The organism is Sphingobacterium multivorum (assembly GCF_900457465.1).
GTDB lineage: Bacteria > Bacteroidota > Bacteroidia > Sphingobacteriales > Sphingobacteriaceae > Sphingobacterium > Sphingobacterium multivorum.
In genome coordinates this window covers 634,383-692,053 of sequence record NZ_UAUU01000009.1, presented here as the reverse complement: position 1 = coordinate 692,053, position 57,671 = coordinate 634,383, and the positions used below count along the sequence as shown (strand labels likewise).

Below are 57,671 nucleotides of genomic sequence, written 5' to 3'. Positions count from 1 at the left end.
ATATTGTGTGCTCAATTCTTTGAAGTACCTATTTTGCATTGAAAAGCGATAAAAAGGATTTTTCAAAGGTGAATCATAATACTGCCAACGCGATTCATTGGTATAAACAAAATCCTTTTGTTCGCTTTTGGCCAGCATAAAAGTGCATTTAGCCTTGAATTCTTTATTGGAACTGAGCGCGCGCGCTTTGCTATACCATTCCTTTGCCGATTTAGTCTGTAGGTAGTTTCGTTGCCAATGGAGTGTTGAGGGAGCATGGTTATCTGTCGATGACCAATCGTAGGATACGATGGACCATGCATTGCCGTAGGTACTTGTCTGATAGATACCTGTAGCCATTTGAAAGTAATATTCCGCTTTTTTCTGATTGTCTTTTTCCGTTTTTATCGCATTTTCCAACCGCGCCATCCGTTCAGCATATTTTAGTTTGGTTGTATTTTCCTTTCCGTATTTTTTTGGATAGTCATTTATCGTCACAATAAAGGGGTTGGGTTTGATGTCATCTTCATCCGTGCTATACCAGTTTTTAATTTCGTTTATTTTATGGTCTTTAGGAAGTGCTGCTAATGTTTTTGCTGCTTTTTGGAAATCCAGTTCGCGCAAATAAGTTGTACCCAGTAATTCGGTGAGATAATCCCTATTAAAATGTTTGATATCTTTCAATAAGAATTTAGACAGGGTGTTCTGTTGGGAATTGTCCGACAATAAATTCCTTATTTTTAACAGCGTTTTAGGTGTAAGGCTATTTTCCCAAAAGTGCATTGTTGTCCACTGCATATTATCTTCCAATGAGTCTTTCACAAAGCCATAGTTGTAAAAAGCATCTGCCTTTACAGCAGCTAAACTAGCCATAGCGGTGTCTTGTGTGTTCAAATAGTGTTTTACAACAAGATTTTGTAAAATGTTCCGGCAGATTAAACTATAGTTGCTGTATTCAAAAGCACTATAACCCCAGTTTTGTTTGCGGATATCTTCTTTACCATCTAGTTTTGCTTTTTCTTCTAACCACGATAAGGTTTTGGTCAATTGAACTTCATCCAGCTGCTTACTGCTTTGCCAGTCCGTCAATTGTGTGAGCAATCGGGTAATTTGAAGCTGATCAATCAATTTTGGACTGAGGTCAGTCTCTTTTATTCCAGCAAGGTATTCTTTTGCTAAAGCATTTTCCTTATTCATCCAACTTAGGTAGGCAGCAGTAATAAGGCCCAATTGGGGTTGAACATATTTTTTGTCGCGATAAAGTTTTAGCGCAAAATTGCGGAGCGAATCCAGATGTAGTTTAACCTTTCCTTTATCGTCATTTTTACTGTAGTAATTATAATTATCGCTACTGAGGTAAAAAGACTCGTTCATTTCTGTTTCTATCTTATTGACTTCGCGTCCTAATAGTACCGCATTGACGGTATTGGCAGGATCGAGCTGATAGCAGTCGATCAGATATTTCAGGGCATAGTCACTTGTCCCGAAGCCAATGATCGCATTGATGTTGAATCTATCGGCATCATTTTTTGCATATTGAAATATCTCGGCATCGCTGGCTGTAATATAATGGAAATTAGCATACGCGAGGATGCGTCTTTCCGGACTGGCGGTGAATAATTTGGAAAAGAGATAAGCTGCCCTTGCAGGATCACCATTTTTGCGGACAGCCCCCGCATAGTTGGATAGTGCCCAATTGAGGATAGCTTCGTCTCCCTTAGCAGATTGCAGGTACTTTTCATAAATCGTCATGCTCTTGGCGTATTCCTTCCCAAATAGATATAAGCGGGCGGCTTGATATGCATAACGGATATAGAGAAAGCTATTTTTGGGGTACTTGGAGATCTGCTGTTCGGCGAGTTCAGCTAATTGTGTGATTTCTTTGAAATTTCGGGTATCCGGATCCCAATAGTTATGTTGAATATTCGTAATGGGTTCCTGCTTTTTGGTGAACATAAAATAAGCACGTTCAGCTTCATGTTTTCCGTCAATCAATGTGCTTAAGAACGTATTTCCTTTAATGGAATCTGGCAGGCTGGTCCAAGCCGATTTTTGTTGATTGCTGGCTAAATTAGCGGTTGCAGCGTTGCTGTTGTACATCAATTGCTCGACATCCTTAACCTTGACCTGTGAACCGAGGTGCTTCACCCAAGTTTCGGCATTAATTAAACTTTCTTTGGCTGGTGCTTCCTCCGTATAAAGAAATTGGTAGGGGATGAATTGAAAGGCAGAAAATCCATTGTCCTCCAGATTGGGGAGATAATATGTCGTTTGATTGTCGTAAGGATCCACTTCAGGACCACAGGCGATATTGGTTGCAATCTCTCCAAAGAAGAAAGCTAATGTAGTGCTAGAAAGCAGCAATAATTTTTGTAATTCGGCATTGCCATGGTTTGCTAGTGTAGCTTGATCTAAATGATAAAAAATAATCCGGTGTTCTTTTCCTTTCAGCTCTCCCTTCAAAAATTTTGCCGTTTGTAGGAGCTCACCCTGATTGATGGATTCAAAACGTATAACATCTCCCTTTTTAAGGTTTGCTTTTGGGAGATCCTTTGTTAAAATATAGAGGTTCGTATTGGGGTTATGGGTAAATAAGGCGGAGTCTTTGATATCCTCTTCGTTGATATGCTTTGAAATACCGATGTAATTATTATTTCTGAAAACGACAAACCACTTAAATAGCGGTAATGCAATATCCATTTCCATCGGATAATTGCGTAATGTTCCGCTTAGGTAAGTCTTGAGGTCCTGTTGATTTAAAATGGAGTTCTGATTGCCAAATTGTCTGAGATTCCCCATATTGTAACACATCAACATGGCTTTTTTCACAGGCGGAATTCCGCTGGTAACCGTATTTTTGACTTGGTGGAGCCGCAGCGTAGCGCTCACGATAACATCTTTTAATGCCGGTAATTGCTGCAAATAGCTGAGCAGATAGAAAAATTTATCACGGGATGTCTTTGTCCAATCGCAGTCCAGTTGGAGTTCGGTAAATTTTTCTTTTCCGGCTTGTTGTATTTTAGCCGTCACAAACGGAACAATCTTATTTGCCAATCCCCTGATCTGCAGGCTATCCATCTCTGCAAAAACACGTTGGTTGACAAATACTACAGGAATCAATTGCTGTTCTTTGGGTATAGGTTGCGTAAACGTAATGGGACTAATAGGAATGGCTTGTACACCAGATGGATCGAAATCAATATCCATGATGCGGACATAGATAGATTTCGCGTCAATTTCTTTTAAGGATCGGCTTTCTGCGGTATCTACCTGAAATACGGTCTTCCAAAAATAGAAGCCCGTTTCATGCTTTGTTTTGGTGCAGGAAACTAAAAAAAGTAGAGATAGCGGTACAAAAAATAAAAATAGTTGTGTTTTACGCAGCATATTCACCTTATTTAGTCATAATTCAAACAAAATGGGCTTAATTTTGTTTGTTATTCAATAAAATAAAGACGAAATTACAAAGAGATTGTGACTTTATGAAGCCTATTTTCAAATGGATTCTTGGTATTGTAGCGTTTATCCTACTGGCGTTGGGTGGTGGTATTTGGTATTTTAGCAATAAGTGGAAGCCCCTTTTAGATACTAAAATCAAGCAGCTGGTGTCTCAAGCAACGGACAATTTGTATACTATTACATACGACGATATCCACGTCAACCTATTATTAGGCAATATAACAATAGACAATCTGCAGCTCGTCTCAGACAGTTCCGTATATAAAAAGTTGGAGTTGGTCAAAAAAGCACCAGATAACCGCTTTGAAATTTCCATCAATAGGCTGAAAATAAAAAGCTTTGGTATCCGAAGGGTATTGATGGAAAAGGAACTTTTTTTGAATGATATCACCGTCGAAACACCAACGATTCATGTCATCAATGAGGTACACCGTTATAACGATACGGTGAGTAGGGGACCTAAAAAACCATTGTATGAAAAGATAAAGGATAATCTGAAAAAAATTCAGGTTCGGGCTGTCAATTTGAATGATATCGATTTTAAATATACGCAGGTCCAAAAAGGGGTTTATCAAGATTTCGAAGTCAAGAAGGTCAAGGTTCGTATAGATGACGTTTTAATCGATTCGACTTCTGAGCATGACAAACAGCGCTTTTATCATACGAAAATGATTGATATTGAGGTGCCTGGTTTTACCTATAAAACTCCAGACGGGTTTTATAAGATAAACTTTGATCAGTTGAAAATCAATAGTAAAAATCGCAATGTCCTGTTGACTAAAGTTGCTTATCAGCCGACGCTGAATAAGGCTGCATATTACCGAAAGAAAGGTGAAGGTGGAAGCTATATGGTGCTGAAAATGGATACCCTGCTTTTGACGGGATTCAATTTTGCCGAGCTTTCCCGTGATAAGAAAATATATGCACAAAATGCACGCTTAAAAAATGGTTCTCTTTCGATTTATAGTGATAAACATTATAAAAGCCCACCCACCAGTCAGATTGGAAATGCTCCGCACATGAAATTAATGCAGATGTCGACACGCTTGGGAATTGATTCATTGATTTTAGATAATATAGGAATTACGTATGCTGAAATGAGTGATGAGTATAGTCAAATCGGTACCATTACTTTTGATCACACGTATGGTACGATATTGAATGTGACAAATGATTCGGCAAAATTGCTTAAGCAGAAGCTCATGCGTGCAAATTTGAGCAGCAATTTTATGAATGCAGGCAAGCTTTCTACCAACTTCGTTTTTGATATGACCTCTAAAGTTGGGGCCTATACCTACAAGGGCACACTTGGGAAAATGGATCTAACAGTCGTTAATAAAATGATCCGGCCATTGTTAAATGTTGAGGTTAAATCGGGCAATCTCAGTCAGATTACATTTGACATATGGGCCAACGATTACCGTAGTAAAGGAACCTTTAAAATGGATTATGATGATCTCAAAGTTAATATCCTGTCGGAGCCAGGTGATGATGGTCGTCGAGAAAAAAAGGGGCTGCTGTCTTTTATGATTAATCAGGTGTTGTTTAATCCGAGCAATCCGGATTTATACGGGAAATATACGGTAGGGCATATCAATAAGCGCAGGGACCCCAATCATCCATTTTTTAAAGCGATGTGGCAGACTTTGTTGGTTGGAATTAAGCAATGTGTCGGCATTGGTCCAGAACGGGAAGCTAAATTAATGAACACAGCTGGAAAAGTTGAAAAAGTCGTTGGGGGAATCAGCAAGGCCAAGAAAATGATTTCAAGTATATTTAAGAAGCACAAAACGCCTGAGGAGTTGCTGAAGGAAGAAAAAGAAGATGAGGCCAAAGAGGCGGCAAAGATTGAAGAGAAAAGGAAGCGTGACCGTGAAAAGGCTGAAAAGGAACTCGAGAAAGAAGGGGCGGGAAATTAAAGATCCGTTTCACGTGAAAAGGTTGCCTTGGTTAAGTCGGCGCGCCAAAAAACACAACGGAGATAGATTTGCATTTATTGACAGATTTATCTTAGTTTGAGACATTATGATAGATTCGATTTTAAGTTTTATCCGATTTGTTTTCAAATATAAAAATGGGCTTGTAGACAAAATCATGTTCTATGTGAGCATGATTTGCGCTGCAATCGTTATATTTAATGTAGGCTATGTTACTGATCCTGCACTAGGGAAATTGCTGGGTAAAACAATTCATTATCTATTCTTTGTGCTCTTTTTCATGATTGCTCTCCGCGAGTCATCCTCCATTTACGCACTCAAAAAAATTGCTGTGGAGCATTACTCGGGCTTGGTTATTCTCATTTACTTTGTATTTATTCTTATTGCCCGTTTTGCAGGGTTTGGAGCACTCGCTGTTTTTTCAAGAGAACAGTGGGTTTATCTCGGAATCTATCTAATTTTTATCGCGGAGCTGTCGAAGAGCACACTTTTCTTTGATAATTTTTATTTTAATCCGACCATATTATTTGTCATCAGTTTCCTCGCTCTTATCCTGCTTGGCACGGTACTCTTGATGTTGCCACGGACCACGGTAGAAGCTCCATTAAGTTTTGTGGACGCCTTATTTATGGCAACAAGCGCTGTTTGTATCACTGGCTTGTCGGTTGCCGATATTTCAACCAATTTTAGCATGTTTGGACAAACTGTGGTCATCGTCTTGATACAGGTTGGAGGATTAGGTATTATGACATTTACAGGTTTTTTTGGTTATTTTTTTTCGGGCGGATTTTCATTTAAGAATCAATTGATGTTTGGTGAAATTTTAGGTGAAAATAAAGTAGCCTCCGTCATTAAAACCCTATTGACCATGATCTTTATTACGCTGCTGTTTGAATTTCTTGGAGCGATACTGATCTTTAGTACCTTGGAAAGTGCTAATTTCCCAAATTTGGGGAGCATGGTTTTCTTTTCGATCTTTCATTCCATTTCGTCATTCTGTAATGCTGGATTTTCGATCTTATCTGGAGGAATTACCCATGAAGCCTATAAATTCAATTATCCGTTCCAATTGGCATTGTCCTCGCTTTTCATTCTGGGCGGTCTGGGGTTTGGAATAGTATTGAATTTCTACACCTATATGAAAGAATCCATATTGCTTTATTATCACCGATGGATCACAAAGAAAAACTATAAGCATAAAGCATGGAGCTTTAGCTTTAATTCTAAATTGGTGCTGGTCTGTAATGCGATTATTATTGTAGGTGCCACTTTGTTTTTCTATTTCTTGGAGCGAGGGAATACACTTTCTCTTGAAAAGGGAATCGATGGGGAATGGGCGACTTCCTTCTTTATGGCCAATGCCGCACGTTCGGCAGGTTACAATAGTGTTGATTTGAGTTTTGTTGGGCCACCAACTGTTTTTTTGATCATGCTGCTGATGTGGGTCGGGGCCTCTCCCGGATCTACTGGTGGGGGAGTAAAGGTAACTACCGTTGCTGTTTCACTGTTGAATATTGTTTCGCTGGCTAAAGGAAAAGAATATATAGAGATTTTTAAAAGGCGAATAGCCGGCGAATCTGTTAACAAGGCTTTTGCGATTATTTTATTGTCGTTTTTTGTGGTTGGATTCAGTTTTTTTTGTTCTCATTTTTACTGATCCAGATAAGAGTATGAAAGCACTCCTCTTTGAAGCACTATCAGCCTATACAACATGTGGATTAAGTTTGGGGATTACACCCTCGCTCAGTATGGGGGGGAAATTAATTATTGCGTTGACAATGCTTGTTGGACGTGTTGGGATGTTGACGCTATTGGTGGCTTTTATTAAAAATACAACCCGGAGAAATATTGTATTTCCGGAAGAAAAGATCTTGTTTTAAGCAGACAAGTGACCGTTTTGGCTAAATTTGATGGCTTTATCAGCGGAATATGAGCATATAAATTGAAAGATAGCTTGGAAATAAAGGTAAATTTATTTTAGTTTGAGATATGAAGTATATTGTTTTAGGATTGGGGCATTTTGGACGTTCTTTAGGGGTACATCTTACTGAACTCGGGCATGAGGTGATTGGTGCCGACCGAAATCTCAGTATCGTTGAACAACTCAAGGACAAGATAACGCACACGGTATGCCTAGATACAACCGACCGAGAAGCGGTATCGTCATTACCCCTTAAAGATGCCCATGCTGTCATTGTTGCAATTGGAGAGGATGAGGGAGCTTCGCTCATGACCGTAGCCCTTTTAAAACAGTTGAAGGTTAAACGTATCATTGGTCGTATTGTTTCAGATTTACAAAAGACTGTTTTGGAAGCAATGGAAATCAATGAATATATTATGCCCGAAGAAGAAGCTGCTGAACGATTGGCGATGCGCTTGGACAATATTGATATTGTCGATTCGTTTAAGGTTTCGGATAAATATTCCATTGTGGAGACTAAAGTACCTGCTCGTTATGTGGGCATGACATTACGTGAAGCGAACCTGACCAATTTATACAAGGTTATCGTGTTGACCACTGTGAAGATCACAGAAACGAAGAAGGACGGTGTGACCAAAGAACAAAAGGAAGCTTCTGGAATTGCTGCCTCGGAAACGATCATGGAAGAAGGTGATATTTTGGTTGTTTTTGGGGAGTTATCCAATATTAATAAGTTAATTCAAAAAGGAGAATAAAATATGTTATTGACAACAACTGGTACTATTGAGGGGCACCAAATTGAACGTTATTTGGGGATAGTCTCTTCCGAAGTGGTTCTGGGAGCGAACGCAATCAAGGATATGATGGCGGGCTTTCGTGATTTTTTTGGCGGAAGATCCAATTCTTATGAACGCGCATTCCAGGAAACACGTGAAGCTGCGTTGCGTGAACTTGAAGACCGTGCACGCGCATTGGGTGCTGATGCCGTCGTTGGGGTGCGACTAGACTTTCAAACGGTAGGAACGGGCGGAATGATGATGGTGGGTGCAACGGGAACGGCGGTAAAAATGAGATCTTAATTACAAGGGGGCAAAAAATTTTGCTCCCTTTTTTATGTGTCCCTCGCTAAGGCAACATTTCAGCTATTGAGTACCCAAAGGCTTGCCCCGATTTTTCTAGACACCTTCTATTTATGTATTTAAAAGGAAGAGCGATCGATTGCCGAGTCAATACAGTTAATACCCTGCTGTTAACAGGACACTGAGCGATAATTATAATTGTATATAAAAACAAATTTATCTAAGTTTGGCTTTTAAGACTTTTAAACAACCTAAGAAGGTAAATGAAATCATCGAGATTTATCAAACCGCGAATAATGTGTTCATAGATACAACGAAAAGCAAGTTATGAATGAACGATTATTTGGTAAGTTGAATAAATTAGATATATTCATCACCTTAAAATGACAAATTTATACGGATGAAAAATTGGTTTAAGGCGAATTCAGCACATTTGATCGTTATTGCGATATTTATTGCGCTCGTATTTTTTTATTTTACCCCTGTTTGGCAAGGAAAAACACTGGCGCAGTCGGATGTGGTACAGGCGCAGGCGGCGCAGAAGGAATTATTTGATTTTAAGGCAAAGGATGGTAAAGCGCCTTTATGGACTAATTCTATGTTTGGCGGAATGCCGACTTATCAAATTTGGCAAGAAAATGAGAATAACATTGGTACCTATTTCTTAAAAGCGGTTAAGTTCGCCTTTCCGAGCCCAATGGATACGGTGCTATTTTATTTGTTGGGGGCTTATTTCCTTTTTAGTGTCTTACGGATCAAACCCTGGCTTGCCGCAGTCGGCGCAATAGCCATTGCATTTACATCCTATAATTTTATTTATATTGAAGCTGGGCATATAACAAGGGCCAATGCAATCGCATTTATTCCGCCTGTTATTGCTGCGGTTATTATGTGTTATCGGGGAAGTAAATTGTGGGGGCCTGTATTATTGGCGTTGTTCCTTTCGCTGGAAATTCGCGTCAATCACTTACAGACAACCTATTATCTGTTAATAGTCCTCATGGTATACGTGATTTTCACGTTCATCGATGCGCTTAAACAAAAGCAATTAAAAGGTTTTTTTATCGCTTCAGGAAGGCAGATTGTCGCAGTGGTCATCGCTTTGATGGTAAATGCATCTATTTTATTGCCGACTTGGGAATATAGTAAATTAAGCACGCGTGGACATGCCAATATCACGAAGGTTGATAACAACAATGCTAAAGAGAAAGGGCTTGATAAAGAATATGCCTATGAGTGGAGCCAAGGGATTGGTGAGACCATAACCTTTTTAATTCCGAATGCCTATGGTGGTTCAACTGGAGGACAATTGGACGAGAAATCACATGTCGCTAAGTTCCTAATGGAACGAGGAGGGGCGTCGGAGATTCAAGCTGGCCAGATGGCGCAAGGCATGCCAACCTATTGGGGCGACAAACGTTTTACTTCGGGGCCATGGTATTTTGGGGCAGGAGTTTTCTTCCTATTTGTGTTGGGGCTTGTTATTGTCAAGGATCGCTTCAAGTGGTGGATTTTGGCAACAACCATTTTAGCGTTGCTTTTGTCATTCGGAAAAAACTTTACTCTTGTATCGGATCTGTTCTTTGACTATTTCCCCATGTACAATAAGTTTAGGGCTGTTGAATCTATTCTTGTTGTGGTTTCCATTACCGTGCCAATGATGGCGATTATGGCAGTAAACGAACTGTTAACACGTGCTAAGGAGATACCAAACTTAGATAAAAAAATCTTGTATACCTTTATTGGTGTCGGTGGAGTCTGTCTGTTGATTGCCGTAACGCCGGATCTCTTTTTGAATTTTGGAAATGCGGAGCATAGCAATTTGGTAGAAATGTTAGAGCATCAGATCGGAGATAAGGCCTTTGCGACAGAGTTGGCAAACCAGTTGGTTCTGGATCGCAAAGATATCGCGAGTAAAGATGCCTACCGTTCCTTTTTCATTGTTCTGCTGACCTCTGGATTTGTTTGGGTCTTTTTAAAGAAAAAACTGAGCGAGGGTGTATTATTAGGGGCTTTGCTCGTCTTATTCTTGTTTGATTTATGGAGTGTAGATAAGCGCTTCTTGAATGACAAATCTTTTATGGAGAAGGGTGCTACAGCACAGCAAGTATTCCAACAACGTGAAGTGGATCAATTGATCTTAATGGATAAAGATCCAAGCTACCGCGTACTTGACTTGACTTCAGATCCGTTTTCGGATGCCCGTCCGTCCTACTTCCATAAATCCTTAGGCGGATACCATGCAGCAAAATTAATGCGTTTCCAGGAAATTTTGGAAAATCAATTTAATGGCGCCCTGAACGAAGATGTATTGGATATGTTCAACGTACGTTATTTGATTACGACAGATCCTCAGAATCAGTCACAACGTATTGTAAGAAGAAGTACAGCTGCAGGAAATGCTTGGTTTGTAGATCGGGTAAGTTTTGTGAAAGGAAATGCCGAAGAAATGCAGGCAATCAGTTCGTTTGACCCACATAAGGAGGCCTTTGTGAATCAACAATATCAAAATGAGATTAAGGCTAAAACATCGACTGCTTCAACGACAGGGGAGATTAAGTTGACCTCCTACCATCCCGATAAAATGCAATATGAATATACAGTTGCCAATGACGCTTTTGCTGTATTTTCTGAAGTATTTTACGATAAAGGGTGGAAAGCTTATGTGGATGGAAAGGAAACGCCTATTATTCGTGCGGATTATATCTTAAGAGCACTGCAGTTACCTGCGGGAACGCATAAGGTAGAATTTGTTTTTGATCCAGAGTCGCACAAATTGGGTAATGTATTGACTTTAATCTCGTCTATTGTTCTTGTATTGGGAATAGGCGCGGCGATATATTTCTCCTTTAAAGGGAATAAAAAAGAAACAGCGGCTTAGCTGCTGTTTCTTTTTATTGTGTGAGCTTTAGAATAATTTGAGTTGTGGATCAGTTATTCTAAAGCTTTTTCTATGATGTGGCGTAGACCCATGCGCCAATACAGCTGTTCTGTGTTTAACTGTTGGGTACCCTTTGTTGTTGAGCCAGTCGTAGTGGGGATAATCCACAGCAATGTTGTCCATATATTCATCCCGATAAGTTTTGGCCAGAATTGAAGCAGCTGCGATCGACAGATACTTGCCATCCCCCTTGACGATACATGTATGCGGAATTTGTTGATAGGGAATAAACTTATTTCCGTCAACGATGATATACTCCGCTTTGGTTTTTAAGAGATCAAGCGCCTTGTGCATGGCTAAGTAGCTTGCATTATGGATGTTTATGCGATCTATTTCTTCGGCTGAAACACTGGCAACTGCAAATGCGAGAGCTTCGCGTTCGATAATTGGCCGCAACATCATCCTTTTTTTCTCACTAAGTTGTTTGGAGTCGTTAAGGAGATCGTGGTAATAGTCTGTTGGGAAAATCACTGCTGCAGCGAAAACGGGCCCTGCCAGACAGCCCCTTCCAGCTTCGTCACAACCGGCTTCAATCCACTGCTCCTGATAATATGATAATAGCATATGCGATTCTTAAAATAGCCGAAATTACAAATAAATTTGGAGTTATTTATTGTAACTTCTGTGTGAATATTGGCCATTTACATTAATTAACACTAATAATGTCTTCTTTTGTAAAGATTTAGAGCACTAGACTATTAATATGATGGAATAATTTTCATTAGCAAAATAAGAAGTTGTTCCGGTCTGGGCCATATTGTTTCAATATTAAACTTGGGCAATAGTTTTGGTGTCAAAGATTTAACAATTATAGAAATATAAAAATACATATTATGAGAGGCTTTATGCTTTTGTTGTTTAGTATGCTGATGGGATGGACTGTTTATGGCCAGACGAAGAGCGTACAGGGAATCTTGAAAGATGACAAGAATCGAATTGTTGCCGGGGCGACGGTTAAGCTGACGTCAAAGTTGGATTCTATGACTACAGGATCCAATATGGCGGGGATTTTTATCTTTGATAAGATCAAATCCGATACCTTTAAAATTACCGTTTCAAACTTAGGCTTCGAGCGCTTTGAAAAGGAATTTAGTATTCCTAAAGGCGAGTCAAAATATATAATTCCAAGTTTAACTTTACAACAGAATTCACAGATGCTGCAGGAAGTTGTGGTTGATGGAGTCCCTACTGTCGTTGTTAAAAGTGATACCCTGGAATATACCATGAAAGATCTAAAGCTCCGCGATGGCGCCGTTGCGGAAGACGCGTTGAAAAAGTTACAGGGAGTCGAAGTGGATAAAGATGGTAACGTTACAGCACAAGGTGAATCCGTAAAGCGGGTTCGTATTAATGGTAAGGACTTTTTTGGTGGAGATGTAAAGACAGCTACCCAAAATTTACCTGCAAATATTATCCAAAAGATGCAGGTCATCGATGATTATGGTGATATGGCCAATGTCACTGGCAATAAAAACGGTGATTCGGAAAAGGTGTTGAATATTCAGATAGATCCCAAATACAATACTGGGCATATGACTACCCTACGGGCTGGCGTGGGAACAGAAGATCGCTATCAGGCTACCGGTATGTGGATGGGGATGCGTGAAGGTGAACAAATTTCGGTGCTGGGGAATTTGAACAATACCAATGCCCCCTTATTCGATTTTAGTACTGTAGGTGGTGGCGCCCGCCGTGGCCAGGGTGGTGGCGGCCGCCGAGGTGGTGGTATGTTTGGTGGCTCGGACGGTTTGACAAAAATTGGTTCCATAGGACTGAATTACCGCAAAGACTTTAATGATAAACTGACTGTTTACGGTAGCTATAGTTTTAGCCATAGCAACAATACAACACTATCCCAACGTTTTCAGGAAAATACACTGCCTAATATAATGCAGACGGACAGTGTGACATCCAATTCGAACACGGTTGGTGATAGCCATCGTTTCGAAGCAAATGTCGAATGGAAGCCTACAACGAAAGATTATATCAAAATATCGCCTCAGTTTGGCTACGACAAGAGCGATGCAACGACAGGTACGAATTCGCTCACGTATCGTAGTAGTGTATTTAATAATTCTCAGGCGCAAGATATTGTTGCCAATTCCACTGCACCGAGATTTGGGATTAGCGGTTTATACAATCATAAATTTAATGATAAAGGAAGGAATGTTTTTGTAAACATGAACTTCAATAATGCAAAAACAACGAAAGATCAGAATGCCATTCTAGATAGGTTGTTGGCGGATCCCAACAATGCAAATGCTCCATTAGACTCGATCTATGAAAAGACGATTCTGGAAGCTAATAATAAAAGTTGGAATGGAGGGGCCTCGGTGAATTATACTGAGCCTGTTTCCGAGAAAGGAAAAGTAGAGTTTACCTATGATTTCAACAAAAATAAGTATGATAATTCGAACAAACAACAAGGATTTGACCGCGATGGAAACCTTATAGCAGAAGACCCGAAGTTGAATTTTGATTACAATTACGATTATTCCTTCACAACACATAAAATAGGGGCGAACTATTTGTATAGTGGCGATAAAATAACCTATTCCATTGGAGCAGCAGCTCAACCTTCCCAATTAAGAGGAGATGCGATCAGTTCAGGCTTAGTCGTTCCAATTCATCGCAACAATATGAACTGGATGCCTATTGCACGTTTTGAGTATAAATTTTCGAGACAGTCCAATATCTCTGTCAATTATTCGGGAACACCGAATGAGCCTTCAGTAACGCAGATCTTGCCCTTTGATATGAGTACAAATCGGACCAGTATCGTAATCGGTAACGCCAATCTGAATCCGGAATTTAGCCATCAATTGAATGTGCGGTTCCGTAAAAATGATTTTCAAAAAGGAAATAACTTCTTTGCGTTCGTTAATGCCGGTTTGACTAACAACAAGATTGTGAGCTTGAGCAAAAGCTATTTTGATGATTTAATGGACTATCAAACTGGACAAACAAATTCTACGTTAGTATCCGAAACTCGCTACTTGAATGAAACAAGCGATAAACCATTTAATGTGAGTTCTTTTTATCATTACGGAAAGTCATTGAAAGAAAAAACATATAATATTATGTTAATGGGCGGGGTGTCCTACAACAAAAATATTGGATATGTTTCTACGGAGAAAGATGATAACATCGGTCAAAAGAACGTTGCCCGGAATATTGTTTTAAATCAAGGTTTGATGTTTAGATACAACCCTTCGGAGAATTTGGAAATCAATCCGGGAGTACGCTACCAATTTAATCATACGGAGAATTCATTGACAAATCGTACGACGAATGTTTCTTCTTGGACACCCACATTGATTGGCTCTGTTAACATCACAAAAACTACAATTTTCGGAGCGGATCTATCGAAGCAATTCAATAGTGGTTATGGAGCCGGTATCAATGCAAACCCGTTTGTCATCAATACGTACCTTGAGCAGAAGTTCTTGAGTCAACAACGTGGTACAGTACGTTTACAAGCATTTGACTTATTGAATCAGCAAACGAATGTTTCCCGGACAGTGAGCGAATCTATGATTACAGATAGCCGTACCAACCGTTTGGGACGATATTTTATGATTTTGTTTACTTACAAGTTCCAAAAATTCGCTATGGGGAACCCTGAAGGCGAGAACAGATTCCCAGGCGGAATGAGACCACCGCGTATGTAATTTGAATAATCTTATTGCTATAGGATATAAAAACGGTCATAGTGATTTCGCTATGACCGTTTTGCGTTTAAAAATGCCTAGTTTTGTGATCACTTCATGTGCCCTATGATTTGAAGATTGAGCAAAGTGGCGAAAGAATGTACGATTGTATATTTTTTTGGAGGAGATAGTCAAGGCTAACGGGCACACAAAATAGATAGACTAAAGAAGTTACAGCTAGTTTATACTGCATGGAATACGAAATTATTAGACTTTCAAACGGAATACGCGTAGTATTTCAATATCAGAATTTACCGGTTACACATGTCTGCATGGTCATCAATGCGGGGTCTCGTGATGAGTCTGCTGGAAAATATGGTGTAGCCCATTTTATTGAGCATCTTTTATTCAAACGAACAGAAAGACGCTCGACACAACAGATTATAAATCATTTGGAATCCGTTGGCGGAGATTTGAATGCTTATACAACGAAGGAATATACCTGTGTACATGCCTCTATTCTTCAGCCTTATTTAAGTCGTGCCTTAGATCTTTTTGAAGATATCTTTTTTCATTCCACTTTTCCCGATATAGAATTGGATAAAGAAAAATCTGTCATTGTAGATGAAATGGCGTCTTACCTGGATAGCCCAGAAGAGTCTATTGTAGACGATTTTGAGGATCTGGTTTTTCAGGGGTCGGGTTTAGGACACAATATTTTGGGACTGGAAGATCAGCTTCTCGCACTACAAAAGGGCGATATCGTCGACTTTATGCAGGCAAACTATGATACAAATGAAATGGTTATTGGTATCACAGGTAATTATACGCTAAAAGAAGTTGAGCGATTGTTGCACAAGATCTTTGGTGGTGTTCCAGCAAATACAATTATGCGGATGAGAAACGATGTCAATCCAATTATTGAACAGCATCTTGCAGTTGCAAAACCAATTAATCAGGTTCATTACATGCTTGGATCTTTGGCTTACGGTTATCGTGATGAGCGTAAGACAGGGCTGTTGCTTTTGAACAATATGCTTGGCGGCATGGGAATGGGTTCTATTCTGAATCTTTCTATTCGGGAGAAATATGGAATAGCCTATACCATTGAATCTAATTATACTATTTTTTCGGATACAGGGTTATTTAGTATTTACCTCGGTACCGATGAAGAAAAAGTTGAAAAAGCTAAAAAACTCGTCTTTAAAGAACTAGCGAAGCTAACCGAGCAACCGCTATCCGAAACTGCAGTAAAAAAGGCGAAGCAGAAATTTATTGGTCAGATTGCTTTGACCGAAGAGAACCGTATGAGTATGATTATCTCTGCCGCGAAAAACGTGATGGACTATGATCGTGTCATCTTATTGGACGAAGTAATTGAAAAAATTCAGGACTTGACTAATACAGGGCTGCTGGAAATAGCGCAAGATGTATTTGACCCGAAGAAGATGTTGTCGCTAAGTTTTGTTCCCGAAGACTGAATTTAAGGATCGATAGATCCTTCTGAGGAAATGAACAATATGAGATCGAACGGCCGAAGATGGGAATATAGCTGGCTGAAATGAATTTATATTGCATATAAAAAGCAATTTATCTAAGTTTGCGCTTACGGGAATTCGTTCTCATCAACCATTGACTGCAGAAAGCAGATTCAATACCTATTGTAGCAGACAAATAAACGAATAAAAAATATAAGGGATGAAAACAGCATATGTATTTCCTGGTCAAGGGGCCCAATTTGTTGGAATGGGGCAAGACCTGTATAATTTAAATGATGAAACGAAAGCTTTGTTCGAACAGGCTAACGATATTTTAGGATTTCGCATCACGGATGTCATGTTTTCCGGTACAGACGAGGAGTTGAAACAAACCAACGTAACCCAACCGGCTATTTTCTTGCATTCGGTCATTTTGGCAAAAGCATTGGGAGAGTCTTTTCAACCGGACATGGTTGCAGGTCACTCATTGGGTGAGTTTTCGGCTTTGGTAGCAGCGGGCGCACTGAGCTTTGAAGATGGCTTGAAATTGGTTGCACAACGCGCCAACGCGATGCAAAAAGCATGTGAGCTTCAGCCTTCAACGATGGCTGCGATATTAGGTCTGGAAGATGCTATAGTGGAAGAGATCTGTGCTAAAGTTGATGACGTAGTGGTGGCAGCGAATTATAACTGTCCCGGACAATTGGTGATTTCGGGATCTATTGAAGGTGTGGACAAAGCTTGTGCTTTGCTGACCGAGGCCGGTGCTAAGAGAGCATTAAAATTAAACGTGGGTGGAGCATTTCACTCACCATTGATGGAATCTGCCAAAGTCGAATTGCAAGCGGCTATCGAAGCTGTAAACATTTTGTCGCCTCGCTGTCCGATTTATCAAAATATAGATGCCAAACCACAGACAGATCCAGCGGTTATCAAGGAAAATCTTATTGCGCAATTAACTGGCGCTGTACGGTGGACGCAGACAGTACAAAATATGTTGGCCGATGGTGCAACAGCTTTTGTAGAAGTAGGTCCAGGAAATGTATTGCAGGGATTGGTTAAGAAGGTTGACCGTCAGGTGCAGACTTCTGCGGCTTCAGTGACCGCGTAACAAAATATTCAGTATAAAAAAAGGAATTATTTTGCTGTGCCCTCAAAAAGTGTCCAACTTTTTGAGGGCATTTTTTATGAACGAAAAATCGGAATCACATCAAGAATTACCTGTCCATCCCTGAAAAATGTTTACAAAAGGTCTAATACGGTTCTTACTTTACCTCAAGAATTAACCTGTAAAAATGGATAAGACATAGCGATCAGTTTCGGAGATTACTCGGTGCTTCTTCGGTGCTTCTTCGGTGCTCGTTCGGTACTTCTTCGGTTGCAAGCGAAGAAACACCGAACGAGCTCCGATCGATATCCGTTTTTTAACCGAGAGAATGCAGAATCAACTAGGAGCGTAAAAACTATTTGTCCTTAAACATACTATAGTGATCTTTCATGACCTGCAGCACGAAGTCGTTGGGAGTCATTTTTTCAGGATGTTTGACTTCCATAACCGCTTCAAGACGCTGTACCAAAGCTGTTAAAATTCCTACATCTCTTCTGTCAAAAGCTGTTTGATAGATCTCTTTGACCGAATTGGCATCCTTGTCGCTCAATTTGATAACCTGCGGAAATAAAATTGGATGATTGTCAAAAGTCTCTTCGTAGATTGTGTCGCTCAATTTTAAAGTAGGTTTGAGGCTTATAACCGAAGTTTCCGCGGCAATATCTCCAATGCGTTGTCCATTTTTGGATAAAACGATCGAAGTAATGGCGACACCGCCCATCGTCATCCAAATATCTACGATAGATAGGCTCCATCTGGACAAGTATTGATAAAAGTTGGCCCGCGAACCGTCAAGTTTAACGACCTTTATTTTCATGATCTTCTTGCCTACTGTCTGACCGCCAAAGGCAGTTTCGGTAATCAATGTATAAAAAAACGCGGGCAACGTCAATGCCATCATAATACCATAAAAGAGATAAGGATCTCCGCTGGTGCTATTTATACTGTCCAATAGGAAAAAGCAAAAGAAATAATAACAGACTATAATAAAATAATCTATTGCAAAAGCGATCATTCTTGAACCAAGACTGGCAAGATTATATTCGATTTTTACATTTTGTGCTGTATTGATCTCAAGCTTATTCATATGTAAATTATTTGAATTTAATAGCAATATAGCATATCTGGGTCATTTTAGCTCCAATTTGTGCTTTTCAATGATGGATATTTCCTATATTTGGTTGAGCCAGTTAAAAAAATTAATGAGAGAAGCATCCTTTGTAGAACGAAATAAAGAAAAATGGACGTTAATTGAAAATAATTTATCAATTAATATGCCGGTTGATCCAGATGAACTGGCCTCAAATTACATTGAGCTCACTAATGATCTGGCTTATGCACAAACTTTTTATCCTGAAAGTAAGGTAAAGGCTTACCTGAATGAACTGGCAGTGACCGTGCATCAGAAAATCTATAAAGATCAGAAAGCGTCCAATAATAAGTTTAAATCTTTTATCAATGAAGAGATACCGCAGGCGATCTGGTCAATCCGTAGACCTTTGTTGTACTCCTTCTTAATTTTTGTTTTGGCTTCAGTCATTGGTTTTGTATCGTCTGTATACGATATGGATTTTATTCGGCTTATTTTAGGTGACTACTATGTCGATTCGACGATAGAAAGTATAAAAGCAGGAGATCCTGCTGCAGTATATGGGAAGGGGAGCAACTTTGGATCAGCGATTTGGATTACGATTAATAATGTGCGGGTTGCTTTTATGGCCTTTGCTGCCGGACTATTTTTCAGTGTAGGGACAGGTTATGTGCTGTTTAGCAATGGTATTATGCTTGGTGCATTTCACCATATGTTTTTCCAGTATGGCGTTATGGGGAAAGCCATGTCGGCGATTTGGATTCATGGCACTATTGAGATTTCGGTAATTATTGTGGCAGGAGGATGCGGATTGGCCATCGGTAATAGCATTCTATTTCCCAAATCGTTTACACGTTTGACATCGTTTGTCCGTACAGCAAAGATTGCAATGAAAGTTCTCGTCAGCACGATTCCTTTTTTTATTATAGCCGGAACATTGGAAGGTTTTGTAACACGGTATTATAATATGTCAATTTGGTTATGTTTAATAATTATCGTTTTATCCGTACTGGCTATCCTTTATTTTTATGTTATTAATCCTTATCGACTAGCAAAACGATTTCAATGGAAATAGATTTTGAGTTTCAAAAAGAACGGAAGGTGGGGGACTTTATCCAAAGTTTCATAGATCTTTTTAAATTGATCTATAAGCACTTTGTTTCTACTATTTTTGGTTTATCTGCTCTGCCACTGGCGGGGATTGCCTTGGTTTATTATTTTCTGTCTACAAAAATCACATTCTCTGCCAACAGTGATTCTTTTGAGGATATCGATGCTTTTACGTGGGCTGGATTACTCATTCTGGCGCTGATAGCTTTGGGGCTGTACGTTTATGGTATTTCTATCGAATATTTTGTACTGCTCAAAGAACGCAAAAGTACGGCATTTTCGGGAGCGGAGGTGCTGAAGAATTTCAGATCAAACCTCGGGAAATACTTTATGTTTTTGATTGCCATGATATTGGCGTTAATTGTTGTCTTTATTCCCCTGGCCATCGTCGCTGCAATTTGTGCTTTTATCCCTTTCGTCGGAAGTTTTGCGATCGGTATTTTGGGGTCTATGGTTGGCATTTGGTTATTTTGCTCATTTTTATTTTATCGGGAAGGTTATTCGGATTTAGGGAGCTGTTTTACAGATGCCTATGTCATGCTGAGCAAAAAATTGATTCAATATGGTATTGCCACCTATATCGTGAATTTTATTTTTCAAATGGCGGTCATGATGATTTCCATTGTGCCATTGATTATCATGGGGCTTTTATCATTCAACTTCTTAGGTATAGATACCGCCTTTTTTGATTCATCCTGGGGAAAACTGTTGATGACATTGGGAGGCTTATTTATCACGTTATTCACCCTCTTTCTGTATATGTCTGGAGTTTTGGCCAATGGTATTATTTATGAAACGGCCAAGGACCTCAAATTTGGGGAACGTATTTATGGCATGATCGAAAAGATAGGAGGAAAAGATGAATAAACTCTTGTCTTTTTTCTGCATTGCCTGTTTGTCGATTATGTATGCCTGTGATCCCAAACCAAGAAATACAGAATCCAACAGCGATAGGATTGATTCACTTCATGTGCAAATAGATTCGACCTTAGTGGTAGCCGATTCTGTCGCTATTGACTCAATAGCCGTAAAGGCTCCTAATGGCCAGCAGGAAAAAGATGAAATTGACCTGTGGGATCCAACATTATTTGATTCAATCCCAAAATATACCGAAGAACGTTCGTTTAAAATGGATCCTTATCAGGATATCATCAAAAGATACGAGACGGACGATTTTGTTTATTCAGAAAATATTAAAGATCGCGTAGGCGTATTACAGCGCATCCTTGCGCGGCTCGCGGAGTGGATTGGAAGTATCATGCCAGATAATCCCTATAAATTTCGGGAAGAGTTTGGTTATGTATTTGCCTTTTTAGCTGTTATTGCATTAGCGTTTATCCTTTATAAAGTGCTCTACAACAGAAAACAATATTTTATTAAACATAGTGAAGAGGAGAGTGAACTTGACGTTTTAGCGTATGTAGAGCGAAATCTGATGAATAGCAACCTAGAACCTTATATTCAGGAGGCTATTGCCCAAAGGAATTATGCGTTGGGAATCCGATACTTACAGCTATTGAATATTCAGAAACTAGCGCAATCAGATCATATAAAATGGAAGCTGAGCAAAACAAATGCTGAATTTGCAGAAGAGATTCAAAACGAGGAGCTCCGTCGTGGATTTGCTGAATGTACAAGAATATTTGATTATGTCTGGTTCGGTCAATTTGAATTAACAGAAGACAATTTTAGTCAATATCAGCAATTGTTTCACCAATATCAAAAACAGATTAAATGAAGGGATCGGTAAAATTTGGATTGATATTATTGACTGTTGTGTTAGTGCTAATAGCTCTTATCGATGCAACAAGTAAGAAACCTATTATCTGGGATCGGACTTTTGATGCAAAGGATAAAAATCCCTTTGGAGCTTATGTATTGCGTCAAGAACTGAAGCATATCATTGATCAAAAGAATACAACGATTGAGCGACCATTGTATGAGTATCTGGATAGCACAAAGAAAACAGACGCTAACTTATTTTTTTATACGTCCTATTTTTCGTTGGGTGAAGCAGCGGAAGATAAGTTACTGGATTATGTAAACCGAGGTGGGAAAGCAATGATTGTAGCCGAGGATATTGATAATTACCTATTGGATTCCCTGGGTTTGGAAGCAGATAATTTCTATGGTTTTAAAAAAGGTGTAAATATAAAAAGTCAGTTGCGCGTGCGGTTGATGAACGATAACAATAAAATTCATTACAGTAAATCAGATCTTGGCGAAGTATTTAAAAAACTTCCTAAAAATGCGACTATTTTGGGCTCGATCACCTATAAGGAATTTGGGCTACCGAACTTCATCGCGGTTCAATTTGGTAAAGGAACGTTCTATCTTCACCTGACCCCTGATTTATTTGGGAACTATTACTTGCTGAATTCCGCCTCGCAATATGCCTATGTTGCTAAGTCGTTATCTTATCTAAATGATAAGCCGATCGCTTGGTATGATTTTAAAGCGAATATGGAGCAATATCGGACACCTTTGCGTGTATTGCTTATGAATGATGGTCTTCGGCAAGCCTGGTATGTTTTGTTAGCGGGGCTAGTCCTTTTGCTTGTGTTTAGAAGTAGACGTGAGCAGCGGGCTGTGGCGGTAGTGAGTCCGGAACCAAATCTCTCGAAGGAGTTCTGTGGAACCATCGCTACTTTATATTATGAAAATGGTGCACCAGGTAATATGGTCGCAAAAAAAATAGATTACTTCCTGCACGATCTTCGGATGCGCTTTCATTTGGACACGCTGATGTTGCGGGAAGAAGAGTTCATTGAGGAACTGGCAGAGCGGTCTGGGGTTTCGCTCGCAGAGACACAGTCTTTAATCAGGCTGATTGTTCGTATGCAAGATGCTAAACAACATGATGTGGCTGATCTCAAATTGATTAATGATACAATAGAAGAATTTAAACATAAAGCAAAAATGATATGAGTGACTTCGATAAATATATATCTTTTGAAAATCGAATAGATGTGTCCGTTTTATTCGATAAAATGGCGCAGGTAAAGTCGGAGGTGAAAAAAGTAATCGTTGGGCAAGATCAATTGATTGACATGCTCTTAATCTCAATTTTGGCTTCGGGGCATTCTTTGATCGAGGGCTTGCCGGGGGTGGCAAAAACATTATCCGCAAAATTGATTGCCAAAACTATTCACAGTGAATTCAAGCGGATTCAATTTACACCGGATTTAATGCCTTCGGATGTAACGGGATCGTCGATACTCGATTTGAAAAGTAATGAATTTGAATTTCGTCGGGGACCTATTTTTGCAAATATTGTTTTAATCGATGAAATCAATCGTGCTCCGGCAAAGACACAAGCCGCACTTTTTGAAAGTATGGCGGAGCAACAAGTGTCGGTCGATGGAACGACCTATCGATTGCCAGGACCGTTTATTGTTTTTGCGACACAAAACCCCATCGAACACGAAGGTACTTATCGATTGCCGGAAGCTCAGCTCGATCGTTTCTTGTTTAAGATCAATGTGAATTATCCTGAACTTGAACAGGAACTGGAAATATTAAAGGAGCACCATGCCCAAAAAGCAGAGAATAAAGAGGATCAGGTTCAGGCTGTCGTTTCGGCCGCAGAAATTTTAGAATTCCAGAAATTGATCAAATCTATCTTTGTTCACGAAGAGTTGTTAACTTACATTGCTCAAGTTATTATAAAGACACGAACGAATCCAAGTTTGACCCTTGGGGCATCACCGCGGGCTTCTATTGCTTTGTTGGAATCAGCAAAGGCTTCAGCTGCCTTGACAGGCCGAGACTTTGTTACTCCTGAGGATATTCGGAGGGTGGCATCTGTCGTACTGGGCCACCGTGTTATGTTGACTCCAGAAAGGGAAATGGAAGGATTTACCACCGCTTATGTCATCGACCAAATCATTAATTCTGTAGAAATTCCAAGATAATGAAGAAATTAAGGCAGCTTTTTCTAACAAATCAATTCTTCTACACCCTATTAGGTGTAGCAACACTCTTTACATTTTCTTTTTTCGTTAAAGGATTGTTGATTGTGGCTTGGATTGTTTTTTGGATCTGGTTGGCTGTTTTGGCTTTTGATTTTATTGTCTTATTTTCAGGAAAGGGGCGAATTGAGGTCACAAGGGTATATCCTGAAAAATTATCCAATGGCGATGAAAACCCGATGCGTCTGATTGTGAATTCTTTTTACCCGTTTGGGACAAAAGTTGATATTTTGGAGGAGTTTCCGGTACAGCTTCAAATTCGGGATAAAGATTTTGCGACAAGTTTGCTGGCCTTTCAGCGCTCGGAAATTTCGTTTTCCCTGCGACCCACACAAAGGGGTGTTTATCAGTTTGGTCGTTGTATGGCTTTGGTTCAGCGTTTTGGATTTTTCAAAAGAAGGTTTGTTACCAATCAAGAACAGGAAATACCCTGTTATCCGTCCTATATTCAACTCCGAAAATACCAGCTTTTGGCAACAAGTAACCGATTGAATGAACTGGGGATCAAGCGTATTCGACGGATTGGTTCGGCTATGGAATTTGACCATGTTAGAGAATATGTGCAGGGGGATGACTATAGACACATGAACTGGAAGGCATCTGCAAAAGTAAAGAAGCTGATGGTCAACCAGTACGAAGAGGAGAAGTCTCAACCAATTTATTCTTTTATTGATCTAGGTCGGGCAATGCGTATGCCATTCAACGGTCTTACCTTATTGGACTACTCGATCAATGCTGCGCTGGTCCTTTCCAATGCGACCATCTTAAAGCAGGACCGAGCCGGATTATTAACCTTTTCAAAGGATATCAATGCATTTATAGCCGCTGAGAAGAGGAATAATCAAATGCACAAGATTTCGGAGGCACTATACCAGGTGTCGACCAAATTTGAGGAGTCGGAATTTGGAAGATTATATAGTTATGCCAATGCACATATTAATAAACGTTCGCTGATTTTTGTCTATACAAATTTTGAGACCTTAGATTCCTTAAGACGTCAGCTAAATTACCTGTCGATGTTAAATAGAAGCCACATTATAGTCGTTGTTGTTTTTAAAAACGTAGAAATAGAGGATTTAGCGAAGAGTACGCCGAAAAAGACAATAGATATTTACAACCAGGTCATTGCTGAAAAGTTTATCTATGAGAAACAACTTATCGTACAGGAACTGATTCGCAATGGGTTTCAGACAATCTATACAGCACCGGAAAACCTGACCATTAACTCCATCAACAAATATTTGGAAATTAAGGCACGTGGCCTTATTTAATGATGGAGGTATCTTTGACCATTACTTTTGTCCACAAATGCTGATATTTTTCGATCGCTTTTAAATGAATCGGATGTGTCTCGTACGTTGTAATATCTTTAAGGTTTTTGAAAGTGACAATCAATGTATAGTCAAAGCTGTTGTCTACGACAGGTCTCGGGTTTGTCTGCGCCGGAACTCCATAATTGAGCGTTTTGATGATGTCGATTTTTCGAAGGTCCTCAAAAAATCCAACAAAATTCTTTTTTTCTTTTTCACTGAGATCTTTTTTTAGCCAAAAATTGACAACGTGTACAATGGTGCTGGACTCGATAGCCTCATCCGATTGAACTGTATTTGCCCATGTGGGAGCAGTTACGAGCACCATGGGTGCTAGAAGAAAGTTGCGTCTTTTCATGATTGAAACGGTTTAGAAGCTTTAAGATACAAAACCTTCGTGAATTCACCAATACCAATGACGCTCATCGTGAGAAAAGGTTTTTTGTGTTTAATGAAAAATAGGCGTTTTTAACAAACAAAAAAAGGAAGACATCATGTCTTCCTTTTATCTTTTTATGGAGGGTAGGTTCTTACAAACCAAACTCTTCTTTCACTTTATCGATATAATCCAGTTTTTCCCAAGTAAAAAGTTCAACCTCAATTTGCTTTTTCTCGCCAGTTGAGCTCTCGAATTCCTTGGTTACTTTTTTTGGTGTTCTTCCCATGTGTCCATAGGCAGCCGTTTCTGAATAAATTGGATTTCTCAGACCCAAACGCGTTTCAATTCCGTAGGGAGTCATATCAAACAAATGAGCAATTTTTTCAGCAATCTGACCATCGGTCAAATTTACTTTGCTCGTTCCATAGGTATTTACATAGATTCCCATCGGATCTTTTACACCAATTGCATAGGAAATCTGTACGAGAATTTCATCTGCAACACCTGCTGCCACTAAGTTTTTGGCAATATGGCGCGTTGCGTATGCAGCAGAACGGTCTACCTTAGATGGATCTTTTCCTGAGAAAGCCCCTCCACCATGTGCACCTCGGCCGCCGTAGGTATCGACAATGATCTTGCGACCGGTAAGTCCTGTATCTCCGTGAGGTCCACCGATAACAAATTTTCCAGTTGGATTGATATGAAACTTAATTTCATCGTTAAATAACAACTGAAGTTCTGGTTTCAATTGTGCTTTAACACGAGGAATCAAGATCGTTTTGATGTCATGTGTAATTTTATCCAACATAACTTGTTCCGTATCGAAGTCGTCATGTTGTGTGGAGATTACGATTGCTTCGATTCTTTTTGGTTTGTGATCGTCACTATACTCAAGGGTAACCTGAGATTTTGCGTCCGGGCGCAAATACTTGATTTCGTTATTTTCGCGACGTAGCTCGGCCAATTCATAAAGTAAGCGATGCGATAGGTCCAATGCCAGAGGCATAAAATTCTCAGTTTCGTTGTTTGCATAACCGAACATGATACCTTGGTCGCCCGCACCTTGTTCTTGCCTTGTCTTGCGGTCTACGCCCTGGTTGATATCAGCAGACTGCTCGTGAATCGCCGAAAGAACGCCACAGGAATTTGCCTCGAACATGTATTCAGACTTGGTGTAGCCAATCTTTTGGATCACCGAACGGGCTATTTTCTGAACATCGAGGTATATGTTTGATTTAACTTCCCCGGCAAGGACAACCTGTCCTGTGGTTACTAGTGTTTCAATAGCGACGCGAGAATCCTCGTCCCATGCTAAAAAATTGTCTATTAATGCATCTGAAATTTGATCCGCAATTTTGTCTGGATGCCCTTCAGAAACAGATTCTGACGTAAATAAATAAGCCATGCTTTACGTAATTTTTAATATTGGATTTGCGCTAGAATGAAATAACAGCAAAGTGATAAGAGCCGTGATAGCGAAGGGTTTTTAGCACTTTTTTACTGTGGTTGCAATCTCCTTGTCGTTGCCTTGTAACGCAACAGCACGCAAATCAGTCCACATTCTATTTTTTGTGCGACAAAGCTACAATACTTTGAGGATTATTTAAAATCAAATTTATATTTTAACTTTTAAAAGCATAGGGAAGTGCGTTAATTAGTATAAAGATTACATTATTTTAAGAAATTGGTAATTTCCGCTATCTTTGGATATGTCAGAACGTAAACAAATACTGTTTGTTATTAATCCTATTTCAGGGGGGAAAAATAAAACTTCTTTTAAAAAACAAGTGCTGGATGTGCTTGATCTGCAGAAGTTTGATCCTACTTTTCAGCAGACCGCGAGACCGAACCATGCTTACGAAATTGGGCTGAAAGCGGTCAAAGAAGGCTATGATGCAGTTATCGCGGTCGGTGGTGATGGGACGATCAATGAACTGGGCTCCGCTTTGGTAGGATCTGGAATTCCATTGGGGATTATTCCTGAAGGTTCTGGTAACGGCCTGGCGCTTTACTTGGGGGTTCCAATGAATGAAGCTGCTGCTATCCGTCGGATTAATCGTTTTGAATCGATAGAGGTGGATTGTGGTGTAATTAATGATAGACGATTTTTTAATATCGCGGGTTTAGGTTTTGATGCCTCTGTAAGTGAAAATTTTGCGAATGAAAATATTCGCGGACCTTTGGGCTATATGAAGTCCGTTTTTAATGTGCTCAGCAAGTATCAGCCGGCACATTACAAATTGACGATTGATGGAAAGGTATACGAAAGGCAAGCGTTTATGATCAGCGTAGCGAACTCTCCCCAATATGGAAATAATGCCTATATCGCACCACAGGCTTCGGTTAACGATGGCATTTTAGATGTCTGTATCGTGCACAAATTTCCGCTTTACATTTTGCCAAAGATGATTTTCCATCTTTTTAATAAATCGGCAGATCAATCCAGTTATGTCGAGATCATTCCTGGAAAGAACATACAGATCGAGATTGATAAGGTGTCACCGGTTCATGTGGATGGGGAGCCGATCGAACTTGGCGATAAATTGGATATTTCCATTATGCCAAAAGCGTTAAAGATAATTTGTTAAGATCATGAGTAAAAATAAGAAACAGTCCTATGAGGGCGTTGTATATTCAACAGACGACAGCTTCAGCTATCAGCTGGCTGATTTTTTTCAGGAAGCAGATACGTTACCTGTAAATCAGCAAAACTTAAAAGTGCAGCTTGACCGGAAAATGCGGAAGGGGAAAGTTGTTACGTTGGTTACGGGGTTTGTTGGAAAAGCGGAAGACTTGGAGAATTTAGGTAAATTGTTGAAAACGAAGTGCGGAGTGGGTGGAACAGTGAAGGATGGGGAGGTCATCATTCAGGGAGAGTTTAAACAAAAGATCTATGATTTGTTACTTAAAGAGGGGTATCGCGTAAAATTAGTTGGTGGTTAAACAAGTATATCAGGGATAATAGTGGTAAATCTAATGAATTGTCTATTAGGCAAGTATGCTTTGAGTGTAGGATGCCTAGTTGTTCAGAAACATGAGTAATCACTTACTTTTTGTCGTTTAAAATCCTTGATTTTTTTGCATATCAAAAAAAAAATGGCTTTCATTGTAAAATAATTATTGCGAATAAGCGATTTAGCATAGAGTAATAATGATTATATAACGGGAACTGCTGAGAAAAATAACACTGATTAATGGTGTGTTCAGTTTGAAAAAACAAATTTGATTTTTTTTATATATTTGAGATGAATATTTTAAATTTGACATTAAATATTAAATTTGCTTTGCAAAATTGGTTTCAAAAGCGAATAAGAGTGCATATAATTTAAACAACATTATATATTTAAACAACAGTAAAAAACTAAAAATTAGAAAAATGGCAAACGCACCTAAAACTGCTGCAAAACAAGAGAGCAACAACGGAGGATCTTTCTTTGCTCAAGCTGCAATCATCATCTGTTTCATCGTGGGTTTCTGTGTATGGAAATTTGTGATGGGCAATCCAACTAACTTCGTTGACAACAATCCTGAAAATGCTCCAAATCCAGGTAACTACTTAGGAATGGTTTACCATGCTGGGGCTATCGTACCTGTTTTGCTTGGTTTATTCTTGATGGTATGGGTTTTCTCAGTAGAACGTTTTATCGTTATTAACAAAGCTTCTGGTAATGGTAACGTAGGAAACTTCGTTCGTAAAATTCAAACGTTGATTAATGGTGGAAACATCGATTCAGCTATCGCTGAGTGTGACAAACAAAAAGGTTCAGTAGCAAATGTTGTAAAAGCTGGTTTATTGAAATACAAATCAGTATCTGCAGATCCTGAAGTAAACACCGAAAAAGCTGCTATTGCAATTCAAAAAGAAATCGAAGAAACTACAGCATTAGAAATGCCAATGTTAGAGAAAAACTTAAACGTTATCGCTACATTAGTTTCTATCGGTACATTATGTGGTCTATTGGGTACGGTAACAGGTATGATCAAAGCCTTCTCGGCATTGGCAACAGGTGGTGCTCCAGATTCAGCTAAATTGGCAAACGGTATCTCTGAGGCCTTGATCAATACAGCAACTGGTATCGCGACTTCAACATTCGCTATCGTATTGTATAACATCTTTACTGCAAAAATCGATAAATTAACTTACTCTATCGACGAAGCTGGTTTCTCAATCGTACAAACATACGCTGCAAACCACAAATAAGAACTATGATGAAAGTTTTTGATTTTATTTTATGGAAATCAAAAATCAAAAGCATCATAGGATAGAAGATTGAGTTTTTAATTTAAAAAGAAGAATTTAAAATGGGTAAAGCAAAAGTAAAAAGAGCCAGTACGTCGATCGACATGACAGCGATGTGTGACGTATCGTTCTTACTGCTTACGTTCTTCGTCTTAACGGCGACTGCGCGCCAACCGGAAGCATTGACGGTGGATACCCCAGCATCGACTACAAAAGATAAGTTACCTGATTCAAATGTAGGTATGATCACAATAGGCGATCAAGGTAAAGTTTTCTTCGGTACGACTGATCAACAGGTTCGCGTAAAAGCACTAGAAAGAATGTCAGCAAAATATGGCGTTGGCTTTTCACAAGAAGATTATGATCGTTTCAAATTGATGGAAAACTTTGGTGTACCAATGTCTAAATTGAAAGGATTATTAGCTCTGGATGGAAGTAAGCGTACGGAAAAAGGTGTGCAAACTGGTATCCCGGTTGATAGTACAGAGAATACTTCAAATGAGTTGTATTACTGGGTTCAAAATGCCCGTCTTGCAGCTGAGGAAGTAAATAAAGAAAAGGAAGCATCTGATAAAAACTTCGTGCATCCAGGACCTTTAAAGATGGCTATCAAAGCAGATGCGAATGAAAAATATCCTTCGGTTAATTTAGTTATTGAAACGTTGCGCAATCAAAAGCAAAACAAATTTAGTTTCATAACAGGCATGCGTGCTGAGGAGAAATAATTGACGATTTAATAAGAACAAACAATGGCAGAATTAAATCAGGATAGTGGTAAAAAAGGCAAAGGCGGGAAAGTAAGATCCAAGAAGAATGGCGGTAAGGTCGACCTTACAGCGATGGTGGATTTGGCGTTCTTGTTGATTACCTTCTTCATGTTGACCACATCCTTAAATAAACCGCAAGCGATGGATGTGGCTATGCCAGACAAAAATAAAATTAAGGAGCAACAAAGCGATGAATTGCTTACAGCAGATAATCGTTCACTTACAATTTTATTGGGTTCTGACAATAAAGTCTCTTGGGTATATGGTCAAGTTGCTCGTCCGATCGAAGGTCCTACTGTTGCTGGTTACGGTGCGGATGGGATTCGTAAGGTTTTGATGGAGAAAAAGGCATATGTACCTCGCGTTTCAGGCGGTAAAGACATGATCGTAATCATAAGACCGAGTGATAAATGTACACAACGTAATCTTGTTGACATTCTTGACGAGATGAAAATTGTAGACGTAAAACGCTATATGATCGGAAAGATTACTCCAGAGGAAGTGGACGTGTTAAAACGTGACAATATCTATAATGATTAGTTATTAGATTGACACAAAAAACTAAAATAATATGATAGGGTCAAAATTAGATATTTTTAAGAAAGAATGGCTTGACGTCGTTTTTCAAGGCCGCAATAAGGAGTACGGAGCTTATGAGCTTCGTAAGCTAGCGCCTAAAGCGACTAACAGGGGACTTCTTGTCGTTATCGGCATTGTAGTCATAGCCAGTTTCCTTAGTGTTTATGGAAGTAAGCTGTTCCCGAAGAAAGCCGTTGAGGCTCCTCCTGCAGTAACTGAAGTTACTTTGGAAGACCTTGAAGAAATTAAACCACCAGAGCCTGAAGAAGAGGAGCCGCTTCCGCAAGAACCGGAAGAAAAACCTCAACAAGTGGCTATGGATGTACCGAAAGAAGATTTGGTTCGTTTCCCTGAACCTAAAGTAGCTCCTGCAAACAAAGTTGTGGAAGAAGTTGCTTCTCAGGAAGAGTTGAAAGACCCAAATAAAACTCCAGCGCGTATTACTTTGAAAGGTAGCCCGACTGGTACTTCTGTTGCACGTGGTGAATTTGGTTCGAAGAAACAAGATGGCGCAATCACTGGTGCTGCAAAAGGCGATCCAAATGGTAATGGAGATGAAATTCTTCCATTTAATGCCATCGAGGTTCAGCCAATGCCTGTAGGCGGTATGCAAGCATTTATGTCTTGGGTAGGTTCAAACTACGAGTATCCAGCTGCGGCAACTGAAAATGGTGTAAATGGTGTCGTTGAGGTATCTTTCGTTGTAGAAAAAGATGGTAGCTTAACAGACATCAATATCAAACGCGATTTGAAATATGGTACTGGTGATGCAGCCGTAAGGTTGCTTAAGAAAGCGAAGAAATGGAAACCTGGTATTCAAAATGGTCGTCCAGTTCGTGTAGCGTACACTTTACCAATTCGATTGAACCTTCAAAATTAGAATGACAAATTTTAATTCGAATAATAGTTCAAATTATAGACAGAAATCGCCTCTGAAGCGGTTTCTGTCTATTTTGGGACTATTTATGTTTGGCTTTTATTTTGTTTTGGGCCTTTTGATTATATTCTGGGACAATTTTCCCATTGAGATTAATCCAACCTACAAAACAATCTTTGGTGTCGTATTGATCCTGTATTCTTTTATGCGATTTGTGCGGCTTTGGCAAAATAATTTTTAATTAACTGCCCTCTTCTTTTTGGCTAAAACCAATTCTCTCTTCAAAAATTAAACTATTTTTTAATTAAACTGTCTTATTTTATGATGTATCATATGAGAAAATATAAAATGATTCTTGTGATGCTTGGCATCTGTATGGGCATTTTTGTTTCCTGCGAAAATAAAACAAAGCAAACGAAAGAGAGCGATGATATTCTAACGGGTAAGCTACCCGTTATTGTGGATCAAACTTTGTTGCCTATTATCCAAGAATCTGCGGATGTGTTTGAGAGTTCTTATCCAAATTCGAGTTTGGAGCTTATTGCTCGTCCTGAAATTAAAGCGGTGAATGCATTGCTTGGCGATTCGGCCTATGTGGTTGTGTTGACGCGCAAGCTGACAAATGAGGAAGATAGCTACTTTAAAAAGCGAGGTATTCAACCTAAAATATTCCAAATGGCGTCGGATGCCGTTGTATTGATCAATAATCGTAACAGTGCTGATACTATAATGCCTCAAAAAGACGTTAAGTCTTTGTTGGAAGGTAACTTAGCAGGACAACGACTGATCTTTGACAACGCCAATTCAAGCACACTGCGCTATTTGAAAGATTATTTTAAATTGAACAAAATCGATCCGAAAGCTGTTTCTGCTTTGAAAGATAGTGAGGATGTGATGAAATATGTGAGCGAGAATGCGAATACAGTAGGCGTTATTGGTTATAATTGGTATTTAAAAGCTGTAGAAAAAAATTCGAATTTATTGGATAAAATTCGTACATTGAGCATCGAAAGTGTTGGTAAGGAGGGCGAAAAGGTCAGTTTTTATAGACCATCCCAATCTACTATCGCCGACGGCTTATATCCTTTTGTAAGACCTGTCTACATTATGAACTATCAGCCGAATATGGGCTTAGGTTTGGGCTTCAGTGCCTTTTTGACGGGAGATCGTGGACAACGTATTGTATTGAAAGCTGGATTGGTTCCTGCTACAATGCCTGGACGAGAGATTATTATTAGAGATGAAAGTTATATTAAATAGATAATAAATAGTACAAAAATAGATTATGACAAACAGTAAATTATTATTTAGTCTTTTATTGGCGGGATCTGTGGGCACAGTAAGTGCACAAAGTTTGAAAGATGCTAGAGCAGCCATCGAGGCTGAAAATTATGGTAAAGCGAAAACTATCCTTCAACAGTTAGTGACTAAGCAACCTAAGAATGGAGATAATTATTTCTATTTGGGTCAAATTTATTTGGTAAACGACAGAGCGGATTCTGCCGCTGCGATTTTCAACCAAGGTTTGGCTGCTGATCCAAAGGCTACAATCAACAATGTAGGTTTGGGCTATGTTGACTTAATGAAAAAGGATAAAGCGAGCGCTGAATCTAAATTCGCTTTGGCAACCGCAAAATTAGGTAAAAAAGATTATGAACCATTATTGGAAATTGGACGTGCATATATAAAAACGCCTGAGCCCGATTATGCGAAAGCTTTGGAATACCTAACGCAAGCGAAAGAAAAAAACAAAAAAGATGTTGCAATTCCTATCGCATTAGGTGATGCATACCGTGGTTTAAAAGAAGGTTCATTAGCTTATACAAGCTATGGTGAAGCGACTGATATCGATCCAAATTCAGTACAAGCGAAAGTTGGACAGGCTGTGATCGTACGTGGCGCACAAGCTTTTGATGAGGCTATCACACAATTGGAAGCTATCGCAGCAGAAACTCCGGCATATGCACCTACTTACCGTGAGTTGGCTGAAACATATAACCAATGGTCTAGATTGCCGGGTACTTCTGACGAGAAATATGTAGAGTTAAATAAAAAAGGTGTTGAGCAATACAAAAAATACCTGGAAGTTGCGGGTGATAATTCATTGGAAGCTAAAATCCGTTATGCCGATTTCTTGGTTTACGCGCGTCAATACGACGATTTGAAGGTAGTTTCTGAGGAATTAGCTCAAAACCCGTCTGTAGATCCAAAAATCTATCGTTATTTGGGGTATATCGCCTTCCAAAAAGCTAAAGATTATCCGAAAGCATTGGAGTACTTAAACCAGATGTTTAGCAAAATGGAAAAAGATCGTGTAATTCCATTGGATTATATGTATCTAGGTATGTCTGAGATTGCAGCAAATAGCCCTAAGCCAGCGGCTGCTGGTGCAGATAGCACGGCTACTGCGGCTCCGGTATTGACAGCAGAGAATACGGCGAATATTCAAAAGGGTATTGCCGATATTAAGAAAGCAATTGATTTAGACAAAGAATTGTTGGGCGAAACAGCTGAGTTGGCATTTGCTAAATACCAAGAGCAAGAATTGCAGACAGCAGCCTCTTTATTTGAATTGGTGGCGTCTTACAAAGATAATAAAACGTATTTATACGATGCAAACTACTATGCAGGTGAAGCTTACTATCAAATCGGTGCAAAGGAAGATGCTGCTAGTAAGAATGAAGAACAAGTAGTCGTTAATCAAGAATTGAGAGATAAAGCAATTGCTGATTTGCAAAAAGCACAGACTTTCTTATCTGTTATTGAAACGACAGACAATAAAGAAGCACAAGATAAATATTTGATCAATGCGCTTTATTATAAAGCTTTTGCTGCCTTAACCGCGGACAACTTGGAGCAACCTAAAGGTGATTTCGTTGCACCATTCCAAAAATTGATCGAAACCATCAATCAACGTGGCGCACAAGAGAAGAATAAAAATTATTTGATCGATGCAAATACATATATCGGACTTTACTATTACGTGAAGCAAGATCTTCCTAAAGCGAAGGAGAGCTTCCAAAAAGTATTGGCTATAGATCCGGCAAATGAAGCTGTTAAAGGTTACTTAGAGGGCCTGAAATAAGCTTAAATAAAATCATTCTAAATTAGGCGTAGATAGTAATATCTACGCCTTTTTTGTTTTGATTTTTACCTTGAAATCTCTATATTTAGAGATAGTTACCAATATAAATTTTAATTGAGATGGAGCAAGCCAATAGTATGCCGATAGACTACTTGCCTATATTTATACAGCTTCTTGTTGCTGTTGGATTTGGAGTAGGTACCATAATTATTACACATCTTATCGGACCGAAAGTCCGCACGGAAAACAAGCTTGGAGCTTTTGAGTCGGGAATTGAAGTTGTCGGAAATGCCAGGCAGCCTTTCTCCATAAAATATTTTTTGGTCGCTATCCTGTTTGTCATATTTGATGTTGAAGTTATTTTCATGTATCCATGGGCAGTCAACTTCCGGGAAATGGGACTACAAGGCTTGATCGAGATGTTTATTTTCATGGGACTGCTCTTGTTGGGCTTTATCTATGTGATCAAGAAAAAAGCATTGAGTTGGGATTAGATATTCCCGTGATGGTTGGCTCTTTGGGCCAGCAATACTTAAACCTATAAATCGACTTTTCATGAGTGATATAAAATTGGCAGAAGCTCCTCCGGGAGTAGAAGGCGCAGGTTTTTTTGCGACAAGTTTGGACAAAGCCATTGGCTTGGCCCGAGCCAACTCGTTATGGCCTTTGCCCTTCGCCACATCCTGCTGTGGTATCGAGTTTATGGCAACGATGGGCTCTACTTACGATTTGGCTAGATTCGGTGCCGAGCGCCCGAGCTTTTCACCGCGTCAGGCAGATATGCTATTGGTAATGGGTACCATTGCTAAGAAAATGGCTCCGGTGTTAAAGCAGGTGTATGTGCAAATGGCCGAGCCGCGCTGGGTAATTGCTGTAGGGGCCTGTGCATCTAGTGGTGGTATTTTCGATACGTATTCTGTCTTACAAGGAATAGATGAAATTATACCGGTTGATGTGTACGTGCCTGGCTGTCCTCCCCGTCCAGAAGCAATTTTGGATGGCGTGTTGCGTCTACAGGATATTGTAAAGAATGAATCATTGAACCGGAGAAATACACCCGAATACAAAGCGCTGCTTGAGAAGTACGGAATACATACAAACAAATAGATGATGGAAAACAGTTTTTTATTGGATAAGCTCCAAGGAAATTTTCCGGCAAAGATTAACGAAATTCAAGATGCACACAATTTATTGACGATTGTCGTGGATACGGAAGATGTGATTGATGTACTTCGTTTCTTGAAATCGAATAAGGAGTTGCAGTTTATTCATCTCACGGATATTACGGCAGTGCATTATCCGCATTTAGAAAAGGAGTTTGCTGTGGTTTATCATATTCATAGTCTCGTTCATAATATCCGAATCCGAGTGAAGGTCTTTTTGTATGGGCCGAATCCTGAGATTCCAACAGCAACCGTCGTTTGGAAAGGCGCGAACTGGATGGAGCGTGAGACTTTTGATTTTTTTGGTGTCAATTTTATAGGGCATCCCGATTTGAGAAGGATTTTGAATGTAGATGATATGGAGGTGTTTCCAATGCGTAAGGGATATCCTTTGGAAGATCCAAATCGCGTAGATAAGAAAGATTTGTATTTCGGCCGTTAATTTATACGATATGAGCGAATTTATAAGCAAGATAACATCTAATCAGCCTGTCTTCGAAGACAACGATCCGCAAGACGAGTTGATTACCCTAAATATTGGTCCCACGCATCCCGCTACGCATGGTGTATTTCAGAACGTGGTACAAATCGATGGCGAGCGTATTGTGAGTGGTGTGTCCACGATCGGTTATATTCACCGCGCATTTGAAAAAATTGCTGAACATCGACCTTTTTATCAAATAACGCCTTTGACTGATCGTCTAAATTATTGCTCGTCTCCAATCAATAATATGGGCTGGCATATGACCGTTGAAAAGTTGCTCAAGATAGAGATTCCTAAGCGGGTGCAATATATGCGTGTTATCGTCATGGAGCTTGCCCGTATTGCGGATCATATTATTTGTAATGGTATTTTGGGGGTAGATACGGGTGCTTTTTCCGGCTTTTTGTATGTGATGCAGGAACGCGAGTTTATCTATGAAATCTTTGAAGAAATCTGTGGCGCTCGTTTGACAACGAACATTGGTCGTATTGGAGGCTTCGAGCGTGATTTCAATGCTATAGCCTTTGAGAAAATACGTGAATTTCTGAAACGCTATCCTCCGGTGTTGCAAGAATTTGAAGAGTTGTTTGTTCGTAACCGCATTTTTATTGAACGAACGTCGGGTGTTGCTGCTGTAACAGCAGAAGATGCCCTGGATTATGGCTGGTCTGGTCCTATTTTACGGGCGACAGGTGTAGATTACGATGTGCGTGTACAGAATCCTTATTGCTCGTATGAAGAATTTGATTTCGATGTGCCTGTTGGCACGACAGGTGATGTATACGATCGTTTCATGGTTCGGAACGCCGAAATGTGGCAATCACTTCGGATTATTGAACAGGCATTAGCGAAAATTGAGAAAGAACCTAAAGGCGTCTTCCATGCGGAGGTTCCTGATTTCTATTTACCTCCGAAAGAACAGGTGTATACCAATATGGAAGCTCTAATTTACCACTTTAAAATCGTCATGGGTGAGGTGGATACACCTAAAGCTGAAGTTTATCATGCGGTCGAAGGGGCAAATGGTGAACTCGGTTTTTATTTGATTCATGATGGTGGACGGTCACCTTATCGTCTTCACTTTAGAAGACCTTCTTTTGTCAATTATCAAATGTTCGCGCCAATGAGTGCAGGAATGCTGATTTCAGATGCCATTATAAATATGAGTAGTCTTAACGTTATAGCCGGAGAATTAGATGCTTAGTGTAAAACAACATAATGAAAACGTAAACTTTTCTCCAGAATTGTTAGCCAAGTTTGGAGAAGTGGTAAGTCGTTACCCCGAAGGAAAGCAAAAATCAGGCTTATTGCCCATTTTACATCTGGTTCAGGCGGAATATGGCTGGGTAAGCGCAGATGCGATGGATAAGGTTGCTGTTTACCTGAATATATTGCCTATTGAGGTGTATGAGGTGGCAACCTTCTATACCATGTTCCTGTTGCAACCTAAAGGAAAATATGTACTGGAGATTTGTCGTACCGGACCTTGTTGTTTGGTCGGTGCAGAGCGTATCATGGGGCATTTAGAGCAAAAGCTCGGCGTAAAGGAAGGTCAGGTCACCGCTGACGGGCTTTTCTCTTGGCGGGGTGTAGAATGTTTGGCCGCCTGTGGTTTTGGACCAGTCTTACAGATCGGCCCTGAATATACATTCTATGAGAATCTGACAGAAGATAAAGTCGACGAATTGATTGATAATTTAAAAGCTAAAACAGAATAATATGGCACGTAAACTTTTGTTGACTCATATCGATGTTCCTGGCATCAATACCTTTGAGGTCTATCGACAAAAAGGTGGTTATGTTGCTGTTGAAAAAGTAGTAAAGACAATGTCTCCTGAGGATGTTGTTGAAGAGGTTAAGAAGTCTGGATTACGTGGACGTGGGGGAGCTGGTTTTCCTACGGGCATGAAATGGTCCTTTTTGGCTAAACCTGAAGGGGTGCCACGCTATTTGGTCTGTAATGCCGACGAGTCTGAACCAGGAACATTCAAAGACCGTTATTTGATGACGCACATCCCACATGCGCTCATTGAGGGAATGATTGTATCCAGCTTCGCCTTAGGAGCTCATACATCGTATATCTATGTGCGTGGAGAGATGATGCCGCAAATCAGAATTCTGGAGCGGGCCATTGCTGAAGCCAAGGAAAAAGGTTTTTTGGGTAAAAATATTTTAGGCTCGGGCTATGATCTGGAGATTTATGTTCAGCCGGGAGGTGGAGCGTATATCTGTGGTGAGGAAACAGCTTTATTAGAATCTTTAGAAGGTAAACGGGGTAATCCGCGTATTAAACCGCCTTTTCCAGCGATAGCAGGTTTATATAACTGCCCGACAGTGGTGAATAATGTGGAGTCTATTGCGACCACAGTGCCCATTATCAATTTGGGCGGTGAAGAATATGCTAAAATCGGCGTGGAGCGTAGTACCGGGACAAAATTAATTTCCGCTAGCGGAAATATTGTAAAACCAGGGGTCTATGAGATCGAACTCGGTCTGCCTGTGGAAGAGTTTATTTACTCGGATGAATATTGTGGTGGTATTGCCAATGGGAAACGAATGAAAGCTGTCGTAGCTGGAGGCTCTTCGGTTCCAATCCTACCCGCTAACTTGATCTTGAAAACTGCGGCAGGAAATAGCCGGTTGATGACTTATGAGTCATTGGCGGATGGTGGTTTCCAAACAGGGACAATGCTCGGGTCGGGTGGTTTCATCGTATTTGATGAGGATCAGTGCGTGGTGCGTAATACCTGGAATTTTGCACGTTTTTATCATCATGAAAGCTGTGGGCAGTGTTCGCCTTGTCGTGAAGGAACAGGTTGGATGGAGAAGGTGCTGCATAAGATCGAGAGCGGTCACGGCTCGATGTCAGACATTGATTTGCTGTGGGATGTGCAGCGAAAAATTGAAGGGAATACAATCTGTCCATTGGGGGATGCTGCGGCATGGCCTGTGGCAGCAGCAATAAGACATTTTAGGGATGAATTTGAATGGCATATCCTTCATCCGGAAGAGTCACAAACACGGAATTATGGACTGGCACATTATGCTGATCCTTTACAACCAATAGTATCATAATAGAAGCTGTAACGATAAATTAATTATATCATGGCAGAAGCGGAAGATGTAAAGTTTAAGGTCACCATCGATGGTATACCGGTAGAGGTTGCTCCTGGGACAAGCATATTAAATGCAGCGAGACAGATCGGTGGAGATATAGTCCCTCCGGCAATGTGTTACTACTCCAAACTGGAGGGAAGTGGCGGTAAATGCCGTACCTGTTTGGTCAAAGTCTCCAAGGGATCTGAAAAAGATCCGAGGCCGATGCCAAAATTGGTGGCTTCTTGTCGTACAACGGTGATGGACGGTATGGAAGTACAAAATATTACTTCGCCAGAGGTGGTGGAAGCAAGAAAAGGTGTTGTTGAAATCTTATTGATTAACCATCCCTTAGATTGTCCAATCTGCGATCAGGCTGGTGAATGTAAATTGCAGGATCTTGGATATGAACACGGTAGTGCTCATACACGCTACGAATTCGATCGACGTACCTTCGAACGCATTGATCTGGGCGATAAGATCCAATTGCATATGAACCGTTGTATCTTATGTTACCGTTGTGTTTATGTCGCAAATCAGTTGACCGACCAGCGTGTACACGGTATCTTAGGACGAGGAGATCACGCCGAGATATCGACTTATATCGAAAATGTAATCGATAACGATTTCTCCGGAAATGTTATTGATGTATGTCCTGTGGGAGCTTTGACAGATAAAACCTTCCGTTTCAAGAATAGGGTATGGTTTACGAAGCCTGTCGATGCACATCGCGATTGTCCGACATGTTCGGGTAAGGTAACCTTATGGTATAAGGGAGAAGAGGTCATTCGGGTAACTGCTCGAAAGGATGAGTTTGGTGAAGTGGAAGAGTTTATCTGTAATACCTGTCGCTTTGATCAGAAAAAAACGAGCAATTGGGTGTTGGAGGAACCAACAGAAATAGACCGACATTCCGTCATTTCTGCCAATCACTACGAGTTATTTAATCCGCCGAAAATTGTTAAGGAGAATCCGATACTACAGGAACAAAATCGCGAACAGTTGGCTAGAACAGAAAAATTGAAATAATCACAAACATGGAGTGGTCTTTTGTCATAGAAAAATTAATACTGGTGTCTATTGTATTCGTTATCACCTTGGTGATCGCGATGTATTCGACACTTGCGGAACGTAAAATTGCAGGCTTTATGCAAGATCGATATGGTCCTGATCGGGCTGGTCTCTTTGGTATCTTGCAACCACTGTGTGATGGTGGTAAATTCTTCTTTAAAGAGGAAATTATCCCGGCAGGCGCACATAAGGTGCTCTTTATTTTGGGGCCTACAATTGCGATTATAACGGCATGTATTAGTTCAGCCGTTATTCCCTGGGGGCAGGAGCTACAGATTGGAGACCGAACGATTTCTTTGCAGGTTGCACAAGGATCAATGTAGGGGTGTTGTATATGTTTGGTGTGATTGCATTAGGTGTATATGGTATCATGTTGGGCGGATGGGCTTCCAATAATAAATTCTCACTTATGGGGGCAATTCGTGCAGCATCACAGAGTATCAGTTATGAGATTGCAATGGGATTATCACTTATTGCGCTATTGATGGTAACTCGCACTTTGACACTCGAAGAAATTGTTGCGCAGCAGTCGGGTTTTGTCAATTGGAATATCTGGGCACAGCCGCTGGGCTTTATCATTTTTATGGTCTGTGCTTTTGCCGAATGTAATCGGGTTCCATTTGATTTGCCGGAATGTGAAACGGAGCTTGTTGGTGGTTACCATACGGAGTACTCCTCCATGAAATTGGGACTCTACATGTTTTCCGAATATATTAACATGTTCGTTTCCTCTGCATTGATGGCATCACTCTATTTTGGCGGATATAATTTCCCTTTTATGAATGATATGGGATTGTCTGCCAATATGGTCACGATCATCGGGGTGGTTGTATTCTTCATTAAAATATTGCTGTTTATCTTTTTCTTTATGTGGGTGCGTTGGACTTTACCACGTTTCCGCTACGATCAATTGATGAATCTAGGCTGGAAGATGTTGATTCCATTGGCTATTGCCAATATTGTACTTACAGGTGTATTTACATTGATTAAAGATACTTATTTCTCATAAGAAAGGACTTTTTATGCAACTAACCAATCGTAAAAAAGTAATTGAACAAAAACCGATGACATTTTCGGAAAGAATCTACTTTCCCGCTATTATCAAAGGTTTACGCATTACATTAAGGCATTTTTTTAAGAAAATTCCAACCATTAAATATCCTGAGGAAATAAGACCTTATTCGAAAAACTTCAGGGGGCAACATTCGCTCAAACGTGATGAGGAAGGGCGTGAGCGGTGTACAGCCTGTGGATTATGTGCTTTGTCCTGCCCTGCAGAGGCGATTACAATGACTGCTTCCGAGCGAAAAAAAGGTGAAGAAAATCTTTACCGCGAGGAAAAGTATGCGTCAGTATATGAAATCAATATGTTGCGATGTATTTTCTGTGGTCTATGTGAAGAGGCCTGTCCGAAAGAAGCGATCTACCTGGATGGACCACATGTGACAGCAGATTATCTCCGTAAGGATTTTATCTATGGAAAAGATAAATTGGTAGAACCAACTTTTGATATTACCAAATTAAAGAGCTAAACCAGGAAATTATGACAGTATTTTATTTTGTAGCCTTCTTGTCTATTTTCTTTGCGCTGCTGACCATTTTTACAAAAAATCCTGTACACAGTGTACTGTATTTGGTCATTACGTTTTTTACGTTTACAATACATTATATTCTTTTGAATGCACAGTTTTTGGCAGTGGTGAATTTCATCGTATATATGGGAGCCATCATGGTTTTGTTTTTATTTGTATTGATGCTGCTCAACCTGAATAAGGATACCGAACCCATGAAATCCAACTTGGTTAAGTTTATGGGTGTTATCGCCGGTTGTTGCCTATTGGTGACTTTCTTCGGTGTATACCGCGTATTTGATATTTCTAATCCCTTGACTGTTGTTAATCCAGAAATCGGGTTGGTTAAGAATCTGGGTAAGGTGTTGTTTAACGAATTTTTGCTTCCTTTCGAATTATCATCATTATTGTTATTGACGGCAATGATTGGAGCAATATTATTAGCTAAGAAAGAACCTAAACAAATCTAATGGAAACAGTTGTTCAACAGTTGCAGGGGGTGCCAATAAATCATTATCTGATTTTTTGTGCGATTATTTTCGTTATTGGTGTTATCGGTGTTCTTATTCGCCGTAACGTCATTATTATTATGATGTCTATTGAGTTGATGCTGAATGCGGTGAATCTTCTTTTAGCTGCTTTTTCAGTGCAGCATGGCGATTCGTCAGGACAGGTCTTTGTCTTCTTTATCATGGCATTGGCGGCGGCAGAAGTTGCCGTTGGCTTGGCGATTATTATTATGGTATATCGGAATACGAAGTCTGTGGATATCGATTCCTTAAATAAACTTCGTTGGTAGAACTTAAGAAATAAATACGATGAGTGAATTAGTTTGGTTGATTCCCCTTTTGCCCTTAATCGGGTTTATAGTGAATGGATTGGGTAGGAATACCTTTTCCAAAGGTATGATAGGCGCTGTTGGCAGCGCTGTTGTGCTTATTTCTTTTGTATGTAGCTGCCTTCTGTTCTCCGAAGTCTACCAAGCGAGACAAGCTGGACAAGCAGGCATCATTGAACAACATGTATTTGATTGGATTGCAGTGGGCAATCTCAAGATAGGTCTGTCCTTTTTGGTAGATCCGTTAAGTGCGATCATGCTCTTAATCGTTACCGGAATTGGTTTCCTTATCCATGTCTATTCCATTGGTTATATGCATCATGATCATGGATTTGGTAAGTTCTTCGCCTATTTGAATCTCTTTATCTTTTTTATGTTGCTATTGGTATTGGGATCCAATTACCTGGTCATGTTCATCGGCTGGGAGGGTGTAGGACTATGTTCCTATTTATTGATTGGCTTTTGGTATAAGAATAGTTCGTATGCGAATGCGGCAAAAAAAGCATTTGTGATGAATAGAATAGGTGATTTGGGCTTTCTGCTTGCGGTATTTTTAATACTAGGAACTTTTGGGTCCTTAGAATTTTCGACTGTATTTCCAGCGGCCAAGAATTTTGCTGTTGGTGATATCACAGTCGTTAGCATTACCATTTTGTTATTTATTGCTGCAACAGGTAAATCGGCGCAGATACCTTTGTTTACCTGGTTGCCGGATGCCATGGCTGGCCCGACCCCCGTGTCGGCCCTGATCCATGCGGCAACGATGGTTACAGCCGGTATTTATATGATTGCACGTTCCAATGTATTGTTTATTCTTTCACCGTTTACGTTGCAGCTCATTTCTGTCATAGCTATCTGTACAGCCCTGTTAGCTGCTGCGATTGCATTGACACAAAATGATATTAAGAAAGTATTGGCTTATTCCACAGTTTCACAATTGGGCTATATGTTTCTTGGCCTAGGTGTCGGAGCATTTACGGGAGCGTTTTTCCATGTATTGACCCATGCCTTTTTCAAGGCGTTACTTTTCCTCGGTGCCGGATCTGTCATACATGGTATGAGTGAAGAACAGGATATGCGTAAAATGGGCGGCTTGAAGAAAGCAATGCCTATTACTTATCTGACGATGTTGATGGGGACAATTGCGATTGCAGGAATTCCACCATTTTCTGGCTTCTTCTCCAAAGATGAAATATTGGCGGGGGCTTTTGCCGCTAGTCCGGTCTTATGGGGTTTAGGTTTTATTGGTGCATTAATGACGGCATTCTATATGTTTAGGATGCTGTTTATGACCTTTTTTGGGACATTCCGTGGTACGGAAGAGCAAAAACATCATTTGCATGAATCTCCAAAGAGTATGACCATGCCACTCATTGTATTGGCTATACTTTCTGTGGTTGGAGGTGTAATCAACTTACCAGCTGTTTTGGGAGGTAATCATTGGCTTGAGGATTTCCTGGCGCCAGTGTTCTCAGATGGAAAAGCGATAATACCTGCAACTCATCATTTGGAACACAGTACTGAATATTTATTAATGGCCGTTTCTGTTGTTGGGGTATTGATTATGGTTGCTTTAGCCTTTAATAAGTATGTTAAACGACAACAGTTACCTGAAGCGGCAGAAGGTACCAGAAGTTTCTTGGCGAATTTATCTTACAATAAGTTTTACGTGGATGAACTTTATGATAGTATCATTGTACGTCCCATCAATTGGCTCTCAGCTTTCTTCGGGAATGTTGTGGATCAACGTGGTATTGATGGCGTTGTTAATGGTGCCGGGAAAGCAACATTTGATACGGGAAAAGTATTGCGTTTGCTCCAGAATGGTAATGTTGGTTTTTATTTATTGATGATGGTAATTGGGGTGATTGCCATTTTCATCTATGGATTGTTGAGTCTTTAATTTTGGTATAATCGATGGATAACTTGTTTTTACTTATTTTATTGCCGTTAATAAGCGCATTGATTCTAACGTTCTTAAAGACCAATGCTGCAAAGTTTATTGCCTTGATTTTATCATTACTGTCTTTGGCTTTGACTATTCCTTTCCTTTGTACTTTTGACGCAAATGCCGGAATGCAATTTGAACAAAATTGGCTATGGATTTCTTCATTGCATATTCATTTTCATATCGGCGTTGATGGAATTAGCTTGCCGTTGATCTTATTGACGAATGGGCTAATGCCTTTAATTATTGCCACAACCTTTAAGAAGGATTATAAAGGAAACTTCTATGCTTTAATGGCTTTTATGCAAACGGGCTTATTGCTCGTATTTATGGCCTTGGATGCCTTTACTTTTTATGTGGGCTGGGAGATTGCCTTGATTCCGATTTATTTTATTTGTGCACTTTGGGGTGAAGGAGATCGTATCCGCGTAAATTTGAAATTCTTTATTTATACTTTCTTGGGTAGCCTTTTGATGTTGATCGGTATTCTTTATCTCTATCAACAAGTGCCCAATCGTGATTTTGAATGGACTTCATTTATTGTATTAGATTTGGGGGAAAACACACAGCGATGGTTATTTTGGGCTTTTTTTGTTGCTTTCGCCATCAAAATACCAATTTTTCCTTTTCATACTTGGCAACCCAATACGTATACAAACGCACCTGCAGCAGGCACGATGTTATTGGCGGGTATCATGCTCAAAATGGGGGTTTATGGTTTAATGCGTTGGCTATTGCCCATCGCACCAGCCGGTGTTGCGCTGTACGGACATTTTGCAATGATCTTATGCGTTATTGGGATCGTCTATGCTTCCATTATTGCAATTAAACAAGATGATGTGAAGCGATTGATCGCCTATTCATCAATAGCTCACGTTGGCTTAATTAGTGCTGGTGTCTTCACATGGAATACGAATGGCCTGAGTGGAGCAACTATTCAAATGTTAAATCACGGTATTTCTGTGATAGGACTTTTTTATGTGTTGGATATTATACAGCAGCGCACACAGACACGTCGTCTTACTGAGCTTGGTGGAATAGCAAGCAAGGCGCCTCGGTTGGCCATCTTCTTTATGATTATTTGTATGGGAGCAGTGGGGTTACCATTAACGAATGGATTTATTGGTGAGTTTTTATTATTGAAAGGCGTTTTTCAATATGGATTTTGGTTTGCTGTTTTTGCGGGTTTAACCTTAATTCTGGGTGCAGTTTATATCCTTAGGCTTTATCAAGGAACGATGCTGGGAGAAACGACCGAAAGAACTATACAATTTGAAGATGTAAAAGGAACGGAACTTATTGTATTGACGGTGGTCTCTGTCTTGATCCTTTATATTGGTATATTCCCTAATTTCCTATTGAACCTTTCTGCAGGTTCTGTGGAAGTTTTAAGTACATTTTTAGGCAGATAATAGATATATTTAATTGTATGGGTGCAATAATTACACTTTCGATATTAGCATTAGTCGTCCTTTACCTTGGCTTATTCAAGATGAAATCTATGCTGCTGCCTGTTTCTATTCTTGGCTTCTTGGTCGCTATTGGTTTCTTATGGAATGACTGGACTTCTACCAGCGGACCTCTCTTTAGTGGGATGGTTCATTTTGATCATTACGCTATTGCTTTCTCGGTCTTATGTATCGCGGTTACCTTGTGTATCTTTGTAATCTCAAAGGGATATTTTGATGAGGAGGGACAAATTGCGGAGTATTACTCGTTATTGATTTTCTCCCTCACAGGTGCTGTTCTTGTGAATAGTTATCATAATTTTTCAATGCTTTTTTTAGGTATTGAAATTATGTCTGTAGCGCTTTATATTTTGGTCGGGATACGTAAAAGAGACAAAGCATCAAATGAAGCTGCATTAAAGTACTTTTTGATGGGGGCTTTCTCTACGGGCTTTCTATTGTTTGGTATTGCCCTTTTGTACGGTGCCACAGGATCATTTGATTTAAGTGAAATCAAAGACTATGTTGTCAATAACCCGCAGGCAATTTCACCGTTGTTTTATGGGGGTATATTGCTTCTCATTGTAGGACTGACGTTCAAAGTGGGCGCTGTTCCCTTTCATTTTTGGACACCAGATGTTTATGATGGGGCTCCGATATTGATTACGAGTTATATGAGCACCGTGGTTAAAGTTGCTTCTTTTGCTGGATTGTTACGTTTATTCAGTTATAGTCTATTGCCTTTACAAGATTTTTGGACGCCGGTTTTCTTAGTGATCGCCATTCTCACCTTATTTGTTGGAAATATTTCTGCATTAATGCAGTCTTCCTTCAAACGTATGCTTGCTTATTCGAGCGTATCGCATGCCGGGTATATGTTATTTGCGATTGTAGCAGTTGGGGCTACCTCGGCTAATAGTATCTTTGCTTATGGCCTTGCCTACTCTCTAGCCACCATTGTTGCTTTTACAGGATTGATCCTAGTCAAGAAAACGACCGGCTCTGAACATTTTGAAGCTTTCAATGGCCTGGGCAAACGAAATCCTTTGCTAGCATTTGCCATCACGATAGCAATGCTTTCTCTTGCGGGTATACCACTGACAGCTGGATTTATCGGTAAGTTTATGATGTTTTCTTCTGTTATGGAAAATTATCATATTGTTTTGCTTGTATTGGCTGTAATCAATGCAGGAATTGCAGTGTATTACTACTTGAAGGTTGTTGTTGCGATGTACTTTAGAGACAGTGACGAATCCTGTGTCAATGTACAGTGGAATTATTCATTTGTGTTATTCCTTGCCGTAGCGCTTACAATCTTAATTGGGGTATATCCAGACTGCCTTTTAAAATTAATATAAAGTTTCTGTTAAAATGCTTGTTGTTTATTAGAGCATGGCGATTTCGCTGTGCTTTTTTTATTTTTATTGGTATAACTCTTGCATACAAATTGTATATTGTAAAAAAGAAATCCTATCAAATTGCAGATGGCGTTTAAAGTGTGTGTTAAATCTTTTTCGATTCGTGTTTTAAGTGTGTTACTATTCTTCTGTATGGGTGGAAAAGTAATTGCACAGGACTTTATTCGTGGAAAGGTCATTGATGCAAAAACAGGCAAGGGTATTTCAAGGGTTTCAATTAACTGGCTTGATGGAGATAGCGGTGGTAGCAGCGATACCCTTGGGTTTTTTAAGATTCTGGATATCAAGAAATACAGACAGCTTGTCTTTGGAGCGGTGGGGTATGAGCGGCGTACGGTGGATGTTCGTCGTTTACAGGATTCAATGCTGACCGTGCACTTAATTGCCTCAAATAACACATTAGAGGAGGTCGTGGTTAATCGAAAAAACAAAAAAACCAAAGATCCTGCTATAGCACTGATTGAACAGGTTATTGCACATCGACCACAAAATCATTACACCCGCATACCTGAAATTCGTTTTGATGAGTATGAAAAGACACAGTTTGGTTTTGTCAATCCTGAAGATAAAGCGAAGAAATTTCCGAAACCATTCCGATTCCTCTTTGAAAATATAGATTCTACCGCTTTTCGGGGGCAAACCATTGCACCCTTTTATTTGGAAGAAAACTATGCAAATGTCTATTCATCCCATAATCCAGATCGTAGTAAGAAGATTGTCATCAGCCACAACCAGACCGAATTAAATCCACGCTTTTTTAACAATGACAATTGGCAGACGCGGTTTCAAACGATACTCCGTGATGTTGATCTCTATGATAATACAATTCAGATCACAAACAAAGGAGTCTTGAGCCCAATTGCTGCAGGTGCTACAGCGTTTTATAGGTACAAAATTCAAGATACGGTCAAGATCGAAGGCAAGGATTATATTGAGCTCCATTTTGAAGGTAAATCGGCTATTGATCTGCTCTTCTACGGTGATCTTCTGATCTCAGATGATACAAGGTATGCTGTTCATAGCGCAACTTTGAATATCGGACGTTCTGCAAATATCAATTGGATCAATGACGTGCAAATAGATCTCAGCTATAGTGAATTTAAAAATGGTAGCATGCTCCCTGTTCGTGCAGATCTAAAAATGTTATTTGGTGGGAGCAAGTCAGATGTATTGTATGGACGTAGGGAAACCCAATACTTGGGACATCGCACAGATTCTATTTCGAATGAGAATTTTGCTGGTGTACCAGTTGAAAAGAGGTATCTCCTCCCGTCCGCACCGAAGGTACCCATTGTAGGGGTTAGACCAACTCCGTTAAGCCATGCTGAATTAGGAGCCTATCAAAAGGTTGATTCGGTACAGAATATGCGTTCTTTTAATCAGTTGGTCGCATTGGGTTATTTGTTAGCAAAGGGATATTATAATGCCGGGAAAGTTGAATTTGGTCCACTGGAATATCTTTATAGCCGCAATAATTACGAGGGGAATCGTGTGCGCCTGAGTGGTCGGACGACGCGTTTATTTTCGGAAAAAGCCTACATTGAAGGATACACAGCCTATGGCGATAAGGACAAAGAGCTAAAGTACTACCTGAGTACGGCATTTACTTTAAATGGAGAACGTATTGTTCAGTTTCCGGCAAATTATTTACGCTTTACAGTACAGCATGACGTCATGGAACCGGGGCGAGGTTTGGGTTTTTTAAAAGGGGATGGTTTCTTCCGTTCTTTTGGGAAAAACAGGCCTAATAAATGGCAATTTAATGATATCTATCGTATCGATCATCTGATCGAATTTGGGAACCATGTTAGCGTAGGAACGGCGTTTACGCATACCCGCAGACAACCGCGCGCTGACTTGTTTTATATTAATAGCCTACCTTTACCTGATACTGTCCGACAAGTCAATACAAATGACCTACAGCTGATTTTACGTTGGGCTCCGAATGAAGAATTTACTTATCATAATCTCGACAGAGGAACCGTAGAAAACAAATATCCCATTTTTACCCTGCAATATAATAAAGGACTGAAAGGATTTTGGGGCGCAGACTATAGTTATGATGCATTACGCTTTAGCATTTTCAAACGACTATTTTTATCCCCAGCGGGGCAGGCGGATTTTGAGTTTTCAGGAGGAAGAATTTGGGGGAAACATCTGCCTTATACCTTACTGGAACTCCCTGATGTCAATAGAGATAAGCAGGGACCGTTGGTGAATTTTGACTTGATGGCTACCTCGGAATTTGTTTCAGACCAGTTTTTGAAACTGACCTATTACCACAACTGGAATGGTTTCTTTTTCAATAGAATTCCGTTGTTCAGGCGGTTAAAATGGCGTGAAGTGACGGGATTTAAGGCTTTTTATGGAAAGTTAAGCGATGCCAACAACCCCTTTGTAACGCCCGAAAATATTCAGTTTGAAGCGGACAAAAATGGTATTATCCAAACAAAAGCAGTGCGTAACAAACCGTATGTAGAAGGGCTAGTGGGGGTGGATAATATCTTTAAATTGATTAGATTAGAGTATAAAAAGAGATTAAGCTATAGTGGTGGTGAAGGCATACCTTCTGATACCTTTACAGCATCCTTACATTTTAATTTTTAGCAATTATGGTCCAATATTCAAATTTAAATTATGTGATTAAAGATAGCATCGGCTATGTTATCATTAATCGCGAACCCCAGCTGAATGCGTTGAATCAGGAAACCCTTGACGAATTGCAAGATATCTTCATGCATTTCAATGCCGATGACCACGTAAGAGGTATTATCCTGACAGGCGCTGGGCTTAAAGCATTCGCTGCAGGGGCAGACATTAAGGAATTTATGGATTTATCTGTAATTCAAGCACGGTGGCTCAGTGAACGAGGACATATTATTTTTTCGGACCTTATTGAAGGTTCTCCGAAGCCAGTTATTGCTGCAATAAATGGGTATGCTTTAGGCGGAGGGCTGGAGATGGCTTTAGCCTGCCATATTCGTATAGCGTCTGACAATGCAAAAATGGGACTGCCGGAGGTTTCTTTGGGACTGATTCCGGGTTATGGTGGTACGCAGCGTTTACCCAAGTTGATCGGAAAAGGACAGGCTATGCAAATGATTTTAACGGGTGATATGATTGACGCGCAGCGAGCCTATGAACTAGGATTGGTCAATGAGGTGATCGCACAGGATAAACTAATTGCCCGTGCGGAGGAAATACTCCATAAGATATTTACGCGCTCTCGCGTTGCAGTGGCAAATGCTATTACTGCTATTAACGCTGCTGAAGATAAACAACAAAACGGGAGTAAGGTGGAAATGGATGCTTTCGGACATCTGTTCGGAACAGAAGATTTCAAAGAAGGTGTTTCCGCATTTTTAGCGAAAAGGACACCCAATTTTGAATAATGCCGCTGTAATTCGTGAAACGCCATACGCCGTGTATTGTCAGGTTTGAGTATCGATGAAGAGGTAAAATAAGACCAAGAAAGGAGGTTCGGATTGAGCGCCAATCGTTTTGCGGCATTGGTTAAGATGGCTCATGAATCTGAATCAGAAAGCTTTAACCGACATTATTTTTGATATTTTTTGCGATATTCCTGTGGCGACATTTTCATTTCCCGTGTAAACGCTTTTGAAAAATGAAAGGGGTCATAAAAATGGAGTTTGAATGCGATTTCTTTAATCTTAAGTAGGGTAAATTGCAGATAGGAGCAAGCCCTTTGCATACGGAGTTGATTGTAATACACCATGGGTGGGTAAGATGTTTTCTGCTTGAACAAGTTAATAAGATGTGACTTGGAATAGTTGAAATGTGCTGAAATATCATCCAAGTTGATATTGTTTTCCAGATTGTCTTTCATAAATATAATGATGTCCTGTATGATATTATCTACTTGAATTCGGTTACCTTCTCTAAACTGAGCCTGATATTGAATGGACGCTAAAAAATATTGAAAGCAAAAACTCGTATACTCCAAATTTTCTGGACTATACCCCATTTCCAGGTTTTTGTAGATGCTCTCGAAGAGCTGGATGCGGTTGGCATGTTTGTTTGAATCCGCGTCATCTATATGAATCACTTCGCCCATGATATGTTGAAAAAGAACTGCATCTGTGCCGTCGAAATGAATCCAATAGATGCTCCAGGGGTCATTTGATTTTGCGCCATAGCAATGAGCGCTATCTCTCGGGATAATGTATATATCGTTTCTTTTAAGGTTGTGCGTTGTTTTATCCTGTTTTATCCAACCGCTTCCTTCTTCGCAATAAATCAGAATATATTCCTTACATCCTTCTTGACGATCACGGTAGTGTTTTTTAGCATTGGGATAATAGCCGATATGTGTGATGTGTAATTTTGATGTGATGTTGTTGCTTGTCAGGTAATTGCATACGGCATAGGGAAGGACAATCGCCTTTTCTCCTTTGAATCCTTCAGCGATGACATCTTGGTTTTGTTTCATAAATCGGGCTTATTTTTGGTTATTCGTATAAAAATAGTAATATTTTACATGTTTATCGTGTTCACTTACATGATTCTCCCCAAGTATTCCATTAATTTTACCTAAGTAAATCTAAATATGTAAACTCTTATGCAAAAGACTGCGACGACCTATCTGCTATTGATCACTTTTGTGGCTGCTATCGGTGGATTTCTATTTGGGTATGATTGGGTAGTTATTGGTGGTGCAAAGCCATTTTACGAGGCTTATTTTCATTTGGAGTCCGATCCTGCATTGCAGGGCTGGGCCATGTCTTCGGCGATTGTGGGAAGCTTCGTTGGTGTACTACTCTCGGGGGGATTGGCCGATCGCTATGGCAGAAAACCGCTGATTTATACTGCTGCAATTTTATTTATAATGTCTGCAGTGGGAACCGGTATGGCGTCCGAACTGGACACTTTTATTATCTATCGGATTTTGGGCGGGATAGGTATTGGTGTAGCCTCCAATTTGGCACCGATGTATATTGCTGAGATCGCCCCCGCAGAAAGTCGAGGGAAATTTGTATCGATCAATCAGTTGACCATTGTACTGGGCATCCTTGCAGCACAAGTGGTCAATTGGCTCATTGCAAAGCCGGTTTTAGGCGGAGAATCTATGCTAGAAACCTGGAATGCGCAAGAGGGGTGGAGATGGATGTTTTGGGCAGGAGCGATCCCGGCGGTTATTTTTTTATTGCTACTTTTCCTGATTCCTGAAAGTCCGCGCTGGTTATATACAAAAGGGAAGCACGAACAGGCAAAACGTGTGTTTTTACGCATGGGTGGAGAGGAGTATGCAGCAGAAAATATACGTTCTATTGCCGAGGCGGCTGAACTAAGTCAGGCTAAATCCCGAAAGAGAAATTTATTTCAGGGGAAGCTGCTACGGTTGTTGTTGCTAGGAAGCTTTATTGCGGTTTTTCAGCAATGGTGTGGGATTAATGTTATTTTTAATTATGCCCAGGAAATCTTTACAGCTGCTGGATATACGGTTTCGGGGATGCTTTTCAATATTATTATCACTGGCGTGATCAATGTCATTTTTACATTCATTGGCATGTATCTGGTTGATCGAATTGGTCGTCGCGCATTGATGCTTTTCGGATCAGCAGGCCTTTTTGTGATTTATATTGCCTTAGGAGCATGTTATTATTTCAATTGCAGGGGCATTTTTGTGCTTCTCCTTGTACTGGCCGGAATTGCGGTATATGCGATGACCTTGGCTCCTGTAACTTGGGTAATTATCGCCGAAATATTCCCTACCGCTGTAAGGGCGCAGGCCATGGCGATTGCAACATCGTTATTATGGATTGCATGTTTTGTGCTCACCTATACGTTTCCTTTACTGAATCAAAACCTGGGAGCAGCTGGTACATTCTGGCTGTATGGTGGAGTCTGTTTTATCGGTTGTCTGTTTCTATGGAGCCGATTGAAAGAGACCAAAGGAAAAAGCTTAGAAGAAATTGAACAGGAACTGGAAGGATAATTGGCACCCGGATAATCAACTGAATCAACTCGACCTATATAAACCTATTAGCGTATTAAGAAAATGACAGAATTGATTCGTTACCTCATAAAATCAACAGTGGATCAAAAAGGGATCGTAAAAGCATGGGAGGAGCAAGTTGCTATTCCAACATACGAGATTGGAACGATGGAGAAGAATCCCATATTTGCAGAAAAACGCGTATATCAAGGTAGCTCAGGGGTAGTATATCCCTATCCAATCATAGAGAAAATTAGCGATCAGAAGCGAAACAAGATCTATCAGGCGCTATTTCTTGAAAATGAATATATCAAGGTGATGATTCTTCCAGCCTTAGGTGGGCGGGTTCATATGGCTTATGATAAAGTCAGAGAACGGCATTTTGTATACTATAACGAAGTGATCAAGCCGGCTCTGGTAGGGCTTACTGGCCCTTGGATTTCGGGAGGGATTGAATTTAATTGGCCACAGCATCATCGACCGACTACTTTTATGCCAACAGAGCATTTAATCGAACACAATAGCGACGGAAGCATTACGGTTTGGTGCAACGAAATCGAACGTATGTTTCGGATGAAGGCCATGCAGGGATTTACTTTGCATCCCGATAAAGCATATCTAGAAATTAAGGTTCAGGTATATAATCGGACAGCATTGCCACAAACCTTTCTGTGGTGGGCCAATCCGGCTGTTGTTGTGAATGATGACTATTTTTCCGTCTTCCCTCCCGATGTCAATGCCGTTTTTGATCATGGAAAGCGAGAGGTTTCCTCTTTTCCGATTGCTACGGGGACCTACTACAAGTACGACTACTCAGCTGGTGTTGATATAGCACAATACAAGAATATTCCTGTTCCGACATCCTATATGGCCATTCAATCGAAATACAATTTCGTTGGCGGCTATGAGGCCGGTGAGACCAATGCGGGGATGTTGCATGTGGCCGATCATCACATTTCACCCGGGAAAAAACAGTGGACCTGGGGAAATGGTGATTTTGGTGTCGCCTGGGATAGAAATTTGACCGATGAAAATGGACCGTACATTGAATTGATGGCCGGTGTATATACCGATAATCAGCCTGATTTTGCTTGGTTACAACCTTATGAAGTGAAATCCTGGTCTCAGTATTTTATGCCTTACGCAGAAGTCGGACAGGTGAAAAATGCAACAAAAGGTGTGGTGCTCAATATGGAGGTTAGGGAGCAGACCGCTCGCATTGTCTTATATACAACGGGGACGTATGAAGGTATACGTATTTTGTTACGCAATACGGCAGGTAAAATCTATTTGGACGAACAAACGGACTGTTCTCCTCGGAATATTTATACCCAAAGTGTTGCTGGATTGGACAGTGATCCAACCGAACTCCTATTGACTGTGTACGATAAAAATAACCATGAAATATTGTTCTACCAGCAAGAGGAGGCAAAGGATGCTAAAGACATACCCAAACCAGCACAGGCAGCATTGCTACCCGAAGATATTCGTTCTATCGAAGAATTGTTTTTGACGGGACAGCATTTGGAACAGTACCGACATGCAACTTATAATCCATTGGATTATTATAAGGAAGCGCTGCGACGTGAACCGAACGATATCCGATGTAATAATGCAATGGGTGTTTTCTTGTTGCGAAGCGGTAAGATAAAGGAGTCTATTCCTTATTTTGAGACCGCTATCGCACGCGCTACGGAGCGTAATCCCAATCCTTATGATGGAGAACCTTATTACAACCTAGGTGTAGCTCTGCAACTATCTGGGGATTTGAATGGAGCTTATTCAGCTTTCTACAAAGCAACATGGAATGCAGCCTGGAAGGACTCTGGCTATTTTGGTTTGGCACAAATTGATGCAAAGAGAGGCGATTGGAAAGCTGCTTTGGAAAAAATAGATCACTCATTGAGCCGAAACTGGTATCACCACAAAGGACGACAGCTGAAGGCCTCTATTTTAAGAAAACTTGGGGTAAAAGATGCCGCTTTAGCATTTATTCAGGAATCAATGGAATTGGATCCCTTTAATATGGGCTGTCGATTCGAATGGTACCTGTTAAATAAAGAAGAATCCATTTTTTCTCCTATTCTCGATTTAGCGCGTGTAAATATTCATAGTGTGATGGAGTACGCATTGGATTTTGCGCATGCCGGTCTGTATGAAGAAGCATCGTTACTGCTGGAAAAAACCATTGAAGACGTAAGCTTAGTATACCCTATGGTATATTATACACTAGGTTATTTTGCGACCCAGTTAGGCTTGCGCGACAGGGCAAAGAGTTACTGTGATCAGGCCATGACTATGGATCCTACCTATTGTTTTCCAAATCGTTTGGAAGAGATTGCAATTCTCCGACATGCCATCGGTTTAAATAGTGCTGACGCAAAAGCCTCGTATTATTTGGGCAATCTTTGGTATGGAAAAAGACAGCATCAGGATGCGGCAGACTGTTGGGAGCATGCGATCCAATTGGATGGAGAGTTTCCTACCGTTTTTCGCAATTTGGCTTTAGCTTATTATAATCGGATAGGTAAGAAGAAGGAAGCCGTGACTTTATTGGAGCAGGCATTTTCATTGGATGAAACTGATGCACGTTTACTCATGGAGCTTCATCAGCTTTACAAAAAGGAGGGCCGTCCTTACAAAGAGAGGTTGGCGTTACTCGATCGATATCCAAATTTGGTGACGCTTAGAGATGATCTATTCTTGGAGCGGATCACCCTGTTTAATCTGTTGGGCGAATACGAGCGCGCGAAAACGTTGCTTGCTTCCCGGCAGTTTAAGCCCTGGGAAGGAGGAGAAGGTAAGGTCTCTCGTCAATACACGATATGTCAGCTGGAATTGGCCAAAAAATCGATATTGCAAAATGAACCGCAGCAGGCGCTTTCCTTGCTAGAGGCAATTGATTATTATCCACATAATCTTGGTGAAGGTAAGCTGATTACCATGGAGCAAAACGACATTCACTATTATAAAGGGCTTGTCTATCGTTTATTGGGTCGGGAAGAAGAAGCTAAGGTTTATTTCTATAAAGCAACAGAAGGTGCTGATGAACCCCAGCAAGCCCTTTTCTATAATGATCCACAACCAGATAAGATATTCTATCAAGGTTTAGCCTGGCATGAGCTTGGTGATCCAGGGCGAGCTGAGCAACGTTTTCAATGTTTAATAGATCATGGAAAGTTATTTATTGACAAGCCCTTTAAAATAGATTATTTTGCAGTTTCCTTACCTGATATGGATATTTGGGAGGAAAATCTGGATGATAAGAATAAAATACATTGTCTGTATGTCATGGGATTGGGGTATTTGGGGAATGGGGATCGTGCTCTGGCAATGGATTATTTTGCACAAGTTCGGCAGTTGGATCCCAATCACCAGGGGAGCCAGGCTATCATGCATTCTTTCTTAGGTGAAACTTCTTTAAAGAATTAATTTCGTATGTATCGCTATATCATAGTATTCGTCATTCTATTTCAAAGTTACATGGTCTCGGCAGATGGACTAAATCGGCTTGACCTTGCAGGTGAGTGGAAAGTTCGGCTTGATCCCGAAGATGTCGGTATCGAGCAGGGCTGGGCTGGTAAATCGTTCGAAACATCGATCAAATTACCAGGAACAACAGATGATGCGGGTTTAGGAACCTTAAATACGTTGACACCTGCTCTTGCCAAACCTCAGCTTTCGCATTTAACGCGAGCACATCGTTATGTTGGGGCAG

The 57,671-nt window shown here is 40.2% G+C and carries 47 protein-coding genes and 1 pseudogene (2 of these 48 cut by a window edge); 42 read left to right on the top strand and 6 right to left on the bottom strand.

Going from position 1 to position 57,671, the window contains the following annotated elements; genetic code table 11:
* A protein-coding gene (locus tag DTA23_RS27315; RefSeq protein WP_174890605.1) for a tetratricopeptide repeat protein crosses the window boundary here: on the bottom strand, window positions 1-3,366 show its 5' portion. 84 nt of this gene lie to the left of the window's left edge; 3,366 of the gene's 3,450 nt are visible here — the first part of the coding sequence; the start codon lies at window positions 3,364-3,366; its stop codon lies off the left edge, out of view.
* A gap of 95 nt (window positions 3,367-3,461) precedes the next feature.
* Here DTA23_RS27315 and DTA23_RS14490 point away from each other — a divergent pair, with 95 nt between their 5' ends.
* The 6 genes from DTA23_RS14490 (at window position 3,462) to DTA23_RS14470 (ending at window position 11,256) form a co-directional block, all read left to right on the top strand.
* Window positions 3,462-5,357 carry an AsmA family protein gene (locus DTA23_RS14490; RefSeq protein WP_174890604.1) on the top strand — a complete coding sequence of 632 codons (1,896 nt, stop codon included), beginning with the start codon at window positions 3,462-3,464 and terminating at the stop codon, window positions 5,355-5,357.
* A gap of 106 nt (window positions 5,358-5,463) precedes the next feature.
* The gene (locus DTA23_RS14485; RefSeq protein ID WP_256603822.1) at window positions 5,464-7,032 is read left to right on the top strand and encodes a TrkH family potassium uptake protein; all 1,569 of its coding nucleotides are present in this window, start codon (window positions 5,464-5,466) and stop codon (window positions 7,030-7,032) included.
* Between the two features lie 13 nt (window positions 7,033-7,045).
* On the top strand, window positions 7,046-7,255 hold the full coding sequence (locus DTA23_RS29215; protein ID WP_256603820.1) for a potassium transporter TrkG: 210 nt from the start codon (window positions 7,046-7,048) through the stop codon (window positions 7,253-7,255).
* Between the two features lie 109 nt (window positions 7,256-7,364).
* A complete protein-coding gene (locus DTA23_RS14480; RefSeq protein WP_075990332.1) occupies window positions 7,365-8,051 on the top strand; it encodes a potassium channel family protein in 687 nt (228 codons plus the stop codon).
* A 3-nt stretch (window positions 8,052-8,054) separates the two neighbouring features.
* On the top strand, window positions 8,055-8,375 hold the full coding sequence (locus tag DTA23_RS14475; protein WP_046673052.1) for a YbjQ family protein: 321 nt from the start codon (window positions 8,055-8,057) through the stop codon (window positions 8,373-8,375).
* Between the two features lie 400 nt (window positions 8,376-8,775).
* Window positions 8,776-11,256 carry a YfhO family protein gene (locus DTA23_RS14470; protein WP_112375117.1) on the top strand — a complete coding sequence of 827 codons (2,481 nt, stop codon included), beginning with the start codon at window positions 8,776-8,778 and terminating at the stop codon, window positions 11,254-11,256.
* A 27-nt stretch (window positions 11,257-11,283) separates the two neighbouring features.
* Here DTA23_RS14470 and rnhB read toward each other — a convergent pair whose 3' ends face one another.
* Window positions 11,284-11,880 carry a ribonuclease HII gene (gene rnhB, locus DTA23_RS14465; RefSeq protein WP_070560938.1) on the bottom strand — a complete coding sequence of 199 codons (597 nt, stop codon included), beginning with the start codon at window positions 11,878-11,880 and terminating at the stop codon, window positions 11,284-11,286.
* A gap of 269 nt (window positions 11,881-12,149) precedes the next feature.
* Here rnhB and DTA23_RS14460 point away from each other — a divergent pair, with 269 nt between their 5' ends.
* From DTA23_RS14460 to fabD, 3 genes are all read left to right on the top strand, one after another.
* Window positions 12,150-14,987, top strand: coding sequence for an outer membrane beta-barrel protein (locus DTA23_RS14460; RefSeq protein ID WP_112375116.1), 2,838 nt, complete (start codon window positions 12,150-12,152; stop codon window positions 14,985-14,987).
* A gap of 230 nt (window positions 14,988-15,217) precedes the next feature.
* Complete coding sequence (locus tag DTA23_RS14455) at window positions 15,218-16,447, top strand: M16 family metallopeptidase (protein ID WP_070560942.1); 1,230 nt, start codon at window positions 15,218-15,220, stop codon at window positions 16,445-16,447.
* 217 nt (window positions 16,448-16,664) lie between these two features.
* Entirely contained in the window at window positions 16,665-17,555 is an 891-nt protein-coding gene (gene fabD, locus DTA23_RS14450) for an ACP S-malonyltransferase (RefSeq protein WP_112375115.1), read from the top strand.
* Between the two features lie 352 nt (window positions 17,556-17,907).
* On the opposite strand, the gene DTA23_RS14445 is transcribed toward fabD, so the two are convergent.
* Window positions 17,908-18,639: an RDD family protein gene (locus DTA23_RS14445; protein ID WP_046673057.1), complete on the bottom strand. Its 732-nt coding sequence runs from the start codon at window positions 18,637-18,639 to the stop codon at window positions 17,908-17,910.
* A 115-nt stretch (window positions 18,640-18,754) separates the two neighbouring features.
* On the opposite strand from DTA23_RS14445, the gene DTA23_RS14440 reads away from it, so the two are divergent.
* The 6 genes from DTA23_RS14440 to DTA23_RS14415 are packed head-to-tail and all read left to right on the top strand — an operon-like array spanning window position 18,755 to window position 24,994.
* Window positions 18,755-19,717 (top strand): stage II sporulation protein M, encoded by a 963-nt coding sequence (locus DTA23_RS14440; RefSeq protein ID WP_070561044.1) that lies wholly within the window; start codon window positions 18,755-18,757, stop codon window positions 19,715-19,717.
* Window positions 19,708-20,619 carry an ABC transporter permease gene (locus DTA23_RS14435; RefSeq protein WP_112375114.1) on the top strand — a complete coding sequence of 304 codons (912 nt, stop codon included), beginning with the start codon at window positions 19,708-19,710 and terminating at the stop codon, window positions 20,617-20,619. Before DTA23_RS14440 ends, DTA23_RS14435 begins: the two co-directional genes overlap by 10 nt.
* Window positions 20,612-21,490, top strand: coding sequence for a DUF4129 domain-containing protein (locus DTA23_RS14430; protein WP_112375113.1), 879 nt, complete (start codon window positions 20,612-20,614; stop codon window positions 21,488-21,490). Before DTA23_RS14435 ends, DTA23_RS14430 begins: the two co-directional genes overlap by 8 nt.
* Window positions 21,487-22,680: a DUF4350 domain-containing protein gene (locus DTA23_RS14425; RefSeq protein WP_112375112.1), complete on the top strand. Its 1,194-nt coding sequence runs from the start codon at window positions 21,487-21,489 to the stop codon at window positions 22,678-22,680. The genes DTA23_RS14430 and DTA23_RS14425 overlap by 4 nt, the downstream gene beginning before the upstream one ends.
* Entirely contained in the window at window positions 22,677-23,666 is a 990-nt protein-coding gene (locus DTA23_RS14420; RefSeq protein ID WP_088163324.1) for an AAA family ATPase, read from the top strand. The genes DTA23_RS14425 and DTA23_RS14420 overlap by 4 nt, the downstream gene beginning before the upstream one ends.
* Window positions 23,666-24,994, top strand: a complete 1,329-nt coding sequence (locus tag DTA23_RS14415; protein WP_112375111.1) for a DUF58 domain-containing protein — start codon at window positions 23,666-23,668, stop codon at window positions 24,992-24,994. The genes DTA23_RS14420 and DTA23_RS14415 overlap by 1 nt, the downstream gene beginning before the upstream one ends.
* Here the strand turns inward: DTA23_RS14415 and DTA23_RS14410 are convergent.
* Together DTA23_RS14410 and metK are read right to left on the bottom strand one after the other, a co-directional pair.
* Window positions 24,987-25,391, bottom strand: a complete 405-nt coding sequence (locus DTA23_RS14410; protein WP_201639976.1) for a Dabb family protein — start codon at window positions 25,389-25,391, stop codon at window positions 24,987-24,989. The two genes, DTA23_RS14415 and DTA23_RS14410, sit on opposite strands and share 8 nt — an antisense overlap.
* Window positions 25,392-25,563: 172 nt before the next feature.
* Window positions 25,564-26,817: a methionine adenosyltransferase gene (gene metK / locus DTA23_RS14405; RefSeq protein ID WP_088163322.1), complete on the bottom strand. Its 1,254-nt coding sequence runs from the start codon at window positions 26,815-26,817 to the stop codon at window positions 25,564-25,566.
* 304 nt (window positions 26,818-27,121) lie between these two features.
* Between metK and DTA23_RS14400 the strand changes: the two genes are divergently transcribed.
* From DTA23_RS14400 to DTA23_RS14280, 24 genes and pseudogenes are all read left to right on the top strand, one after another.
* Complete coding sequence (locus DTA23_RS14400; RefSeq protein ID WP_075990318.1) at window positions 27,122-28,000, top strand: diacylglycerol/lipid kinase family protein; 879 nt, start codon at window positions 27,122-27,124, stop codon at window positions 27,998-28,000.
* A 4-nt stretch (window positions 28,001-28,004) separates the two neighbouring features.
* Window positions 28,005-28,355, top strand: a complete 351-nt coding sequence (locus tag DTA23_RS14395; protein WP_075990317.1) for a translation initiation factor — start codon at window positions 28,005-28,007, stop codon at window positions 28,353-28,355.
* A gap of 433 nt (window positions 28,356-28,788) precedes the next feature.
* Window positions 28,789-29,613, top strand: a complete 825-nt coding sequence (locus DTA23_RS14390; RefSeq protein WP_075990316.1) for a MotA/TolQ/ExbB proton channel family protein — start codon at window positions 28,789-28,791, stop codon at window positions 29,611-29,613.
* A 101-nt stretch (window positions 29,614-29,714) separates the two neighbouring features.
* Window positions 29,715-30,377: an ExbD/TolR family protein gene (locus DTA23_RS14385; protein WP_112375110.1), complete on the top strand. Its 663-nt coding sequence runs from the start codon at window positions 29,715-29,717 to the stop codon at window positions 30,375-30,377.
* A gap of 24 nt (window positions 30,378-30,401) precedes the next feature.
* Window positions 30,402-30,959, top strand: coding sequence for an ExbD/TolR family protein (locus DTA23_RS14380; RefSeq protein WP_075990314.1), 558 nt, complete (start codon window positions 30,402-30,404; stop codon window positions 30,957-30,959).
* Window positions 30,960-30,990: 31 nt separating this feature from the next.
* Complete coding sequence (locus tag DTA23_RS14375; protein ID WP_088163319.1) at window positions 30,991-31,878, top strand: energy transducer TonB; 888 nt, start codon at window positions 30,991-30,993, stop codon at window positions 31,876-31,878.
* A 330-nt stretch (window positions 31,879-32,208) separates the two neighbouring features.
* Window positions 32,209-33,135 (top strand): PstS family phosphate ABC transporter substrate-binding protein, encoded by a 927-nt coding sequence (locus tag DTA23_RS14365; RefSeq protein WP_172462423.1) that lies wholly within the window; start codon window positions 32,209-32,211, stop codon window positions 33,133-33,135.
* Between the two features lie 25 nt (window positions 33,136-33,160).
* A complete protein-coding gene (locus DTA23_RS14360) occupies window positions 33,161-34,960 on the top strand; it encodes a tetratricopeptide repeat protein (RefSeq protein ID WP_112375108.1) in 1,800 nt (599 codons plus the stop codon).
* Window positions 34,961-35,079: 119 nt separating this feature from the next.
* Window positions 35,080-35,454 (top strand): NADH-quinone oxidoreductase subunit A, encoded by a 375-nt coding sequence (locus DTA23_RS14355; protein ID WP_088163316.1) that lies wholly within the window; start codon window positions 35,080-35,082, stop codon window positions 35,452-35,454.
* A gap of 61 nt (window positions 35,455-35,515) precedes the next feature.
* Entirely contained in the window at window positions 35,516-36,067 is a 552-nt protein-coding gene (locus tag DTA23_RS14350; RefSeq protein WP_075990308.1) for an NADH-quinone oxidoreductase subunit B, read from the top strand.
* Complete coding sequence (locus DTA23_RS14345; RefSeq protein ID WP_239468777.1) at window positions 36,068-36,565, top strand: NADH-quinone oxidoreductase subunit C; 498 nt, start codon at window positions 36,068-36,070, stop codon at window positions 36,563-36,565.
* A 10-nt stretch (window positions 36,566-36,575) separates the two neighbouring features.
* The gene (locus tag DTA23_RS14340; RefSeq protein WP_075990306.1) at window positions 36,576-37,811 is read left to right on the top strand and encodes an NADH-quinone oxidoreductase subunit D; all 1,236 of its coding nucleotides are present in this window, start codon (window positions 36,576-36,578) and stop codon (window positions 37,809-37,811) included.
* A complete protein-coding gene (locus DTA23_RS14335; protein WP_112375107.1) occupies window positions 37,804-38,325 on the top strand; it encodes an NADH-quinone oxidoreductase subunit NuoE family protein in 522 nt (173 codons plus the stop codon). Before DTA23_RS14340 ends, DTA23_RS14335 begins: the two co-directional genes overlap by 8 nt.
* Window position 38,326: 1 nt before the next feature.
* A complete protein-coding gene (gene nuoF, locus DTA23_RS14330; RefSeq protein WP_070560976.1) occupies window positions 38,327-39,682 on the top strand; it encodes an NADH-quinone oxidoreductase subunit NuoF in 1,356 nt (451 codons plus the stop codon).
* Between the two features lie 30 nt (window positions 39,683-39,712).
* The gene (locus DTA23_RS14325) at window positions 39,713-40,732 is read left to right on the top strand and encodes an NADH-quinone oxidoreductase subunit G (protein ID WP_112375106.1); all 1,020 of its coding nucleotides are present in this window, start codon (window positions 39,713-39,715) and stop codon (window positions 40,730-40,732) included.
* Between the two features lie 8 nt (window positions 40,733-40,740).
* A pseudogene (gene nuoH / locus DTA23_RS14320) lies at window positions 40,741-41,783 on the top strand (NADH-quinone oxidoreductase subunit NuoH).
* Window positions 41,784-41,796: 13 nt separating this feature from the next.
* Entirely contained in the window at window positions 41,797-42,306 is a 510-nt protein-coding gene (locus DTA23_RS14315; protein WP_112375105.1) for a NuoI/complex I 23 kDa subunit family protein, read from the top strand.
* Between the two features lie 11 nt (window positions 42,307-42,317).
* On the top strand, window positions 42,318-42,815 hold the full coding sequence (locus tag DTA23_RS14310) for an NADH-quinone oxidoreductase subunit J family protein (RefSeq protein ID WP_046673083.1): 498 nt from the start codon (window positions 42,318-42,320) through the stop codon (window positions 42,813-42,815).
* Window positions 42,815-43,144: an NADH-quinone oxidoreductase subunit NuoK gene (gene nuoK, locus DTA23_RS14305; protein WP_046673084.1), complete on the top strand. Its 330-nt coding sequence runs from the start codon at window positions 42,815-42,817 to the stop codon at window positions 43,142-43,144. Before DTA23_RS14310 ends, nuoK begins: the two co-directional genes overlap by 1 nt.
* 19 nt (window positions 43,145-43,163) lie before the next feature.
* A complete protein-coding gene (nuoL, locus tag DTA23_RS14300; RefSeq protein WP_112375104.1) occupies window positions 43,164-45,086 on the top strand; it encodes an NADH-quinone oxidoreductase subunit L in 1,923 nt (640 codons plus the stop codon).
* Between the two features lie 14 nt (window positions 45,087-45,100).
* Window positions 45,101-46,543, top strand: coding sequence for a complex I subunit 4 family protein (locus DTA23_RS14295; RefSeq protein WP_112375103.1), 1,443 nt, complete (start codon window positions 45,101-45,103; stop codon window positions 46,541-46,543).
* 17 nt (window positions 46,544-46,560) lie between these two features.
* Window positions 46,561-47,937, top strand: a complete 1,377-nt coding sequence (locus tag DTA23_RS14290; RefSeq protein WP_112375102.1) for an NADH-quinone oxidoreductase subunit N — start codon at window positions 46,561-46,563, stop codon at window positions 47,935-47,937.
* A 192-nt stretch (window positions 47,938-48,129) separates the two neighbouring features.
* Window positions 48,130-50,604 (top strand): DUF5686 family protein, encoded by a 2,475-nt coding sequence (locus tag DTA23_RS14285; protein ID WP_172462422.1) that lies wholly within the window; start codon window positions 48,130-48,132, stop codon window positions 50,602-50,604.
* A gap of 32 nt (window positions 50,605-50,636) precedes the next feature.
* Complete coding sequence (locus DTA23_RS14280) at window positions 50,637-51,389, top strand: enoyl-CoA hydratase/isomerase family protein (RefSeq protein WP_312129259.1); 753 nt, start codon at window positions 50,637-50,639, stop codon at window positions 51,387-51,389.
* A 164-nt stretch (window positions 51,390-51,553) separates the two neighbouring features.
* On the opposite strand, the gene DTA23_RS14275 is transcribed toward DTA23_RS14280, so the two are convergent.
* Entirely contained in the window at window positions 51,554-52,447 is an 894-nt protein-coding gene (locus tag DTA23_RS14275; RefSeq protein WP_112375100.1) for an AraC family transcriptional regulator, read from the bottom strand.
* A 129-nt stretch (window positions 52,448-52,576) separates the two neighbouring features.
* Here DTA23_RS14275 and DTA23_RS14270 point away from each other — a divergent pair, with 129 nt between their 5' ends.
* The 3 genes from DTA23_RS14270 to DTA23_RS14260 form a co-directional block, all read left to right on the top strand.
* A complete protein-coding gene (locus DTA23_RS14270) occupies window positions 52,577-53,953 on the top strand; it encodes a sugar porter family MFS transporter (RefSeq protein ID WP_112375099.1) in 1,377 nt (458 codons plus the stop codon).
* Window positions 53,954-54,016: 63 nt separating this feature from the next.
* Window positions 54,017-57,385 (top strand): tetratricopeptide repeat protein, encoded by a 3,369-nt coding sequence (locus DTA23_RS14265; RefSeq protein WP_112375098.1) that lies wholly within the window; start codon window positions 54,017-54,019, stop codon window positions 57,383-57,385.
* Between the two features lie 6 nt (window positions 57,386-57,391).
* Window positions 57,392-57,671: the 5' portion of a DUF8487 domain-containing protein gene (locus tag DTA23_RS14260; protein ID WP_112375097.1), read on the top strand. It continues 2,504 nt past the right edge of the window; the window shows 280 of its 2,784 coding nt (coding positions 1-280); its start codon is at window positions 57,392-57,394; its stop codon lies beyond the right edge, outside the window.

Excerpts from the sequence above, each read along its gene's own strand:
- DTA23_RS14490 (WP_174890604.1), top strand. The coding sequence starts at position 3,462 with ATGAAGCCTATTTTCAAATGGATTCTTGGTATTGTAGCGTTTATCCTA.
- DTA23_RS14485 (WP_256603822.1), top strand. The coding sequence starts at position 5,464 with ATGATAGATTCGATTTTAAGTTTTATCCGATTTGTTTTCAAATATAAA.
- DTA23_RS29215 (WP_256603820.1), top strand. The coding sequence starts at position 7,046 with ATGAAAGCACTCCTCTTTGAAGCACTATCAGCCTATACAACATGTGGA.
- DTA23_RS14480 (WP_075990332.1), top strand. The coding sequence starts at position 7,365 with ATGAAGTATATTGTTTTAGGATTGGGGCATTTTGGACGTTCTTTAGGG.
- DTA23_RS14475 (WP_046673052.1), top strand. The coding sequence starts at position 8,055 with ATGTTATTGACAACAACTGGTACTATTGAGGGGCACCAAATTGAACGT.
- DTA23_RS14470 (WP_112375117.1), top strand. The coding sequence starts at position 8,776 with ATGAAAAATTGGTTTAAGGCGAATTCAGCACATTTGATCGTTATTGCG.
- rnhB (WP_070560938.1), bottom strand. The coding sequence starts at position 11,880 with ATGCTATTATCATATTATCAGGAGCAGTGGATTGAAGCCGGTTGTGAC.
- DTA23_RS14460 (WP_112375116.1), top strand. The coding sequence starts at position 12,150 with ATGAGAGGCTTTATGCTTTTGTTGTTTAGTATGCTGATGGGATGGACT.
- DTA23_RS14455 (WP_070560942.1), top strand. The coding sequence starts at position 15,218 with ATGGAATACGAAATTATTAGACTTTCAAACGGAATACGCGTAGTATTT.
- fabD (WP_112375115.1), top strand. The coding sequence starts at position 16,665 with ATGAAAACAGCATATGTATTTCCTGGTCAAGGGGCCCAATTTGTTGGA.
- DTA23_RS14445 (WP_046673057.1), bottom strand. The coding sequence starts at position 18,639 with ATGAATAAGCTTGAGATCAATACAGCACAAAATGTAAAAATCGAATAT.
- DTA23_RS14440 (WP_070561044.1), top strand. The coding sequence starts at position 18,755 with ATGAGAGAAGCATCCTTTGTAGAACGAAATAAAGAAAAATGGACGTTA.
- DTA23_RS14435 (WP_112375114.1), top strand. The coding sequence starts at position 19,708 with ATGGAAATAGATTTTGAGTTTCAAAAAGAACGGAAGGTGGGGGACTTT.
- DTA23_RS14430 (WP_112375113.1), top strand. The coding sequence starts at position 20,612 with ATGAATAAACTCTTGTCTTTTTTCTGCATTGCCTGTTTGTCGATTATG.
- DTA23_RS14425 (WP_112375112.1), top strand. The coding sequence starts at position 21,487 with ATGAAGGGATCGGTAAAATTTGGATTGATATTATTGACTGTTGTGTTA.
- DTA23_RS14420 (WP_088163324.1), top strand. The coding sequence starts at position 22,677 with ATGAGTGACTTCGATAAATATATATCTTTTGAAAATCGAATAGATGTG.
- DTA23_RS14415 (WP_112375111.1), top strand. The coding sequence starts at position 23,666 with ATGAAGAAATTAAGGCAGCTTTTTCTAACAAATCAATTCTTCTACACC.
- DTA23_RS14410 (WP_201639976.1), bottom strand. The coding sequence starts at position 25,391 with ATGAAAAGACGCAACTTTCTTCTAGCACCCATGGTGCTCGTAACTGCT.
- metK (WP_088163322.1), bottom strand. The coding sequence starts at position 26,817 with ATGGCTTATTTATTTACGTCAGAATCTGTTTCTGAAGGGCATCCAGAC.
- DTA23_RS14400 (WP_075990318.1), top strand. The coding sequence starts at position 27,122 with ATGTCAGAACGTAAACAAATACTGTTTGTTATTAATCCTATTTCAGGG.
- DTA23_RS14395 (WP_075990317.1), top strand. The coding sequence starts at position 28,005 with ATGAGTAAAAATAAGAAACAGTCCTATGAGGGCGTTGTATATTCAACA.
- DTA23_RS14390 (WP_075990316.1), top strand. The coding sequence starts at position 28,789 with ATGGCAAACGCACCTAAAACTGCTGCAAAACAAGAGAGCAACAACGGA.
- DTA23_RS14385 (WP_112375110.1), top strand. The coding sequence starts at position 29,715 with ATGGGTAAAGCAAAAGTAAAAAGAGCCAGTACGTCGATCGACATGACA.
- DTA23_RS14380 (WP_075990314.1), top strand. The coding sequence starts at position 30,402 with ATGGCAGAATTAAATCAGGATAGTGGTAAAAAAGGCAAAGGCGGGAAA.
- DTA23_RS14375 (WP_088163319.1), top strand. The coding sequence starts at position 30,991 with ATGATAGGGTCAAAATTAGATATTTTTAAGAAAGAATGGCTTGACGTC.
- DTA23_RS14365 (WP_172462423.1), top strand. The coding sequence starts at position 32,209 with ATGAGAAAATATAAAATGATTCTTGTGATGCTTGGCATCTGTATGGGC.
- DTA23_RS14360 (WP_112375108.1), top strand. The coding sequence starts at position 33,161 with ATGACAAACAGTAAATTATTATTTAGTCTTTTATTGGCGGGATCTGTG.
- DTA23_RS14355 (WP_088163316.1), top strand. The coding sequence starts at position 35,080 with ATGGAGCAAGCCAATAGTATGCCGATAGACTACTTGCCTATATTTATA.
- DTA23_RS14350 (WP_075990308.1), top strand. The coding sequence starts at position 35,516 with ATGAGTGATATAAAATTGGCAGAAGCTCCTCCGGGAGTAGAAGGCGCA.
- DTA23_RS14345 (WP_239468777.1), top strand. The coding sequence starts at position 36,068 with ATGATGGAAAACAGTTTTTTATTGGATAAGCTCCAAGGAAATTTTCCG.
- DTA23_RS14340 (WP_075990306.1), top strand. The coding sequence starts at position 36,576 with ATGAGCGAATTTATAAGCAAGATAACATCTAATCAGCCTGTCTTCGAA.
- DTA23_RS14335 (WP_112375107.1), top strand. The coding sequence starts at position 37,804 with ATGCTTAGTGTAAAACAACATAATGAAAACGTAAACTTTTCTCCAGAA.
- nuoF (WP_070560976.1), top strand. The coding sequence starts at position 38,327 with ATGGCACGTAAACTTTTGTTGACTCATATCGATGTTCCTGGCATCAAT.
- DTA23_RS14325 (WP_112375106.1), top strand. The coding sequence starts at position 39,713 with ATGGCAGAAGCGGAAGATGTAAAGTTTAAGGTCACCATCGATGGTATA.
- DTA23_RS14315 (WP_112375105.1), top strand. The coding sequence starts at position 41,797 with ATGCAACTAACCAATCGTAAAAAAGTAATTGAACAAAAACCGATGACA.
- DTA23_RS14310 (WP_046673083.1), top strand. The coding sequence starts at position 42,318 with ATGACAGTATTTTATTTTGTAGCCTTCTTGTCTATTTTCTTTGCGCTG.
- nuoK (WP_046673084.1), top strand. The coding sequence starts at position 42,815 with ATGGAAACAGTTGTTCAACAGTTGCAGGGGGTGCCAATAAATCATTAT.
- nuoL (WP_112375104.1), top strand. The coding sequence starts at position 43,164 with ATGAGTGAATTAGTTTGGTTGATTCCCCTTTTGCCCTTAATCGGGTTT.
- DTA23_RS14295 (WP_112375103.1), top strand. The coding sequence starts at position 45,101 with ATGGATAACTTGTTTTTACTTATTTTATTGCCGTTAATAAGCGCATTG.
- DTA23_RS14290 (WP_112375102.1), top strand. The coding sequence starts at position 46,561 with ATGGGTGCAATAATTACACTTTCGATATTAGCATTAGTCGTCCTTTAC.
- DTA23_RS14285 (WP_172462422.1), top strand. The coding sequence starts at position 48,130 with ATGGGTGGAAAAGTAATTGCACAGGACTTTATTCGTGGAAAGGTCATT.
- DTA23_RS14275 (WP_112375100.1), bottom strand. The coding sequence starts at position 52,447 with ATGAAACAAAACCAAGATGTCATCGCTGAAGGATTCAAAGGAGAAAAG.
- DTA23_RS14270 (WP_112375099.1), top strand. The coding sequence starts at position 52,577 with ATGCAAAAGACTGCGACGACCTATCTGCTATTGATCACTTTTGTGGCT.
- DTA23_RS14265 (WP_112375098.1), top strand. The coding sequence starts at position 54,017 with ATGACAGAATTGATTCGTTACCTCATAAAATCAACAGTGGATCAAAAA.